This is a genomic window from Xanthomonas hortorum (assembly GCF_024339125.1).
In the GTDB taxonomy this organism is placed as follows: Bacteria; Pseudomonadota; Gammaproteobacteria; order Xanthomonadales; family Xanthomonadaceae; genus Xanthomonas; species Xanthomonas hortorum.
The window spans coordinates 1,781,501-1,839,171 of the sequence record NZ_CP101417.1 but is presented as its reverse complement, the minus strand read 5'-3'; the positions used below and the strand labels follow the sequence as shown (position 1 = coordinate 1,839,171).

At 65.7% G+C, this 57,671-nt stretch carries 43 protein-coding genes and 2 pseudogenes (2 of these 45 running past the window's edge); 17 read left to right on the top strand and 28 right to left on the bottom strand.

Annotation, left to right across the window (positions count from 1 at the left end; all coding sequences use genetic code 11):
• Together panE and NMB96_RS07640 are read left to right on the top strand one after the other, a co-directional pair.
• Positions 1-810 carry the 3' portion of a 2-dehydropantoate 2-reductase gene (gene panE, locus NMB96_RS07645; protein WP_023905599.1) on the top strand. Its footprint begins 129 nt before the window's first position, so only the last 810 of its 939 coding nucleotides appear in the window; its start codon lies beyond the left edge, outside the window; it ends in the stop codon at positions 808-810.
• A 242-nt stretch (positions 811-1,052) separates the two neighbouring features.
• Complete coding sequence (locus tag NMB96_RS07640) at positions 1,053-1,568, top strand: hypothetical protein (protein WP_043889539.1); 516 nt, start codon at positions 1,053-1,055, stop codon at positions 1,566-1,568.
• Between the two features lie 62 nt (positions 1,569-1,630).
• Here the strand turns inward: NMB96_RS07640 and NMB96_RS07635 are convergent, their stop codons facing one another.
• The 8 genes from NMB96_RS07635 to NMB96_RS07600 form a co-directional block, all read right to left on the bottom strand.
• Entirely contained in the window at positions 1,631-2,290 is a 660-nt protein-coding gene (locus NMB96_RS07635; RefSeq protein WP_255086610.1) for a single stranded DNA-binding domain-containing protein, read from the bottom strand.
• A 110-nt stretch (positions 2,291-2,400) separates the two neighbouring features.
• The gene (locus NMB96_RS07630; protein ID WP_255086609.1) at positions 2,401-2,808 is read right to left on the bottom strand and encodes an acyl-CoA thioesterase; all 408 of its coding nucleotides are present in this window, start codon (positions 2,806-2,808) and stop codon (positions 2,401-2,403) included.
• A gap of 385 nt (positions 2,809-3,193) precedes the next feature.
• Positions 3,194-3,520, bottom strand: a complete 327-nt coding sequence (locus NMB96_RS07625) for a thioredoxin family protein (protein WP_023905602.1) — start codon at positions 3,518-3,520, stop codon at positions 3,194-3,196.
• On the bottom strand, positions 3,492-3,977 hold the full coding sequence (locus NMB96_RS07620) for a flavodoxin (protein ID WP_023905603.1): 486 nt from the start codon (positions 3,975-3,977) through the stop codon (positions 3,492-3,494). Before NMB96_RS07620 ends, NMB96_RS07625 begins: the two co-directional genes overlap by 29 nt.
• Before the next feature lie 221 nt (positions 3,978-4,198).
• A complete protein-coding gene (locus NMB96_RS07615; protein WP_006448529.1) occupies positions 4,199-5,242 on the bottom strand; it encodes a ribonucleotide-diphosphate reductase subunit beta in 1,044 nt (347 codons plus the stop codon).
• Positions 5,243-5,422: 180 nt separating this feature from the next.
• A complete protein-coding gene (locus tag NMB96_RS07610; RefSeq protein ID WP_043889540.1) occupies positions 5,423-7,924 on the bottom strand; it encodes a ribonucleoside-diphosphate reductase subunit alpha in 2,502 nt (833 codons plus the stop codon).
• Between the two features lie 1,468 nt (positions 7,925-9,392).
• Positions 9,393-10,433 (bottom strand): DUF475 domain-containing protein, encoded by a 1,041-nt coding sequence (locus tag NMB96_RS07605; RefSeq protein ID WP_023904704.1) that lies wholly within the window; start codon positions 10,431-10,433, stop codon positions 9,393-9,395.
• A gap of 106 nt (positions 10,434-10,539) precedes the next feature.
• Complete coding sequence (locus NMB96_RS07600) at positions 10,540-13,248, bottom strand: bifunctional acetate--CoA ligase family protein/GNAT family N-acetyltransferase (protein WP_183086925.1); 2,709 nt, start codon at positions 13,246-13,248, stop codon at positions 10,540-10,542.
• 203 nt (positions 13,249-13,451) lie between these two features.
• Here NMB96_RS07600 and NMB96_RS07595 point away from each other — a divergent pair, with 203 nt between their 5' ends.
• The 3 genes from NMB96_RS07595 to NMB96_RS07585 all read left to right on the top strand — a co-directional run bounded on the left by NMB96_RS07595 (position 13,452) and on the right by NMB96_RS07585 (position 17,764).
• Positions 13,452-14,237, top strand: a complete 786-nt coding sequence (locus tag NMB96_RS07595; protein ID WP_255086608.1) for a DUF4198 domain-containing protein — start codon at positions 13,452-13,454, stop codon at positions 14,235-14,237.
• Between the two features lie 141 nt (positions 14,238-14,378).
• Positions 14,379-15,284 carry an EF-hand domain-containing protein gene (locus NMB96_RS07590; protein WP_255086607.1) on the top strand — a complete coding sequence of 302 codons (906 nt, stop codon included), beginning with the start codon at positions 14,379-14,381 and terminating at the stop codon, positions 15,282-15,284.
• Positions 15,285-15,424: 140 nt separating this feature from the next.
• Entirely contained in the window at positions 15,425-17,764 is a 2,340-nt protein-coding gene (locus NMB96_RS07585) for a TonB-dependent hemoglobin/transferrin/lactoferrin family receptor (protein WP_255086606.1), read from the top strand.
• 228 nt (positions 17,765-17,992) lie between these two features.
• Here the strand turns inward: NMB96_RS07585 and mgtE are convergent, their stop codons facing one another.
• Positions 17,993-19,360 (bottom strand): magnesium transporter, encoded by a 1,368-nt coding sequence (mgtE, locus tag NMB96_RS07580; RefSeq protein ID WP_023904710.1) that lies wholly within the window; start codon positions 19,358-19,360, stop codon positions 17,993-17,995.
• Positions 19,361-19,779: 419 nt separating this feature from the next.
• Between mgtE and NMB96_RS07575 the strand changes: the two genes are divergently transcribed.
• Positions 19,780-21,591 (top strand): monovalent cation:proton antiporter-2 (CPA2) family protein, encoded by a 1,812-nt coding sequence (locus NMB96_RS07575; RefSeq protein ID WP_023904712.1) that lies wholly within the window; start codon positions 19,780-19,782, stop codon positions 21,589-21,591.
• A gap of 135 nt (positions 21,592-21,726) precedes the next feature.
• Here the strand turns inward: NMB96_RS07575 and zwf are convergent, their stop codons facing one another.
• The 5 genes from zwf to NMB96_RS07555 all read right to left on the bottom strand — a co-directional run bounded on the left by zwf (position 21,727) and on the right by NMB96_RS07555 (position 29,456).
• On the bottom strand, positions 21,727-23,553 hold the full coding sequence (gene zwf, locus NMB96_RS07570; protein WP_043889351.1) for a glucose-6-phosphate dehydrogenase: 1,827 nt from the start codon (positions 23,551-23,553) through the stop codon (positions 21,727-21,729).
• Entirely contained in the window at positions 23,550-25,349 is a 1,800-nt protein-coding gene (locus tag NMB96_RS07565) for a glycoside hydrolase family 15 protein (RefSeq protein WP_023904714.1), read from the bottom strand. Before NMB96_RS07565 ends, zwf begins: the two co-directional genes overlap by 4 nt.
• A gap of 130 nt (positions 25,350-25,479) precedes the next feature.
• Positions 25,480-25,797, bottom strand: a complete 318-nt coding sequence (yecR, locus tag NMB96_RS23520; RefSeq protein ID WP_225307015.1) for a YecR family lipoprotein — start codon at positions 25,795-25,797, stop codon at positions 25,480-25,482.
• Between the two features lie 85 nt (positions 25,798-25,882).
• Positions 25,883-29,203 carry an ankyrin repeat domain-containing protein gene (locus tag NMB96_RS07560; protein ID WP_255086605.1) on the bottom strand — a complete coding sequence of 1,107 codons (3,321 nt, stop codon included), beginning with the start codon at positions 29,201-29,203 and terminating at the stop codon, positions 25,883-25,885.
• Complete coding sequence (locus NMB96_RS07555) at positions 29,196-29,456, bottom strand: YcgL domain-containing protein (protein WP_104552129.1); 261 nt, start codon at positions 29,454-29,456, stop codon at positions 29,196-29,198. Before NMB96_RS07555 ends, NMB96_RS07560 begins: the two co-directional genes overlap by 8 nt.
• Before the next feature lie 218 nt (positions 29,457-29,674).
• On the opposite strand from NMB96_RS07555, the gene NMB96_RS07550 reads away from it, so the two are divergent.
• The 5 genes from NMB96_RS07550 (at position 29,675) to NMB96_RS07530 (ending at position 35,424) form a co-directional block, all read left to right on the top strand.
• A complete protein-coding gene (locus tag NMB96_RS07550; RefSeq protein WP_043889849.1) occupies positions 29,675-30,871 on the top strand; it encodes a beta-ketoacyl-[acyl-carrier-protein] synthase family protein in 1,197 nt (398 codons plus the stop codon).
• A complete protein-coding gene (locus NMB96_RS07545; RefSeq protein ID WP_023904720.1) occupies positions 30,871-31,644 on the top strand; it encodes a beta-ketoacyl synthase chain length factor in 774 nt (257 codons plus the stop codon). Before NMB96_RS07550 ends, NMB96_RS07545 begins: the two co-directional genes overlap by 1 nt.
• The gene (locus NMB96_RS07540) at positions 31,641-32,459 is read left to right on the top strand and encodes a glycosyltransferase family 2 protein (RefSeq protein WP_023904721.1); all 819 of its coding nucleotides are present in this window, start codon (positions 31,641-31,643) and stop codon (positions 32,457-32,459) included. Before NMB96_RS07545 ends, NMB96_RS07540 begins: the two co-directional genes overlap by 4 nt.
• Positions 32,459-34,081, top strand: a complete 1,623-nt coding sequence (locus tag NMB96_RS07535; RefSeq protein ID WP_255086604.1) for an NAD(P)/FAD-dependent oxidoreductase — start codon at positions 32,459-32,461, stop codon at positions 34,079-34,081. Before NMB96_RS07540 ends, NMB96_RS07535 begins: the two co-directional genes overlap by 1 nt.
• Positions 34,082-34,500: 419 nt before the next feature.
• Entirely contained in the window at positions 34,501-35,424 is a 924-nt protein-coding gene (locus tag NMB96_RS07530) for an IS110 family RNA-guided transposase (protein ID WP_183086592.1), read from the top strand.
• 741 nt (positions 35,425-36,165) lie between these two features.
• Here NMB96_RS07530 and fabG read toward each other — a convergent pair.
• The 10 genes from fabG to xanC form a co-directional block, all read right to left on the bottom strand.
• The gene (gene fabG / locus NMB96_RS07525) at positions 36,166-36,903 is read right to left on the bottom strand and encodes a 3-oxoacyl-ACP reductase FabG (RefSeq protein ID WP_023905413.1); all 738 of its coding nucleotides are present in this window, start codon (positions 36,901-36,903) and stop codon (positions 36,166-36,168) included.
• 170 nt (positions 36,904-37,073) lie between these two features.
• The gene (locus tag NMB96_RS07520) at positions 37,074-37,514 is read right to left on the bottom strand and encodes a hotdog family protein (RefSeq protein WP_255086603.1); all 441 of its coding nucleotides are present in this window, start codon (positions 37,512-37,514) and stop codon (positions 37,074-37,076) included.
• Positions 37,501-39,867, bottom strand: coding sequence for an MMPL family transporter (locus NMB96_RS07515; RefSeq protein ID WP_255086602.1), 2,367 nt, complete (start codon positions 39,865-39,867; stop codon positions 37,501-37,503). The genes NMB96_RS07520 and NMB96_RS07515 overlap by 14 nt, the downstream gene beginning before the upstream one ends.
• On the bottom strand, positions 39,857-40,117 hold the full coding sequence (locus tag NMB96_RS07510) for a hypothetical protein (RefSeq protein WP_255086601.1): 261 nt from the start codon (positions 40,115-40,117) through the stop codon (positions 39,857-39,859). Before NMB96_RS07510 ends, NMB96_RS07515 begins: the two co-directional genes overlap by 11 nt.
• Positions 40,114-40,761, bottom strand: coding sequence for a LolA-related protein (locus tag NMB96_RS07505; RefSeq protein ID WP_043889503.1), 648 nt, complete (start codon positions 40,759-40,761; stop codon positions 40,114-40,116). The genes NMB96_RS07510 and NMB96_RS07505 overlap by 4 nt, the downstream gene beginning before the upstream one ends.
• The gene (locus NMB96_RS07500) at positions 40,685-41,659 is read right to left on the bottom strand and encodes a lysophospholipid acyltransferase family protein (protein WP_023905417.1); all 975 of its coding nucleotides are present in this window, start codon (positions 41,657-41,659) and stop codon (positions 40,685-40,687) included. The genes NMB96_RS07505 and NMB96_RS07500 overlap by 77 nt, the downstream gene beginning before the upstream one ends.
• The gene (locus NMB96_RS07495; protein ID WP_023905418.1) at positions 41,656-41,883 is read right to left on the bottom strand and encodes an ApeI family dehydratase; all 228 of its coding nucleotides are present in this window, start codon (positions 41,881-41,883) and stop codon (positions 41,656-41,658) included. The genes NMB96_RS07500 and NMB96_RS07495 overlap by 4 nt, the downstream gene beginning before the upstream one ends.
• Positions 41,884-41,954: 71 nt before the next feature.
• The gene (locus NMB96_RS07490; protein ID WP_183086926.1) at positions 41,955-42,704 is read right to left on the bottom strand and encodes a lysophospholipid acyltransferase family protein; all 750 of its coding nucleotides are present in this window, start codon (positions 42,702-42,704) and stop codon (positions 41,955-41,957) included.
• 53 nt (positions 42,705-42,757) lie between these two features.
• On the bottom strand, positions 42,758-43,441 hold the full coding sequence (locus NMB96_RS07485; protein WP_084217926.1) for a COG4648 family protein: 684 nt from the start codon (positions 43,439-43,441) through the stop codon (positions 42,758-42,760).
• 37 nt (positions 43,442-43,478) lie between these two features.
• Complete coding sequence (gene xanC, locus NMB96_RS07480; RefSeq protein ID WP_006451937.1) at positions 43,479-43,748, bottom strand: xanthomonadin biosynthesis acyl carrier protein XanC; 270 nt, start codon at positions 43,746-43,748, stop codon at positions 43,479-43,481.
• 341 nt (positions 43,749-44,089) lie between these two features.
• Here xanC and NMB96_RS07475 point away from each other — a divergent pair, with 341 nt between their 5' ends.
• Entirely contained in the window at positions 44,090-45,436 is a 1,347-nt protein-coding gene (locus tag NMB96_RS07475; RefSeq protein WP_255086944.1) for an NAD(P)/FAD-dependent oxidoreductase, read from the top strand.
• A complete protein-coding gene (locus NMB96_RS07470; RefSeq protein WP_255086600.1) occupies positions 45,433-46,461 on the top strand; it encodes a chorismate transformation FkbO/Hyg5 family protein in 1,029 nt (342 codons plus the stop codon). The genes NMB96_RS07475 and NMB96_RS07470 overlap by 4 nt, the downstream gene beginning before the upstream one ends.
• 1 nt (position 46,462) lies before the next feature.
• On the opposite strand, the gene NMB96_RS07465 is transcribed toward NMB96_RS07470, so the two are convergent.
• The 3 genes and pseudogenes from NMB96_RS07465 to NMB96_RS07455 form a co-directional block, all read right to left on the bottom strand.
• Positions 46,463-47,476 carry a hypothetical protein gene (locus NMB96_RS07465; protein ID WP_023905424.1) on the bottom strand — a complete coding sequence of 338 codons (1,014 nt, stop codon included), beginning with the start codon at positions 47,474-47,476 and terminating at the stop codon, positions 46,463-46,465.
• Positions 47,477-47,511: 35 nt separating this feature from the next.
• On the bottom strand, positions 47,512-48,855 hold the full coding sequence (locus NMB96_RS07460; RefSeq protein ID WP_183086927.1) for an AMP-binding protein: 1,344 nt from the start codon (positions 48,853-48,855) through the stop codon (positions 47,512-47,514).
• Positions 48,856-49,154: 299 nt separating this feature from the next.
• Positions 49,155-50,006, bottom strand: a pseudogene (locus NMB96_RS07455) (IS5 family transposase).
• Positions 50,007-50,470: 464 nt separating this feature from the next.
• On the opposite strand from NMB96_RS07455, the pseudogene NMB96_RS07450 reads away from it, so the two are divergent.
• The 4 genes and pseudogenes from NMB96_RS07450 to hemF all read left to right on the top strand — a co-directional run bounded on the left by NMB96_RS07450 (position 50,471) and on the right by hemF (position 55,995).
• Positions 50,471-52,831, top strand: a pseudogene (locus tag NMB96_RS07450) (S9 family peptidase).
• A gap of 311 nt (positions 52,832-53,142) precedes the next feature.
• Positions 53,143-53,859, top strand: coding sequence for a hypothetical protein (locus NMB96_RS07445; protein ID WP_023905608.1), 717 nt, complete (start codon positions 53,143-53,145; stop codon positions 53,857-53,859).
• Positions 53,856-54,431, top strand: a complete 576-nt coding sequence (locus tag NMB96_RS07440; RefSeq protein WP_023905609.1) for a hypothetical protein — start codon at positions 53,856-53,858, stop codon at positions 54,429-54,431. The genes NMB96_RS07445 and NMB96_RS07440 overlap by 4 nt, the downstream gene beginning before the upstream one ends.
• A gap of 664 nt (positions 54,432-55,095) precedes the next feature.
• A complete protein-coding gene (gene hemF / locus NMB96_RS07435; RefSeq protein WP_023905610.1) occupies positions 55,096-55,995 on the top strand; it encodes an oxygen-dependent coproporphyrinogen oxidase in 900 nt (299 codons plus the stop codon).
• Positions 55,996-56,420: 425 nt separating this feature from the next.
• Here hemF and polA read toward each other — a convergent pair whose 3' ends face one another.
• Positions 56,421-57,671 carry the end of a DNA polymerase I gene (gene polA / locus NMB96_RS07430; RefSeq protein WP_183086928.1) on the bottom strand. Its footprint extends 1,551 nt past the window's final position, so the window shows 1,251 of its 2,802 coding nt (coding positions 1,552-2,802); the start codon falls outside the window, past its right edge; the stop codon is at positions 56,421-56,423.

The following is a 57,671-nucleotide window of genomic DNA, read 5'->3' as shown; positions in this document are numbered from 1 at the left end:
CGCATCCGCAGCCCGCTCGGCGATGCGGATCTGCCGGTGGTGCATGTCACCGCGCAGGACCTGCCGGCGCTGGTGGCGCAGCGGCCGTTCGATCTGGTGATCCTCAGCTGCAAGGCCTACGACTTGGACAGCGCGATCGAGGCGATTGCGCCGGCTGTCGGCGAGCACACCACGGTGCTGCCGATCCTCAACGGTCTGCGGCACTACGCGGCGCTGGACGAGCGCTTCGGTGCCGCGCGGGTGTTGGGCGGGCTGTGCTTCATCAGTGCGACCAAGGGCGAGCACGGCGAGATTCTGCACCTGGGCAAGCCGGCGGCGATGACCTTCGGTGAGCGCAGTGGCAGTGCCAGCTCAGCGCGGGTGCAGGCGTTTGCTGCGGCCTGCGCGCAGGCCGGCATCGATCATGTGGCCAGCGAGCAGATCGCGCAGGAGCAGTGGATCAAGTACAGCTTCCTCACCGCGCTGGCGGCGGCCACCTGCCTGATGCGTGCGCCGGTCGGTGCGATCGTGGCCACCGACGACGGCCGCGCGTTGATCAACGGCGTGTACAACGAATGCCTGTGGGCCGCCGATGCGGCCGGGCAGCCGATTCCGGAAGCTGCGCGCGCCAAGGCGCTGCAGACCTTGTTGCAGGTGGATTCGCCGTTGAAGGCCTCGATGCTGCGCGATCTGGAAGCCGGCCAGGACGTGGAAGCGGCGCAGATCGTTGGCGACATGCTGAAGCGGGTACGCGAGACCGGGCGTAATGCGCCGCTGCTGATGGCGGCGAATGTGCATCTGCAGGCGTATCAGGTGTTGCGGCATAGCTGAGGTTGTTGGGGTGTGCGGGCGGTTGTTGGGCTGCGTGTAAACCGTACCCCCATCCGCCCTGCGGGCACCTTCCCCCGATGGGGGAAGGGTTGATGTCGATACGTCGAGGTGGCACTGCGCATCGCTGCATGTCATGCGATGCCGCGCGCCGCGCGCGATAGAAATCGGCATTGCCGCTGCCTTCGCGCTGCAACGACGCGTTGCACACGATGCTCTGCATCCCCTCGCCCGTCGTGCTCGCCATGAAACTGCTCAGCCACCTGTTCCGTGCCGGTCACTTCGTAATCCTGGCGTTTTTCGTGCTGTGCGCGGCGGGTCTGGTGGCGATGGCCGGGTTGGAGCTGTGGCACGGGTTTACGCCGGGCGGCGACATGGTGGTGCGCGATCGCTTCAACGTGGTGCTGGAGGCGATCGGTCTGCTCACAGTGGCGCTGGTGACACTGGAACTGGGCCAGACCATCTTCGAAGAAGAGATCCTGCGCGATGTCAAAGTCAGCGGGCCCACGCGGGTGCGGCGTTATCTGTCGCGCTTTTTCGTGGTGATCGTGATTGCACTGGCGATCGAAACGCTGGTGTCGATCTTCGAGCTGATGCACGACGACCCGGCCAAGCTGCCGTACGCGGCCGCGGTGGGTCTGTGCGCGGCGCTGCTGCTGATCGCCTGGGGCGTATTCGTCAAACTCAACCGCAGCGCCGAAGAGCTGGAGCCCGAGGCGATGGAAGAAACCAAGCGCGAGGACCGCGAAGTCGAGGAGTAAGCACTTCGCGCGCGGCCGCATGGCGTTGCGCTATAGCGGTCGACAGAGCCGTCAGTACTTGCTCAGGGTCGTGCACTAGCGGGAGCCGCTGATCCCGTAGCACTGAGGCGCATCGCCTCGGCGGATTCTTCCGCGCTGCGCTCCGGATCCGTGTCGACCAACGCGATCGCCGGCCGGCGCTCACGGCGCGACAGCAGGGTGATCCAGCCGGCCTCGATCGTGGTGATGCTGCCCGCCGGGTCGCCGCGACCGACCTGATGCCCACTGCTGCGCGGTTGGTCGGCCGCGATGTCCTGCCCGACCTCGGCGACCACACCACGCACCTTGATCCGGTCGCCCGTGCGTACGCGCGTGCCCATCCGCATCGTGTACTCGCTCTCACCGGGTACACCGATTCCGGTGTCATAGCCCTGATCGAGCACGAACACGGCGTCGGAGGTCGCATCCACGCCATCGCCCTCGTCCTGCACAAACCAGCCCACCACCTTGCCGCGATTGCCATCGCCCAGGGTTTCGGCAAGCTCCTGGCCCATCTCGTCGCTATCGCCCGCCAGGCTGCGGGTCACGATGCCTTCAATGGCCACTTTTTTCCCAAGCAGCGGACTGATGTCGGCGCTGCCCTGGATGCGACCGATCAGCACGCGATCCGGATCCATCGGCGCAACGGCCTTGTCACTCTGGGCCGGCAGCGGCGCGCGGCACGCGCCGAGCAGCGCGGTCATCATCAGCACCGCCATCCAGCGCGGTGCGCGGATCCTTCGCATCGCATGACTTCCTGTGAGTAAAGAGACCGAGTCTACCGCGCGCACCACTGCCGCCTACCGCAAGCGGTTCAGGCCTGCGGTGCGGGCAACGGCGTCACCGTGGTCGGCTTGCCATCGGCGCCGAGCGCGATCATCACGAAGTGACCGCGCGTGCACAGCTCGCGCGCGCCACTGAGCAGGTCTTCGGCGATCAATTCCACTTCCACCTTGATCGAGCTGCGCCCCACCGACACCACGCGCGCGATGGTTTCCACCATCTGGCCCTGGCGGATCGGCAGTTTGAAATCCACCTGATCCGAACGCGCGGTCACCACCGCACGCCGCGCATAGCGCGATGCTGCCAGGAATGCGGCCTTGTCCATCCACGCCAGTGCCTGGCCGCCGAACAACGTGCCCATGTGGTTGGTGTGGTTGGGGAATACGATCTCGACCATGCGCACTTCGGTCGGGGGAGGCGTCTGCGAGCTGTCTGACATGCGGGTTTCCAAAGAGGGGGATGTGCGGCCACTGCGTGCCAAAGCGATTGCAACAGCCGGGCGCGCGCCGGAGATGCCTTCAAGCCGCAGCGGCGTCCGCCGGAACGCAGCGCCGCTGCTGTAGTGCTGTCCGTTGTGCCGACGCCGGCGCAGACACGCGTTGGAGGCAATGCTGCCGGCTCAACTGCATTGGTCGATGGCTGGCAGTCTGCGTGGCGCATGCCCGCGAACTGCCTTGCGCGCGATATGTTTTTATCGGGAAGGCAGTCGCGGCTGGGGCCGCTCCTACGAGAGCGCTGAGTTCACGTCATCGTTCGCTTGTCGATACGGCGGCGTGTACCGAGATCTTCGATGACGCGCATCGAAGATAGGTTACATCGACGACTCAGAGGCTGCTCTTGACCGCCGTTTCCACCTGCGCCGGCGACTGGAAGCCCGGCAGGCGCGCCACTTCGCTGCCATCGCGATACAGCGCCAGGGTCGGGGTCTGGCGCAGGCCGAGATCACGGAAGAATTCTTCGCCCACCACTTCCAGCTTTACCTTCAACAAGGCCACACCGTCGGCGGCGTCGCTGGCGGCAAACTTGTCCAGCGACATGTCGAGCATGCGACAGCCGGGGCAATTGTCCTTGTAGAAATCCACCAGCGCGCGTGGATGCGCAGCCAAGGCGGCGGTGTAGTGCTCAGGCGAGGTGACGGTAATGGTCTGCATCATGGAATTGATTCTTGCATTGGGCCAGGACCGCATCGGTCCAGGTAGCGATGGCCTGCGCATCGCGCACGCCGTGGGGCATCTGTTCGATGGTCAAACGTGGAAACGGGCTGGCAAAGAACTGTGCCATACGGTGCACCGCGCCGCAGAAATAGTCTTCGCCCCACTGCGTTTCGCCGGTGCCGAACACCGCCACCTGCGGTGGCTTGCCCAGCGTTTCGACCAGCTCGACGATGAAGCGTTTCATCTCTGCCGGTGTGCGGCCACCGTTGTCGGTCCAGCTACCGAGCAGAACCAGTTCGTAGTGTCCCGGCGCGTGCGGCACTTGCGCCAGCGTCTGCACATCGGTTTCCACCCAGGTCACCGCATGCCCGGCGGCTTCGCAGCGCAAGGCCACACTGCGTGCAACATCACGCGTGTTGCCGCTGAGCGATGCGAGTGCAAGCAGGATGTTCATGGGGCGGGGATTGGGGAGTCGGAATTAGGGATTCGTTGAAGAGCTGAGAGTCGGGATTGGGGATTCGCAAGAGCGCATCAAGTGCTTGTTGCAGACGTCTAAGTCCCAGTCTTCAATCCAGGATCCGTATCGGCGCTTCGATGCTGCCGTGACGAATCCCAAATCTCGAATCCCTGCTTTTTTCAACTCATCTCAAATCCAAGCTCCCGAATCCCGGCTCCTCACAGATCGTCGAAGCCGTTATCCGAGTTGGTCTTCTTGTAGCTGGCATTACGCATCTCGAAGAAGTCGGTCTTGGTTTCGGTGAAGTTGTCGGCGTAGGCCTTGATCCACGGCATCACGTTGTCGTTGGCGCCTTCGTACAGCTTCTCGATGCCGAGCATGCCGGCCATCTTGTTGGCGCGGTACTTCACGTAGCGGATCATCTCGTCCACATCGATACCGTCGATGCCGTCCAGCACTTCGGCCGTCCACACCGTTTCCAGGTCGATCGCGTGCTCGAAGGCCTTGTGCACGTAGTCGGTGAGCTGGTCGCCCTGCAGCGCCTGGTTCTCGCCGATGATGGCGCGAATCAGCTCGCTGATGAACTTGGAATGCGCCAGCTCGTCACGGTTGATGAAGCTGATGATCTTGCCAGTGCCGGTCATGCGGTTCTGGCGGACCAGATTGTAGAAATACGCAAAGCCGGAATAGAAGTTGATGCCTTCCAGGATCGAGGACTGGATCAGCGCGCGGATCAGCGTTTCGGCGGTCTTGTCGCGCAGGAAGTCGTCGTAGGCGCCCATGATCGGCGCGTTGCGCTTGATGATGGTCGGATGCGTGCGGGCAAGCTCGAACACACGGTTCTGATCGGCCAGGCCGGTGATCGAGGCCAGCACGTAGCTGTAGCTCTCGTTATGGATCACTTCCTGCTGGCCGATGATCGCGGCATTGGCATGCGCGGCCGGGTCGGTGATGTATTCGGCGACGTTGTAGATGAAGCGCGTCTGCGGCGAATCCAGCGTGGCCAGCAAGCCGATGATCGAATCGTAGGCGTTCTTCTCGCGCGCCGACAGCTCGTTGTACTGGCGCGCGTCGCCCTTCATGTCCACCTCGTCGGGGATCCAGAAGTTGGTCGACAGCTCCTTGTAGGCCCGATAGAAGGACGGGTACGGGATGTCGTTCCAGTTGAGGATGCCGGAGGTCTGGCCATTGATGATGGCGGTGGAGCGATTGGGGTGACGCGGCTCCAGGATCTTGATGCGCTCAAGCGGTGTTGCGGACATGTGGGTCTCTACTCGTGTTCCGGGCGCCGTCCACGTGTGCAGCTGGGCGGCGACAACAAATCGTGCTGGAGGAAAGCCCCCTGAGTCAGGGGGCGCGCCAAAGGCGCGGGGTGTGGGAGCTAATGAAGCAGGGTCCACAGTTCGCAACGCGAACTGTGGAAGCGAAAGCGCGAATGCGCTTTAGCTACTGCACCACTCGCATTCGCTGATGTCGATGTCGTTGGAGCGCACGTAGTACGTGGTCTTCAGGCCTTCGCGCCAGGCGGTCATGTGCAGATCCAGCAACGTGCTCGCACGGATGGTGCTGGGCACGTAGAAGTTGAAGCTGATCGACTGGTCGATGTGGCGCTGGCGGCGCGCGTTCTGGCGCACGCTGGCGAACTGGTCGACCTTGTAGGCGCCCTTTTCGTAGTAAGGCCAGGTTTCCAGCGACAGGCCGGGCGCGGCGACCGGACGACGGAAGTCCTTCTTTTCTTCGTAGTAAAACGCGCTGTAGATCGGGTCGATCGAGGCGGTGGAGCCGGCGATCTGCGCGGTGCTCATGTTCGGCGCAACCGCCAGCATCCAGGCGTTACGCACGCCATTGACGGCCACCTGTGCGGACAACTCCAGCCACTGCGGGCTGTTGTAGTCGCGCGCACGGAAGTACTCGCCGGTGTGCCAGTCGCTGCCGCGGAACACGCTGTAGGTGCCCTTTTCCTTGGCCAGCTCCATGCTCGCCTGGACGGTCAGATAATTGATGCGCTCGTACAGCTCGTCGCTGTAATCCTCGGCTTCCTTGGCGTTCCAATGGATGGACTTCTGCGCCAGCAGATGGTGCCAGCCGAAGGTGCCCAGACCGATGGCGCGGTACTTCTGGTTGGTGATGGTGGCCTGCGGCACCGGCAGCTGATTCAGATCGATCACGTTGTCGAGCATGCGCACCTGGATCGGGATCAACCGTTCCAGCACGTCGGCGCCCAGCAGATCTGCCTGGTCGTCCTGCGCGATGATCGCGCGGCCCAGGTTGATCGAGGACAGGTTGCACACGACGAAGTCGCCCGCCTTCTTGGTGGTGACGATCTGATTGCCGCTGATGATCTCCTGCATCATCCGCGTGGGGCTCATGTTCTGCAGGATCTCAGTGCACAGGTTGGACGAATAGACCATGCCCTCGTGCTTGTTCGGATTCTTGCGATTGACTTCATCGCGATAGAACATGAACGGGTTGCCGGTTTCCAGCTGGCTGACCATGATGCGCTTGAAGATTTCGATCGCCTTGACGGTCTTGCGCGTGATGCGCTCGTCGGCGACGACTTCTTCGTACTTGCGACGGAAGCTGCTGTTGGCGTCGCCCTTCTTCTCGTCGTAGAAGTCCTGCAGATACCAGCCCTTGATGCGCTTCACTTCGTGCGGATCGAACAGGTACCAGTCGCCGCGACGCTCGACCGCTTCCATGAACAGGTCTGGGATGCACACCGAGGTGAACACGTCGTGCGCGCGCAGACGCTGGTCGCCGTTGTTCAGGCGCAGATCCAGGAACGACTCGATGTCGCGGTGGAAGATATCCAGATAGACCGCGATGGCGCCCTTGCGCTGGCCCAGCTGGTCCACCGACACCGCGGTGTTGTTGAGCTGCTTGATCCACGGCACCACGCCGCCGGAGGAATTGGACACGCCACGGATCGCTGAACCCGACGAACGCACATAGCCCAGGTACGCGCCGACGCCGCCGCCGTGCTTGGACACGCGCGCCACGTCGGTATTGGAGTCGTAGATGCCCTGCAGGCTGTCGTCGACGGTGTCGATGAAGCAGCTCGATAGCTGGCCGCCGACCTTGCCGGCATTGGCCAGCGTGGGCGTGGCCACGGTCATGTACAGGTTGGACAGCGCCCAGTAGGCCTCGCCCACCAGCTGCATGCGGCGCTCGCGGCTGCCCTTGCCGTTGCCGATCTCATCCTGCATCAGGTACAGCGCAATCGTCAGCCAACGCTCCTGCGGCAGCTCGAACACGCCGCGCGAGTTGTCGGTGGCCAGGTAACGGGTGGCCAGCAGGTACAGGCCGTTGTAAGCGAACAGCTTGTCGCGCTCCGGCTCGATCATCTTGCCGGCTTCGATCAGTTCGTCCTTGGAGTAGCGGCGCAGGATGTCGTTGGAATAGACATTGCGGTCGGCCAGGCTCTCCTGCAGGCCGACGAACGAGCCGTACTTCTGGCTGGCGTCGTAGAAACGGTTGCGGCTGGCGCGCTTGTACAGGCGGCGCAGGTACAGACGCGCGGCGAAGTGCTCCCACTCCGGGGTGGTCAGATCGACGCGGGCCTCGGCCTCGCGGATCAGGTGGTCGACCAGGTCGTCGGCGTTGACGCTGTCCTTGCGGTCGACAAAGCCGAACACCGAACGCTTGTAGTCGGCCACGTCCAGCTGCGGAAATTCGGCATGGATCTGGTCGATGGCGCGCTCCAGGCGCTCCGGCTCGAACGGAATCTTGCGGTTGCCGGCTTCCTTGGTGATCCAGGTGGAGACGGTTTGTTCTTCGATGGTCTGTGCGTGCATTGCAATGGCTTGGCGGGGGGGCGGCACAACATCCGACGGGTCGGTCAATTCAGGCGCGCCGCAACCAGGTGCACCGACACTGGCCGGAACGCTGGGGGTGGTGGCTAAGGTACCGGCGGCGATCGCGGCAAGGGTGTCGTTGGTGGTCATGCGTCCTCCATGCGTAGGCACACGAACCCGGCTGGGGACGGGCTGCGGCCGATTCTCCGGACTCCCTGGACAGTGATGGCGGTGGGCGACGACCAACACGCAAGACCCAAGGTCTGCGGCGGCATCGACACCACCAGCCATCTCCTTACCGGAGATTCCACGGCCGCCACCGCGCGGTGTGCTGTCGCGCAGTGGTCGGTGGCGAAACAACAGCGGCGCAACAAGACCACGCCGCCCGCTCCAGGCGACGCCCGGATGGCTGTGATCGTTCGTTGCTGCCGCCGCGGAGAGGCTTTTGATTGGCAACCTGCTGCAAATCATGCTCTCACTGGTCCGGACGCTTGGGGCGACCAACCACCGACTCCCCCAAGATAGTGGGGTGCTAGGGAGGGGTCAACACCAAATGTGGGAAAAACCCGCAAACCCTTGTGGCACAAAGCACTGTCTGACGAACGGTCGGCGGGAGGCTGCGAACCCGTCCAAGTGGACTGCGCAGTCAAGGCCTAAACCGGCATTTTTATCGACCAGTTGGGTCCGGTTGGGTTGGCTGCGACACGCATCGATGCTGAAGCCGGTCACAGTTGGCCGCAACTGCCTCAGGCGACACCGCACGCTTGGCGCCTGGTCTGACCCAGCGACGGGAGGAACTCGCCACTGCCGAATCCAGGTCGAGGGCGCGGTGCCCTCACCGCTCGCGGGACACGCCGTGAACCCGTCCCTGGGGGCTCGGTGGCGGCATCCATGCCGCCACACGGTCCCGCAAGCGGTGAGGACACCGCACCAGAAAGTTGGTCGGTCGCTTCTTTTTTAAAACCATGCACCCCGACACTCTCGACTGGTCCTTGCCCGCTCACCGTCGCGGGACCTTACGCGGCATGGATGCCGCGTAAGAGCCTACACGGACGTACTTGCGGCGTGTCCCGCGAGGGTGGGCGGGCAAGGGCCCTGCAGCAAACTCACAGCATCAAGAGCGCAGCGAGGACACTGCACCAGAAAGTTAGTCGGTTGCTTTATCGAAAACCGCGCACACCGATCAACTCGACTGGCCCTTGCCCGCCCACCGTCGCGGGACCTTACGCGGCATGGATGCCGCGTAAGAGCCTACACGGACGTACTTGCGGCGTGTCCCGCGAGGGTGGGCGGGCAAGGGCCCTGCAGCAAACTCACAGCGTCGAGGGCGCGGCGAGGACACTGCACCAGAAAGTTAGTCGGTTGCTTTATCGAAAACCGCGCACACCGACCAACTCGACTGGTCCTTGTCCGCCCACCGTCGCGGGACCTTACGCGGCATGGATGCCGCGTAAGAGCCTACACGGACGTACTTGCGGCGTGTCCCGCGATGGTGGGCGGGCAAGGGCCCTGCAGCCAAGCCACAGATCCAGCGGCACCTACCCAATGACCACGAAAACGCTTGCGAGCCGATCTTAAGTGAACAGCATTACGCCCTGAGCGCGGCCCGTGAGCGGCATCAGATCTCGGTCGGGCCGACGTGGTGGCGCTTGCGGTAGCGGATCGACGACCACACCGAGGCGGCAATGAAGGCCACCCCGATCAGGCCGGTCAGCACTTCCGGCACGTGGTACACGGTGCCGACCAGCATGATGATCGCCAGCACGCCGATGGCGTAATGCGCGCCGTGCTCCAGGAACACGAATTCGTCCAACGTGCCCTTGTGCACCAGGTAGACCGTCATCGAACGCACGAACATCGCGCCGATCGCCAGGCCCAGCATGATGATGACCACATCGCGGGTGATCGCGAACGCGCCGATCACCCCATCGAACGAGAACGAAGCGTCCAGCACTTCCAGGTAAAGGAAGGCGGCAATGCCCGAGCGCTTGGCCGGGCCTATGCCATCTTCGCTCTCTTCGGACTCGAACAAGGCATCCACGCTGCCCACCAGCAAGTAAAGCAGGATGCCGCCCAGGCCGGCGAACAGCACGCTCTGGAAGATCGCCTCGGGCAGGAACAGCTTGGTGCACAGCAGGACCGTCACCGCCACGATCACCGACATCGCATCGGCCTTGCCCAGCTTGCCGACCAACCGCTCCACCGGCCCGAGCCAGTGCAGCTTGCGCTCCTGGTCGAACAGGAAGTTGAGGAACACCAGCAACAGGAACATGCCACCGAAGGCGGCGATGGACGGGTAGTTGTCGGTCAGCACCTGGCTGTAGCGGTCCGGCTCTTTCAGCGCCATCTGCATCACCGGCACCAGGCCCATGCCGGTGGCCACCGACACGATCACGATCGGGAACACCAGGCGCATGCCGAACACCGCGATCAGGATGCCCACGGTCAGGAACAGCTTCTGCCAGAACGCGTTCATGTGCTTGAGCACACCGGCGTTGACCACCGCGTTGTCGAACGACAACGACACCTCCAGCACGCTCAGCACCAGGCATAGCCACAGCGCCTGCCACAGGCCCATCGAGGTGGTGTGGCCCCACCAGGCAGCAACGCCCAGGCAGACGGCTGTAACCAAGAACGACATTCTGAAATCGCGAAACATTGACACTCCCAGGCGGGCCGAGACGACAGCCGGAGCAACGGGCCAGGGCAAGGCCCGGCAGATCCGGCATGCGGTGAGGAGGGGGAACCGCGGCGTGACGCTAAGGTCAGGCCGGGCGCGGCTCGCCCATTATAGGGAGTGTCACCGCCATCAGGGTCGCATCGTCGGGATCCGGGCGGACCCCGAAGCCCAGGCTCTGGCACATCGCCAGCATGGTGCGGTTCTCGCGCAGCACCTGGCCTTCGATCTGTTTGAGGCCCAGCCAGCGCGCGTACTCGATCATGATGCGCATCAGCTGCCAGCCGATGCCGTGGCCCTTGAGGTCGGAGCGGATCAGGATGCCGTACTCGCCGCCTTCGTAATCGGCGTCGGCATGCAGGCGCACCGCGCCGAGCATGTCGCCGCTCTTGGGATCGATGGCCACCAGTGCGATCGAGCGCGCGTAATCGAGCTGGGTCAGCCGCGCGATGAATTCGTGGCTGAAATGCTTGACCGACTGGAAGAACCGCAACCGCAGGTCTTCGTCGGTGACCCGCGCGAAGAAGGCGCGAAACAGCGCGTCGTCTTCCGGGCGGACCGGGCGCACCAACGCGTGGGTTCCATCGCCGAGCGCGATCTGGCGCTCCCATTCCTTCGGATACGGAAAGATCGCAAAGCGCGGATGGCCGCGGCCTTTATGCAGCTTGCGCGCCGGCGCCACCGCCACGCGCGCGTCCAGCGCGATCACGCCATCGCGGTCGGCCAGCAGCGGATTGATATCCAGCTCGGTGATTTCAGGGATGTCGGCGGCCAGCTGCGCCAGCTTGACCAACACCAGCGCCACCGCGCGCTCGTCGGCGGCCGGCACATCGCGGTAGGCCTTGAGGATGCGCGAGACCCGCGTGCGCCCGATCAACTCGTGCGCCAGACGCAGGTCCAGCGGCGGCAGCGCCAGCTCGCGGTCGTTGATCACTTCCACCGCGGTGCCGCCGCGCCCGAACACGATCGCCGGGCCGAACACCGGGTCGTCGGCAATGCCGGCGATCAGTTCGCGCGCCTTGGGCCGCAGCACGGTGGGCTGCACGATCACCCCATCGATGACCGCATCGGGCTGCGCGGCGCGCGCGCGCGCCAGGATACCGGCCGCCGCTTCGCGTACCGCCGCCACGCTGGACAGATTCAGGCGCACGCCGTCGACATCGGACTTGTGCGCGATGTCGTTGGACAACACCTTCAAGGTCACCGTGCGGCCGACAGCTAGCAGCGGGTCGGCCAGCAATGCGGCTTCGTTGGCGGTGGCGGCCACCTGCAGCGGCACGATCGGGATGCCGTAGGCGGCCAGCAGCCGGTTGGTGGCGACCGGATCCAGCCAACGCCGGCCGGCGGCCAAGGCCTCATCGACCACCGCGCGGGCGATGCCGGCATCCACCACGAAGTCTTCCGGCAGGCTGGGCGGGGTTTCCATCAACGCCGCCTGCGCCTCGCGGTAGCGCACCAGGTGGGTGAAGCCGCGCACCGCGTCCGATTCGGTGGCGTAGGTGGGCACGCGCGCGGCATTGAGCGCGGCGATCGCCGCATCGTCCTGGCCCAGCCACACCGCAAACACCGGTTTTTCGCGCTGATAGCGGTCGCGTTGGTCCAGCGCGCGGGTCAACGCCTTGGCCGCATCGGCCGAGGAGGTGAAGGCGGTCGGCACGTTGACCACCAGCAGCGCGTCGTTCTCCGGATCGTCAAGCAGCGCTTCGATCGCCGCGGCATAGCGCGGCCCATCGGCGTCGACGATGATGTCGACCGGATTGCTGCGCGACCAGCCCTCGGGCAGCGATTGATCGAGCCGCTCCAGCGTCTTGGCCGACAGCTCGGCCAGGGTGCCGCCGCGCAGCACCAGTTGGTCCACCGCCAGCTGCCCCACCCCGCCGCCGTTGCTCAATATGGCCAGGCGCCGGCCCGGAAAACTACCGAGCCGGCCCAGGGTTTCGGCGGCGGCGAACAGCTCGTCCAGCGCGCCCACCCGCAGCAGCCCGGCACGCGCGAATGCGGCGCCATACACCGCATCCGAGCCGGCCAGCGCCTGCGCGTGGGTGTCGGCATTGGGATTGATGCGGAACTGGCGGCCGGATTTGACCACCACCACCGGTTTGGCGCGCGCGGCGGCACGTGCGGCCGACATGAACTTGCGCGCATCGCCGATGCGTTCGACGTACAGCAGGATCGCGCGGGTGCGGTAGTCGGTGGCGAAGTAATCAAGCAGATCGCCGAAGTCCACATCCAGCGTATCGCCCAGCGACACCACCGCCGAGAACCCCACCGAACGCGCCACGCCCCATTCCACCAGGGCGGCGGCAATCGCGCTGGATTCGGAAATCAGCGCCAGGTCGCCCGCCTGCGGGCAATGCGCGGCGATGCTGGCATTGAGCCGTGCATGCGGGGCGATCACACCCAGGCAGTGCGGGCCGAGAATGCGCATGCCCTTTGCACGCGCCGAGGCTTCCATGCGCGCGGCCGGCGAGCCGGGGCCGCTGCCCAACCCGGCGGTGAGGATGATTGCCGCGGCCACCCCGCGGCGTGCGGCAATCGAGACGATGCGCGGCACGATGCGCGCCGGCGCGGTGATCACCACCAAGTCCGGCACCCAGGTCAGATCGGTCAGCCGCGCCACCGTGCGCACGCCGTCGATCTCGCTGTAACGCGGGCTCACCCAACCGATCTGCCCCGGAAACCCGGCCGCGCGCAGGTTGCGCACCACCGCGCGTCCGGCCGAGCGATCGCGCGGACTGCCGCCCACCACCGCCACGGTGGTGGGACGAAAGACCTGCTGCAGGTGATAGGTGCTCATGGGGCAACGACGACGACGGGGGAAGCGGACACGGTACACGTCGGCCCAAGCCGACGTCATCGACCCGAAGGCTGCAAGACAGCGACGGCGTCCACACACTTGTTGTGAACGATTCGCATTTTCGTTAATATTGCGTGGTCAGCCAGCTTTCAGCGCCGCCCCGCGCCCATGCCGCCAGCGACTCATTCGGAACAGGGCCCCCCATGAAACTGCTGACCTTGTCGGCGCTGCTGCTTGCCGCCTCTGCCTCTGCGCACACGCCTTATCTGGCACCCAACACCTTCGCCCCCCAGCCCGGTCAGACGGTGACCCTGGACGCGGCCTTTGCCGAGACCTTCTTCGTCCCGGAAGCGGCCTTCGACCAGAGCCACTTCAGCATCACCGGGCCCGATGGCCGCGACGTTGCACCGCTCCGGGTGCAGGCGCTCGACACCCGCACCGTCGTCGAACACACCCTGGGCAAGCAGCCCGGCACCTACCGGGTCAGCACCGGCCTGCGCGTGGGCGCGCAGTTCCGCACCTGGGAACTGGACGGCAAGCGCGAGACCGTGCGCGACCCGAAAGTGGCCATGCCCAAGGGGGCCACGCTGATTGCCAGCTTCCAGTCGCGCACCCTGGCGGAAACCTATCTGAGCGTCGGCAAACCCGATCGCAGCGCGCTGGCGCCGCGCAACCAGGGCCTGGAACTGGTGCCGGTGACGCATCCCAACGACCTGTATGTCGGCGAGAGCTTCGTCTTCACGGTGCAGTACGACGGCGTGCCGCTGGCCAAGCAGACCGTGGACATCAGCGAGGCGGTGTGGACCTCCGATCGCAAGCCGACGTCGATCAGCGTGACCACCGACGCGGCCGGCCGCGCAACCTTGAAGCTGGACCGCGCCGGCACCTGGCTGGCGCTGAGCCGCCACCGCACCCCGGCTCCGGCCGACGCCCCGGTGCGCGAGTACAGCAACAGCACCACGCTGACGTTTCAGGTGCTCGAACAATAGCGCCGCGCAACCGCTGCGGCGGTTGCGTCGCCCTGGCGGCATGACTCCACCGGCGCGGTCCCTCCGCCCGGCATCGCGATCCACCTGCAGGCCCAGCCAACGCTACGGCCCGGCACCGTTTTCCCCATCAAGAGGCAATCCATGAACACTGGCTCCCTGGCCGGCGCGTGCCTGTGCGCGCTGCTGCTTCCCGCTACCGCTCTCGCCCAGTCCGCGCCGCGCCCGCTGCTCGGCGGCCACGGCAACAACGTGCAGGCCTTCATCACCCAGCATGACGACGACCGCGACGGCCGCATCACCGCCGCCGACTTCGCGGCCTTCCGCCGCAGCCGCTTCGATGCCACCGACCGCAACCACGACGGCACGGTCGACGAGGACGAATACGTGGGCGAGTTCCGCGAGCGCCGCCAGCGTGCGCTGGAGCAGGAACGCAGCGCACAGGCCGCACAGGGCAAGACCCGCTTTGCGGCATTGGATGCCAATGGCGACGGGCAGGTCTCGCGTGCCGAATTCGACGCGGCCGGTGTGCAGGACTGGGCGCGCGGACAGGCGGCGTTGAAGGCCGCTGCCAAGGCTGCGTCGGGCGACACGACGGCCGCCTTCGACCGCGATGGCGGCCGTCCCGGCATGCCCGACAGCGGCTCGGCCGAGGGCTTTCTCGCGCTGTACGACGAGAACGGCGACAGCAAGGTGGGCGAGGCGGAATACGCAGACCTGCGCGCGGCGCAGTTCGCGGGTGCCGACGGCGACCGTAACGGCGTGCTGTCGCCGGACGAATATCGGGTCGAATTCGAGGACCGCCTCAACCGCCGCCTCACCGCGCTCGAACTGGCCGACGACCGCCAGGTGCATGTGCGCTTCAAGGTGCTCGACACCGACAAGAACCAGCGCATGAGCTTCGCCGAATACCAGGCCTCGGGCCTGCGCACCTTCGCCCGCGTCGACCGCAATCACGACGGCGTGGTCGATGCCAGCGATGCCGCGTTGCCGCCGCCGGCACCTGCAACTGCGCCAGCGCCGGCCGCCACCCCGGCTCGCGCCGACTGACCTCTGCGCGGGCCTCGATGCCCGCGCCGCCCGGCCCGCCACTGGCGGGCCCCACCCAGCCACGCGGCTATCCCCTGCCGCCCACAGCCAGGTCCGCGCCTTACCGCGCCCATTCCTCTTTCCTGACTGTGGACTCCACGATGACCTCAACACCGACCCTGCTGGCCCTGGCGATCGCCGCCGGCCTGGCCTTCCCGCTGCATGCCGAACAGGCACCCGCCGACGCCACCACCTTCGACCCGGTGGAAGTGAAGGCCGCACGCGACAAGCGCGCCTCCACCAACCAGAACGTCACCACCCTCGACACCGCGCAGTTGCAGCAGGAACAGGCCGAGAGCATGGAAGACCTGGTGCGCTACATCCCCGGCGTGAGCATCGCCGACATGGGCCGCTTCGGCGAAAACGGCTTCAACATACGCGGCCTGGAAGGCGACCGGGTGGCGATGACCATCGACGGCCTGTCGATGGCCGAAGGCGTGGAGACCGCGCGCGACTACGAGTTCTTCCGCGCCGGTCGCGGCGGCGTAGATGTGGATTCGCTCAAGAGCGTGGACATCGTCAAGGGTGCCGATTCCATCAGTGCCGGCAGCGGCGCGCTCGGCGGCGCGGTGGTGTTCACCACCAAGGATCCGTACGACTACCTCAAGGCGCAGGGCAACGACAGCTATGTCGGCCTGAAGACCGGCTACACCGGCCACAACGACCAACTGCTCGGCAACATCACCATGGCCAACCGCACCGGCATCGTCGAATCGATGCTGACCTACACCCGCCGCGAGGGCCACGAATCGGAGGGCTGGTATTCCAGCACCGAGATCGACACCGGCAGCGCGCGGCGCACGCCCGACCCGATCGACAGCGAAAGCGACAACGTGCTGGCCAAGCTCGATGTGGTGCCGAATGCGCAGCACCGCTTTGGCGTGGTCTACGAACGCAACCGCTCGCAGAACCGGGTCGACAACCTGAGCCGCGTCAGTGCGCCCAGCTACGCCGAACGCATCGGCGACGACAGCAACGACCGTGACCGCTACGGCCTGCGCTACATCTGGAACGCGAACAACGCGCTGTTCGACACCCTCGAGGCGCAGCTGGACCGCCAGCAGACCGAGAGCCGCGGCACCACTCGCATCCTCACCCAGAGCGGCACATCGAGCACCCCTGCCACCGCCGCCACCACCCGCTGCACTGTGGCGTTGCCCTGCCGCCGTGCCGAGGACCGCGACACCGAGCAGACCCTGGACCGCCTCGCGGTCGACTTCGACAAGCTGGTGCATGGCAACGGCTGGTCGCAATCACTGCTGTATGGCGCCGCCTGGCAACGCCGCAGCATCCATTTCAGCGCGATCGACTACCGCTGGAACAACGCCGGCACGCTGGACACCGCCACCGTCGACCCGGCGCAGGTGCCCAAGACCGATGCCGACACCTGGAGTGTGTACCTGCGCGACCGCATCGGCCTGTTCGACGACCGCCTGCAGCTCACCCTGGGTGCGCGCTACGACCACTACCGCTACGCACCGACGCTGTCGCCTACCTTTATCGACACCACCGGCACGGTGCGCGAAGTGAGCTTCGCCGCACCGACCTGGCAGGCCGGCATCAGCTATGCCGTCACCCCGCAGCAGACGCTGTGGTTCCAGGCCGGGCGCGGCTTCCGTGCACCGACCACCGCCGAGATGTACGCCCCCACCAGCATCACCGCGCTGACCGAAGTCGCCACCGGCAACACCGTCAACGTGCCCACGGTGGCCGCCAATCCGAACCTAGAAGCCGAGCGCAGCCTCAACCTGGAACTGGGCTGGCGCTGGGAGAGCGAGTGGGCGCGCGTGGGCCTGTCGGTGTTCCGCGACCGCTACGACGATTTCATCCAGAGCGAGACCGTCACCGCCAACGCCGGCACGCTCTACCAGACCTGTACCCGCGGCGTGTGCACCACGCGCAACGGCTACGCCTACACCACGCTGCTCAATGTCGGCCAGGTCGAGGTCAAGGGCGTGGAACTGGATGCGCAATTCAAGCTCGGCGACGCCTGGCTGCTGCGCGCGGCATGGACCCACAACCAGGGCGAGCTGGAAGACGGCCGCCCGCTGGACAGCATCAATCCGGATCGCGGCGTGCTCGGCCTCAGCTGGGAGGGGTTGGACGAGCGCCTGCGCATCACTGCAAACATCACCCATGCGCTGGCCAAGAAGGCCAAGGACGTCAACGTGGAGAACGATATCTTCGGTGTCCCGGCCGAGCCGTTCCTCAGCGACGCCTACAGCGTGGTCGATCTATTCGGCAGCTACCGCTTCAACGCGCATGTGCGCGTCAATCTGGGCGTGTACAACCTGTTCGACGAGCGCTATTCGCAATGGGCGCGCATCCGCAACGTCACCCGTGGCGATTTCTATTTGTATGGCTATGCCACCGACGACGGCATCGGCCGCTACAGCGAACCTGGCCGCAATGTGCGCGCCACGTTGTACGTGACGTTCTGACCCGCAATCTCCGCGCTTGCCGCTACACATCGCTGCACGGCGGGCCGTGCAGCGATGCAGGGTAGGCAAGGAGTACGGCCGGGTACTACACCCGCCGCACTGTGTCGTGTGCCGATACTCAGCCTCAACGACTGAGCATGAAGCATCTCGACCAGCGCCGCCCTCGCCCAGGGCCTGGCGGCGCGCAACGCGTCGCGCGCCACCGCCCCACGCTCTTTGACCGCAGCGCTACAACAACGTGCCGCTGAGAATCGCGGCAGCGATGCTGAAATAGATCACCAAGCCGGTGACATCCACCAAGGTGGCCACGAACGGCGCCGAGGCGCTGGCCGGGTCGAAGCCGAGCCGTTGCAGCACGAATGGCAGCATCGAGCCGGACAGCGAACCGAAGGTGACGATGCCGATCAGGGCCGCGCCGATGGTCAGCGCCACCATCTGCCAATGCGGGCCGTAGTCGTACAGGCCGGCGGTCTGCCAGATGGTGATGCGCACGATCGCCAGCAGGCCCAGGATCGTGCCCAAGGTCAGCCCAGTGGGCAGCTCGCGCAGCGCCACTTTCCACCAGTCGCCCAGGCGGATTTCGCGCAACGCAAGCGAGCGGATCAGCAGCGAGGTGGCCTGCGAACCGGAGTTGCCGCCCGAGCTCATGATCAACGGAATGAACAGGGTCAGCACCACCGCCTTGGACAACTCGTCCTCGAAGTGCTGCATGGCGCTGGCGGTGAGCATTTCGCCCAGGAACAGCACGCTCAACCAGCCGGCGCGCTTCTTGATCATCTGGCCAAACCCGATCTGCATGTACGGCTTGTCGAGTGCTTCCATGCCGCCGAACTTGTGCACGTCTTCGGTGGATTCGGCGATCAATGCATCCAGCACATCGTCCACGGTGACGATGCCGAGCATGTGGCCGTGCGCATCCACCACCGGGATCGCCAGCAGGTCGTGGCGACGGATCAGGCGCGCGACTTCCTCCTGGTCCAGCGCCGGGTCCACCGTGACCGGCGGGTTGACCTGCGCCACCTCCAGGATCGGTGCGTCGTCTGCGCCGGTGATCAGCCGGCGCATGGTGACCACCTGGGTCAGCACGCGGCTGTGCGGGTCCAGCAGATAGATCGCATACACCGTCTCGCGGCTGCGCTCCACCTCGCGGATGTGCTGCAGGGTGCGGCCTACCGTCCAGTCGGCCGGCACCGCCACGAACTCGGTGGTCATCAGCGCACCGGCGGTGTTGGGCGGGTAGCGCATCAGCGCCTGGATCGACAGCCGCGCCTCGGCACTGAGCAGCCACAGCAGCGGCGCGCGCTGGTCGGCGTCCAGGCCATGGAAGATGTCGGTGGCGCGGTCGTCGGCCATCTGCCCGAGCAAGGAGGCGGCCTGTTCGGCCGGCAGTTGCGCGACCAACGCGCTGGCATCGTGCAGCTCGGGTTGTTCGAGCAATTTCACCGCACGCGGCTGCGGCAGCGCGGCCAGCACGTGCGCGGCCTCGTCGCGGTCGAGGGTGTTGAGATATTCCACCGCATCGGCCGTGTTGCGCTCGGCCAGGGGTGCGATCAAGGCGTTGACGCCTTGGGCAAGGCGCAGGGTTTCGTTGTACATGGGGTTCGCCTGGTGACGACCGTCGTCGATGACAGCCGGCGAACCCAAAGCCTCAGGCGCGCGCCAGCTGGGTCATCGACCCGGGTCTAGGGTGACTGTCGCTGGACATGAGAAAGGCTCCGAAAAGTGCGTACCGACCGGTGATCCGGTCGGCGGCGGGGCGCAGTCTGCGCGCCTGAGCCGGCTTGGTCAATGGCTCGCACGAGGCACGTTTAAGCGAGCGTGCAGTCCGCCGATCTTGCCCGCGCGCAACATGCGCAGGAGGGTGCGTCTCATCGAGATGGCAGCGAGCGTGGGCCGACGGCGCAGATGCGTGCGGTGGTTGCGACAACGGTGCGCTGGCCGCGGCCTTGAACACGTCGGTGCCAGCTGGTCAGCGGCAGTGCGCGGCATAATGCGCACCTCAACGGAGAGTGCGCATGCATAGCGGCGGTCTGGAACTGGCTCTGGTGCTGATGCTGGCCGCCATCGTGGCGGTGCCGGTGTTCAAGCGCTTCGGGCTGGGTGCGGTATTGGCCTATCTGGTCGCCGGCGTGGTGCTTGGGCCCGACGGCGTGGGCGTGGTGCAGGACGCCGAACGCATCAGCGGCGCAGCCGAAATCGGTGTGGTGATGCTGCTGTTCGTGATCGGCCTGGAACTGTCGCCGTCGCGTTTGAAGGTGATGCGCCATTCGGTGTTCGGCGCCGGCGCCACCCAGGTGGTGGTGACCACGCTGATCCTGGGCGGCTTGCTGATGCTCGGCAACCTGGGCTGGAAGAGCGCGTTGATCGTCGGCGTGGCGCTGGCGTTGTCGTCCACTGCAGTGGGCCTGCAGCTGCTGGCCGAACGCAAGGCGCTGGGCAGCGACTACGGGCGCCTGGCGTTCGCCATTTTGCTGTTTCAGGATCTGATCGCCATTCCATTGCTGGCGGCCATTCCGCTGCTCGGTGGCAGCAAGAACGCCACGCTGGAATGGCCGGATGTGGCCAAGGCGGTCGCGGCATTGGCGCTGGTGATCCTATGCGGGCGCTTCGTGCTGCGCTATCTGTTCAACATGGTGGCGCGCACGCGCATGCCGGAAGTGTTCACCGCCAGCGCCTTGCTGGTGGTGCTGGGCACCGCCTGGATCATGCAGGAAGCCGGATTGAGCGCCAGCCTGGGCGCGTTTCTGGCTGGTGTGCTGCTGGCCGATTCGGAATTCCGCCACGAGCTCGAATCGCAGATCGAGCCATTCGAAGGCCTGCTGCTGGGGCTGTTCTTCATCTCGGTCGGCATGGGCATCGATCTGAACCGGGTGGTCGCCGAGCCATGGCTGATCGCCAGCGGCGTGGCGATCCTGCTGGTGGTGAAGTTCTCGCTGCTGGTCGGTATCGGCACGGTGGCCAAGCTGCCGCTGCGCAGCAGCCTGATGCTGGGCAGCGTGTTGTGGCTGGGCGGCGAATTTGCCTTTGTGGTGTTCAACGAGGCCGATCGCGTCGGCTTGCTGGAGCGCGCCAACCACGACCGCCTGGTGGCCATTGTCGGCGTGTCGATGGCGCTGACGCCGCTGTTGCTGCTGGGCATGCAGCGCATCCTCAACGGGCCGCTGCGGCTGCATGCGCCCAAGTCCGACCGCCCGTTCGACACCATCGATGCGCAAACGCCCAAGGTGCTGGTCGCCGGCATGGGCCGCTTTGGTCAGGTCGTTGCGCGCCTGCTCACCGCGCGGCATGTGCCGTTCGTGGCGCTGGAACACAATCCGGACACCGTGGAAGATTTGCGCCGCTTCGGCAGCCAGTTGTACTACGGCGACCCCACCCGCCCGGAACTGCTGCGCGCCGCCGGCGCCGACCGCATCAAGGTGTTCGTGATCGCGGTGGACGATCCGGAGACCAACATCAAGGCGGTGCGGCTGATCCGCCGCCTGTACCCGCAGGCCACGGTGCTGGCACGTGCACGCAATCGCCAGCACGCCTGGAAACTGATGGATCTGGGCGCCGAACCGTTCCGCGAGGTATTCGCCTCCAGCCTGGAGCTGAGCGAACGCGTGTTCACCTCGCTCGGCCTCGGCGAAGCGGTTGCCAAGGATCACGTCAAACGGTTTCGCCAGCACGACGAAGAGTTGCTGCATCGCCAACACCTGGTCTATGACGACGAAGCCAAGGTGATCCAGACCTCGCGCGATGCACGCGCAGATCTGATGAATCTGTTCGAAGCCGACGTCAAGGCGGATGTGGATGCCGAACCCGCACCGGTAACGCCCGATCGCTGAGCTTTGCGTAGGAGCGCGCTTGCGCGCGATGAGGCGTTATCGGTAACGCCTCGTCGCGCGCAAGCGCGCTCCTACAGGATTTTCTGCACACACAGCCGCCGCACGATCGCAGCGGCTGCATGTTGATCGCATCACTCAGCTGCGCGGTGTGCGCACTGCGGTCTTGCTGGCCGACTTCTTCGCTGCGCTCTTGCCAGCCGCCGCTTTGCTCACGGTCTTCGCTGCGGCTTTTGCGACCTTCTTCGTCGCGCGCTTGGTGACGGATGTCTTTGCCACCTTACCGTGCGAACCGGCCGCGCCTTGAGCGGATTTTGCAGCAGGTGCGGCGGCACGTTTGGGTGTCGCCTTGCTCGCTTTCTTCGCGATCTTTTTGGTGGCTTTCTTGATCGGCGTTGCAGCGCTGCTGCGCGCTTCGGGTGCGCGACGCGGCGGTGGCTTGCGGCCCGGGGTGAGCGCGCGCCAGGCGTGCCCGCCATTCATCGCCAGCAAGGCATCGGCGGCCGACGGGCCGGCGCTGCCGGCGGCGTAATTGGGGAAGTCGCTTGGCGGTTGTTTCCAGGCATCCAGGATCGGCTGCACGATGCGCCAGGCGGCTTCCACCATGGCCGCATCCTGGAACAGGCCGGCCTCGCCTTTCATGCAGTCCTGCAGCAGGCGCTCGTAGCCCACCGTGTATTCCTTGGGAAACCAGTCGCGGTAGCGGAAGTCCATGCGTACCGGTGCCAGCGCGACTTGCGCGCCCGGGCGCTTGACGTCGAACTGCAGCGAGATGCCCTCATCAGGTTGAATATGCAGCACCAGCCAGTCGGGGCCATACCCGCCGACTTCGGTACTACGGAACGGTGCCAGCGGCGCTGGCTTGAAGCGGATCGCGATCTCGGTGGTGCGCTCGCGCAGCCGCTTGCCGGTGCGCAGGTAGAACGGCACGCCGGCCCAGCGCCAGGTGTCGACCTGCAGCTTCATCGCCACATAGGTTTCGGTTTCCGAATCCTCCGGCACGGTGTCTTCTTCGCGATACCCCGGCACCGCACTGCGGCTCACCGCGCCGGAGGCGTACTGGCCGCGCACCACGTCTTCGGGCTTGATCGGGCGTACTGCTTCGATCACTTCCGCGCGGCGGCGGTGCATGGCTTCGGTGGTGAAGGCGGCCGGCGGTTCCATCGCAATCATCGCCAGCAACTGGAACAGATGGTTCGGGACCATGTCGCGCAAACAGCCGGTGGGATCGTAGAAACGTCCACGGCCTTCCACACCGATGGTTTCGGCGGCGGTGATCTGCACATGATCGATGCGGTCGCGATTCCACACCGGCTCGAACAAGCCATTGGCAAAACGGAACGCCAGAATGTTCTGCACGGTTTCCTTGCCGAGGAAATGGTCGATGCGGAATACCTGATCCTCATGCAGCACGCGGGCGACGGTGGCGTTGAGCGCGACGGCGCTGGGCAGATCGTGGCCGAACGGTTTTTCCACGATCACCCGCCGCCAGCCCTGGCCCTCGCGCTGTTTGACCAGCCCGGCTTCGCCCAGGTTGAGCAGCACCGGCTCGAAGAAACGTGCGGCGGTGGCCAGATAGAACAGCACATTGCCCTGAGTGCCGTAGCGCTTGTGCAGTTTCTCCAGTACGCCATCCAGCGCTTGATAGGCACCTAAATCAGTAAAATCGCCGCGCAGATAATGCATGCGCTCGCGCAGCCACTCCCAGGTGTCAGTGTCGAACTCGTCGGTCTGGAATTCGGCATCGCGGCTGCTGAGCAGCTCGGTCATCGACTGACCCATCATCGTGCGCCACGAACGCTCGCTGATATCGCCGTGGTCCATGCCGACGATGGCGAACTGCTCGCCCAACGCACCGGCCCGGCGCAGGTTGTATAGCGCCGGCATCACCAGGCGCTTGGTCAGATCGCCGCGTGCGCCCAGCACCACGATGATGCACGGCGGGGTGGTCTCTTGCTCATTCATGGACGTGTTTCCTTTTCGCCCATGCGTCCGTGCAGGCGCAATGCCGCATTGACCAGGGCCACGTGGGAATACCCTTGCGGGAAGTTGCCAAGCATGCGTTTGCTGCGCGGGTCGTACTCTTCGGCGAGCAGGCCCACGTCGTTGCACAATCCGAGCAGGCGCTCGAGCAATACGCGCGCCTGCTCGGTGCGCCCGAGCAATGCATAGTTTTCCACCAGCCAGAAGCTGCAGGCAAGAAAGGTGCCCTCGCCGGCCGGCAGGCCATCGGCGCTGTCGTCGGCGCGATAGCGCTCGACCAATCCATCGATGGTCAGATCGCGTGCGATGGCATCGGCGGTGGCGGCGATGCGCGGATCCTCCGGCGGCAAGAATCCCACGATCGGAATCAGCAGCAGCGAGGCATCCAGGCGGTCGGAGCCATAGCTCTGCACAAAGTGACCATCCGGATGCACGCCGTTTTCCAGCACTTCAGCACGGATTTCCTCGGCAAGCCGGCCCCAGTGTGCGCGTTTTTCTGCATCGGCATTGGTGATGCCATCGCGCGCGCCGCAATCGAACGCCAGCCAGGCCATCACTTTGGAATGCACGAAATGACGGCGCTCGTCGCGGATTTCCCAGATGCCTTCATCGGGCAGGCGCCACAGGTCTTCGAGCGTATCCAGGATCTTTTCCAGCAGCGATGCCGACGAGCCATCGTCATCGGACGGCGGCGCCACGCCCTTCTCGCGCGCGTAATGGAACGCGCCGATCAACTCGCCATACACATCGAGCTGGAACTGATCCACTGCACCGTTGCCGATGCGTACCGGGCCGGAGTTTTCGTAGCCGGGCAACCAATCCGCTTCCCATTCCTGCAGCCGGCGTTCGCCGGCGATGCCGTACAACGCCTGCAGTTGATCCGGCGAACCGGCAATGGTGCGTTGCACCCAATCGCGAAACGCCGCGGCTTCATCGCGATAGCCGGCCTGCAGCAACGCGATCAGCGTGAACACCGAATCGCGCAGCCAGCAGTAGCGATAATCCCAGTTACGGGTGCCGCCCAGATGCTCGGGCAGCGAGGCCGTGGGCGCGGCGACGATGCCACCGGTGGGCAGATAGCTCAGCCCCTTCAATACCACCAGCGAACGCCGTACCTGCTCGGTCCATGGACCGACATCGGTACAGCGACGTGCCCAGCCATGCCAGAACGCGGTGGTCTTTTGCAGCGCCTGTTCCGGATCGATCGCCGCCGGCGTCGGCTGATGCGATAACCCATGACTGAGCAGAAACCAGGTGCTTTCGCCCGCACGCAGCGTGAAGTCTGCCTCGGTACCCAGGTCTTCGCCGTGCAGTTGCTGCGGTGAGCGCAACGCGAGTTGGTCGGGACCGGCGATGGCGCGAATGCCACCCTCGATGCCGGTGACCCACGGCACCGTACGGCCATAGTTGAAGCGAAACGTCAGCCGCATGTGCATCGGCACTTCGCCCTGCACGCAACGCACGATCCGCACCAGATGCTGGTGGCTGTCGCTCTCATCGCTGGCGACCATGAAGTCGACCAGTTCCACCGTGCCGGTGTCGGTATGCATGTGCGTGCACAGCACCAGACTGTCGTCTTCGTAAGCGCGTTCGCTGCGAAATGCGGCGACCGGCGACAACGCCCATTGCCCGTGTTGCTCATCGCCCAGCAGGGATGCAAAAAACGCATCGGAATCGAAACGTGGCAGACACAGCCAGTCGATGGTGCCGCAGTGGTCGACCAGGGCCGCGCTGTGGCAATTGCCCAGCATGGCGTGGTCTTCGATACGCACGCTCATCGTAGAGGCGCTTCCTTCGTGCGAGGGAACGCCCAGTCTTGCACGCGCAGTGTCGGGATCGGGTTACGACTGCGCCGGCAGACGCAGCAACGGTGGCACCGTGTGTTCCAGCCGGCGGATCAGTACCGAACTATTTTTGTTGATCGCCCGGAGCTCCGAGGCATTGGTAAGCCACGGTGACTTGCCTACTGCCGCAGTTGCCAAACCCTCGCCGCGATAAACACGTACTTTCTTCTGAACCAAAGGACTCTGCGCCCTTGTAACCCCAGGCTGCGCACTTTTGTGCGGCTAAATCTTGAGCTTTCTGGTCATCATACGATACCCGCTGAAATTCGTTTCGCTCGTAGGAGAGTTTGATAACCCCGTCCGACCGACTAGCGCCTGTGACGAGAAGCTCTCTCTTTGTCGCACATCCGGTGACAACGAGCACGAAAAATACAGATGTCATCAAAAGCATCAAACGCATTTCTTTCCCCTGATGTCCTTTCGGGAAAATTTAACATGCGCCACTTCCTTTGCGCCGCCGCGCTGGCTCAGCGGCCTTCGCGCAGGAAGCGCGCCATCGAGGACACACCCGGCAAGGCGGGCTCGAACTGCCCGGCCACATCGATGAAGCCGCGCATGATCGCGATCTCGCGCGGGGTGCGGTTGAGCGCGTCGCGGCGGTCGCCATCGGCGCCGGCACGCAACAGGCGCTGCACCAGCAAGGGCAAGCCGTGCAACGCAGCCAGATGCAGCGGGCCGAAGCCGCGTTGATCGGCCACATCCAGCGAGACGTCTTCGTCGAGCAGGCGTTCGACGCCGGCCAGCACCACCTGTTCGTCGCAGGCGGTACCCGGTTCGGCGCGTGCGCCCAGCAACAGCAGCAACGGGCTGACCCGGCCACCGGCCAGATACTCGGGGTCGGCGCCGGCCAGCAGCAGGGTATCCAGCAAGGCCAGCAGGCGGCTCTTGTCGCGCGCGGTGAACCCGTACAGCGCGGCGCAATGCAGCGGCGCCAGGCCTTGGTCGTCGTTGGCGTGCACATCGGCCGCCGCAGTGAGCAGGCGCGCCACGATATCCGGCAGGCCCAGCGCGCAGGCCAGCATCAGCACGGTGACGCCGCCGGGCAGGCGATGTTCGATCTGCGCGCCGGCTTGCAGCAGGGCGGCCACGATCTCGGTCTGACGCATGCTTACCGCCGCCGACAACGGCGTGGCGCCGCTATTGGCCGCGCGTTGCGGATCGGCGCCGCGCCCGAGCAGATGCGCCACCACGCCGAGATGGCCGCCACCGGCAGCGCGCAACAGCGCAGTGCAGCCTTGCGCGTCGATCGCATCGACTGGCAGGCCGAGATCGATCAGCCGCCGCACCGCATCGGTGTCGCCGGTCATGGCGGCAGCCGGCACGTCGGCTTCGCGTAGCGTGCGGTGCGGCAGCGACCAGATCCGCCAGTCCAGCCAATCGGCCAGATCGCGGCGGCCGATCGACAGCGCCACGCCCAGCGGGGTCTGCCCGTCGGCCGCGCGCGCTTCCGGCGAGGCGCCTTGTTTGACCAGCAATTTCAGCGAGGCTTCGCGGCCCAGCGCGGTGGCCAGATGCAGCGCAGTCATGCCGTGGCTGTCGCGTGCCTCGCGGTCCACGCCGTGTTCCAGCAACCACTGTTGCAGGCGCAGCCAGCCCAGCCGCACCGCAAGCGACAACGGCGGGTCGCCGGCCGCCGACGCGGCAAACGGGTCGGCGCCGCGTTCGAGCAATTCCAGCGCGAACTGTTCCAGCCCGCGCGATGCCGCATCGTGCTGCACGCAGGCGCTAAGCAGGCGGGTCAGGCCGCCGGCGCCTGCGGGCGAGACGCCATGGCGCAGCAGCGCCTGCAGTGCCGGCACCGCCTCCACACCACGCGAGAGCAGCGCAAACATCGGCACATCGCCGCAGGCATCGCGCACGTCGGCATCGGCGCCGTGGCGGAGCAGCCAGTCCACGGCCTCGGCGTTCAAGGCCAGATGCGCATCGTGCAGCAAGCCGCCGAGTTCTTCCGGGCCGCACAGTCTGGCCAATGCGTCCAGGCCATCGCGTTGACCGAACTGCAGGCCTTCGCGCAACAGCACTAATGGCGGGCGATCGGGCAGTACCGCAACGCCGGGGGTATCGCCGTGTCCATCGCTGACGGCAGCCGGCAGCGGATACGCAGGATCGAGCAATTGCACGATCGCCCAGCGCCCGGCTTCGGCGGCCACATCCACTGCGCGGCGACCATGTGCATCGACGCTGTCGGCCGGCACCTGCAGATCGAGCAGGCGCCGGATCAAGGCCGGCGACACGCGGTCGGCGGCGCAGGCCAGCATCACTGCATTGCGGCCGTCGCCATCGATGGCCAGCACATCGGCCTTGCGTGCGACCAGCCGTTCCAGCACCGCGCTCCGTGCCTGCCGCGCTGCGTCCAGCCATGGCGTGCGGCCGAGCAAGTCGCGCGCTTCCAGATTGGCACCGGCCGACAACAACGCTTCGACGATATCGCCATGCCCGGCCAACGCGGCTTCGTGCAGGGCGCTGCGGCGCTGGCGGTCGCGCGCATCCACGCGCGCCTTGTGCTTGAGCAGCAACTGCACGCCGGCCGGGTCGTCTTCCTCGGTGCCGGCGGCGGCCAGCAACACCGGCGCGCCACCTTCTGGTTCGGAATGCGCGCCGCGTTCCAGCAGAAACTTGGCCAGCCGCCAGTTGCCGACCTGGCAGGCCATCGCCAACGGCGAATGACCTTCGTTGTTGAGCGCGTCGAGCTCGGCGGCGGCATCGCGCAGCAGCGCGGCCACGCCCGGGTCGGAACTGCGCACGGCGTGATGCAGCGGCGTATTGCCGTCGTTGTCGGTGGCGCGCGGGTCGGCGCCGTTGGCCAGCAACGTCATCACCGCGTCGGGGCGGCCATGCCAGCTGTCGCGCGTGGCGGCCAGCAACGGCGTCATGCCGCGATGCGGCTGGTTGACGTCGACGCGGCGCACGATCAGCTCGCGCAGCAGGCGCAGATCCGGCAACACCGCGGCCAGCGCGGGCAGGCTGCGTTGATCGCGCCATTCCGGCAGCGGCATCGCCTGCGGGTCGGCGCCGGCCTCCAGCAGCTGCAGCGCGCGGTCCACGCGTCCACTGCGCGCGGCTTCGAACAATTCGGGCACCAGCTGGTGCTGGGCCACCGGCTCCAACGGGCGCGGTTCGGCCGCGGCTTCGGAGAAGAAATCGGCGGCCTGCCGGGCCACCGGGGTGTCGCTGCGTGCCGGTGCGGCGGTGCGTTGCAACAGCAGATGGGCCGCCGGCAATAGCACGCTGGCGGCGATCGCCAGACTCCAGCGCAGGCTGCTCGACAACCAGCCCGGCCAGGCCAGCGCCACGGCCAGCGTGCACATCGCCAGCACCAATGCGGCGGCCAGCAGACCGCGCCAGGCATGCAACTCTTGTGTGGCCAGCGCGTGCCACCGCGGCGCCAGGGCGCCGCCGTCGCGCTCGACCTCGCCCCACAGCGGCCAGGTCCGCCATAGCCCGAGCAGCGCGGCGCTGACCGCAACGCTCAGCGCCAACGCAGCGGCCAGGCTGCCGCTGTCGCGCAAGGCAGTCAGCGGCCAGGTGATCAAGGCGGCAAGGGCCAACAGACCGACGCCCCAGATCGCCAGCAGCGGCGGCAGCGCCTGCGCGATCGCACGCGGCTGGCTCGGCAATGCGCGCGTGCCACGCGCCCACGACACCGCCAGCGCGAACGCCGGCTGCGCCAGCCACAGCGTCACCGCAGCAACGCTGCCGCCAACGCCGCCCAGCAACGACAACACCACCCCGGCCGCGCCGGCCAGCGCTGCGGCGCGCCACCGCGCGGCACGCGTGGCCTCAGTCATAGTCGCACTCGCCCGCCAGCACCACCGTCTTGGGCAGTTGCAGGTAGAAACCGTGCTTGCTGAGCGCTTCAAGCACCGTCGCTGCATCGGCCTGGGCCAGACGGCGCTGCGGCGTCAACGCCACCTCCAGCACGAACGCGAACGGCGCCAGTTGCGCGTGCACGGCGGCGGGAAGACCGGAGAAGTCGTCACGCATGGCGAGATAGACGAAGGTGTCCTGCTTGCGTTGGCTTTTATAGACGTAGGCGTGCATGCGCGCGTGGTCGCGCTCGTTTTAGAAGTGTGTCGCAGGATTGTGTCCCAATTGCGCCCATGGCGAAAGCGCGGCCGTTGCGAAAAATCCCAGCAGCGTCAGCGACATGACCGGCACGTTCAGTTGCGCCATCGACGGGCCGCGGACACACCATCGATATACTGAGCACACTTTTTGCCAGCCAGACCACCGTGAGCCACGCGCAGCATTCGTCCCAGATGGCCCCGGTCGCCGTCACCGCTTTCACCTCCACCACCGCGCTCGGCGCCGGGCTCCACGCCCAGGCCGCCGCCCTGACAGCCCGCCGCAGCGGTATGCGCCGCAACGATTTCGGCCCGCAACCGCTGCCGTGCTGGATCGGCCGCGTCGACGGCGTGGAAGCCGTGGTACTGCCCGAATCCCTGCAAGGCTGGGACTGCCGCAACAACCGCCTGGCTTGGTTGGCCCTGCAGCAAGACGGCATGGCCGCTGCCGTGCAGGCGGCCGCGCAGCGCTACGGCGCCGAACGCGTGGCGGTGATCATCGGCACCTCCACCTCCAGCATCGGTGCCAGCGAAGAGGCCTATACGCGTCTGGTCGAAGATGCCGAGGGCGCGCGTTTTCCGGATGACTTGAATCGCCCGATCGTGCACACCCCGCATTCGCTGGGCGACTTCGTGCAACACGCCACCGGCCTGCGCGGCCCCTGCGTGACCGTGGCCACCGCCTGTTCGTCCAGCGCCAAGGTGTTCGCCCAGGCAGCGCGCCTGATCGACGCCGGCGTGGTCGACGCAGCCTTGGTCGGCGGTGTGGACACCTTGTGCGGCAGCGTGCTGTTCGGCTTCAACTCGCTGCAAGTGGTGGCGCCGGAGCTGTGCCAGCCGTTCGATGCGCGCCGGGTCGGCATGAGCCTGGGCGAGGCCGGCGGCTTTGCCATGCTCGAACGCCCCGCCGCCGCACCGGACGCGACGTTGTGGGTGTACGGCTATGGCGAATCCAGCGATGCGCACCATATGTCCGCCCCGCATCCGCAAGGCCTGGGCGCGCAGTTGGCGATGCGCGGCGCGCTCGAACGCGCCGGCCTGGAGCCGGCAGCGGTGGGCTATCTGAATCTGCATGGCACCGCCACGCCGGCCAACGACAGCGTGGAAGCGGCCGCCGTGGCGGCGATCTTTCCCGCCACCCTGCACGCCAGCTCGACCAAGGCCTGGACCGGCCACACCCTGGGCGCGGCCGGCATCGTCGAATCGGTGATCGCGTTGCTGGCGCTGCGCGATGGCGTGCTGCCGGGCACGCTCAACAGCGCCGTACCCGACCCCGCCTGCGGCCCGCAGATCCGTTTCGACAACGCCCATTCCAAGATCGATTACGCCATGAACAACTCCTTCGGTTTTGGCGGCAACAACTGCTCGCTGCTGTTCGGGCGGGCCCGCTGATGCTGGCTGCCACCATCGAGGGGATCGGCTTCTGGACCCAGGGCCTGCCGAGCTGGGACGCCGCTGCGGCGTTCGTGCGCGGCGGCGCGCTGCAGGACACCGGAGCACGCCCGGCGCCGCAGCTGCTGGCCGCCAACGAGCGCCGTCGCGCACCGGACACGGTGGCGGTCTCGCTGGAGGCCGCGCTGGCCGCCTGCACCGCCGCCGGCCGCGATCCGGCCAGCCTGCCGTCGATCTTCACCTCCACCTACGGCGACCTGGCCATCTCCGATTACATGTGCACCACGCTGGCCAGCGACCCGTCGGCGATCTCGCCGACCAAGTTCCACAACTCGGTGCACAACGCCGCGGCTGGCTACTGGACCATCGGCGCCGGGGCGATGACCCCGACCACTGCGATCAGCGCCAGCCGGGCCAGCTTCGCGCAAGGCCTGCTGGAAGCGCTGGTACAGCGCGCCGCCGGCATGGACGCGGTGCTGCTGGCCAGCTACGACGCCCGCTCGGTCGGGCCGCTGGGCCGGGTCGCACCCAGCCAGGGGTTGCTTGGCGGTGCGCTGGTGCTGGGAGCGCCTGGCCAGGCCGGCAAGCTGCAGCTGCGGGCGCGTCTGGACGACGGCACGCCTTCCCCGGGCGAGGGCCCGCTGTCGCGGCATGTCGCCAACAACGCGATGGCGCCGATGCTGCCGCTGTTCGACCTGATCGCCGCTGCAGGCGACAGCGTGGCGCTGTACGCCGGCCCGGGCCGGGTGCTGCGCGTGGAGATCCAGCGATGAGCAGGCAGCCATTGAGCCGCGAAGACACCGCGATCCTGGTGCCGGCCTTGAACGAATCGCTGCGCATCCGCGAAGTGGTCAACGATGCGCTCACCTATTGCTCCAACGTGATCGTGATCGACGACGGCTCCGACGATGGCACCGCCGATTGCATCGCCGACCTGCCGATCACCTTGATCCGGCATCCGCAGCGCATGGGCAAGGGCGCCGCGTTGCGTAGCGGTTTTGCGCAAGCGCAGCGGATGGGCATGCGCGCGGTGATGACCATGGACGGCGATGGGCAGCACAAGGCGGCAGATTTCCCACGTCTGTTGGCCGCGGCCAACCGCCATCCCGGCTGCGTGATCGTCGGCGCACGCATGCGCAAGCGCGCCACCCAGCCCACCATCCGCCGCATTGGCAACGACTTCGGCGACTGGGGCATCGCCTGGGCCTGCGGCTTCCAGCTGGTCGATAGCCAGAGCGGCCAACGTCTTTACCCAGCCTCGGTGTTCACCTTGCCCAACGTGCCCGGCGAAGGCTTCGTGTTCGAAGCGCAATTGCTGATTTCCGCTGCACGCCAGGCCGGTGCGCGCGTGGTCGCGGTGCCGATCGAAACCCGTTACGCCGGCACTTCGCCAGGCACGTTTCGCAAGAGCCATTTCCGCCTGGTGCGCGATCTGTGGGAAATCACCTCGCATGTGGTCGCCCAAGCCTGGAACTACGGGCATATCTGGCGCGAATACCGCCGCGTGCGCGCCAACCCGGTGCTGATCGACGACGCTGACGGCGAGTTTGCTACTGTTCCATCGGTCACCAAGAGCAAGCAATCCTAATGAATGCACAGCGCGCAGATGTCGTGATCACCGGTGGTGGCCTGGCCGGCCTGAGTCTGGCGCTGCAGTTGCGTCAACGCGATCCCGCGCTGGCGATCACCGTGCTGGAACGGCGCGCCCACCCCGTGCGCGAAGCCGCGTTCAAGGTCGGCGAATCCACGGTGGAAATCGGCGCGCATTATTTCGCCGACGTGCTGGGCCTGCGCGAGCATCTGGAGGCCGAGCAGATCCGCAAGTTCGGCTTCCGCTTCTTCTTTTCCGACAAGCGAGAGGACATCGACCGCTGCACCGAGCTGGGCGTCAGCCAGATCCTGCCGACGCCCTCGTGGCAGATCGACCGCGGCCGCTTCGAAAATTTCCTCGGCGAGCGCGCCCGCGCGCAAGGCATCACCTTTGTCGACAGTTGCAGCGTCAAAGGCGTGGACCTGTCAGACGACGACGCCGACCACGCAGTGCGCTACGAACGCGCCGGCGAACCCGGCACGCTGAGCGCACGCTGGGTGGTGGATGCCAGCGGCCGTGCCGGCCTGCTCAAGCGCAAGCTCGGCCTGGCGCAGGACAACGCGCACGACGCCAATGCGGTGTGGTGGCGCGTGGAAGGCCTGATCGACCCAAATGGCTGGTCGCAGGACAGCAGCTGGCTGCAGCGCTGCACGCCGCCAGACCGCTGGCGTTCGACCAACCACATGTGCGGGCCGGGCTACTGGTTCTGGCTGATTCCGCTCTCCTCCGGCGCGCATTCGCTGGGCATCGTCTGCGATGCATCCCTGCATCCGCTGGAGACCATGAACACCCACGAGAAGGCGATGACCTGGCTGCGCACGCATCAGCCGCAGGTCGCCGCCACGCTCGACAAGGCCGATTACCGGCTGCAGGACTTCCTGTTCCTGCGCAACTTCTCGTATGGCTGCAAGCAGGTGTTCTCGCCGCAGCGCTGGGCACTGACCGGCGAAGCAGGCTTGTTCCTGGACCCGTTCTATTCGCCCGGCAGCGACTTCATTGCGATCTCCAATACCTACATCTGCGAACTGATCGGCCGCGATCGCGCCGGCAAGTCGCTCAGCCCGTACGCGGAGCTGTATCAGCAACTGTATTTCTCGTTCTACGAAAACACCCTGACCCTGTATCAGGATCAGTACGCGTTGTTCGGCGATGCGCAGGTGATGCCGGTCAAGGTGATCTGGGATTACACCTATTACTGGTCGCTGCTGGCGCCGTTGTTCTGCAGCGGACGCATCGCGCATCTGAGCTTGCTCGCACGCATGAAGACCGATTTCCTGTACGCGCGCGACATCAATCTGGCGATGCAACGCGTGCTGCACGACTGGGGCCAGCACAACAGCGAACAAGGTGTGGCCACCGGCGATGGACGACTGCTGGATCAGTATCTGATCGGTTGGTTCAACGAACTCAATGGCGCCTTGCACGACACGCTGGACGACGACGCCTTCGCCGCACGCATCCACAGCAACATCGCGCGCATGGCGGTACTGGCGCGCGAGATTCTGCTGCAGGCGCGTCAACGCCATCCCGCACTGCCGGATCACGGCCTGGACGCATTGACCACCAATGCTATCGGCGAGCCGATCCTCACCGCCGCCTGGTACGCCGACGCGGCGTGAGCTTGCTCGAACGCGCCGACAAAGGCGCGTTTTGCTTGATACGCGCTTTCTCAACCTTCGCGTGGTGCAGGCGAAGGAGCCGATCAGACCGCACCTCAGTGGATGGCTGCACGGCATGCACTGCTCGCAACCTTGCACACCGACCATCTCCACTGGTCCTTGCCCGCCCACCGTCGCGGGACCTTACGCGGCATGGATGCCGCGTAAGAGCCTTATCTGTTCGGAATCTGGCAGTTTAGGTGTCGAGAGCCGGCGTGGGCCACCGTGAGAGCCTGGATCTCAGCGATCGCCGTGTAGCTTGGTACCCACGCCGGATTCTCCCTTGATTCGCCCGAACAGTTGCCCGAGGTGACACTCGAAACGATAAGACTGGGCAGGCGAGGGAGCTCTCGACATTTCTAGCCTAGCGGAGATTTCCCATGAGCGGAATCGGGATCGATGTGTGCAAACACTCTCTTGACGTTGCGGTTTTTCGAGGCCAGACCCGTCAGTTCACCAACACCGCAGGCGGTCATCGGAAGCTTGTCGATTGGCTGAATACGCTGTCGGTGCGGCAGGTGGTGCTGGAGGCGACCGGGGGCTACGAGCTGGCAGCGCTGGATGCCTTGCATCACGCCGCATTGCCGGTGGCGCGCGTCAATGCGCAACGGGCACGCAACTTGGCCAACGGTTTGGGACTGGCCAAGACCGACCGGCTGGACGCCGCCATGTTGGCCTGCATGGCCGAGAAGATGGAGCTCCATCAGTATGTTCCACTGGAACCATGGCAGCGCGATCTGGGCGAGCATGTGCGTGCCCGTCGGCAACTGGTGGATCTGTTGAAAACAGCAAGGCAGCAGCTGCTGCAGGTTGCGGAAAAAGCGCTGCGCAAGCTGCTGCAGGGCAACGTGAACCAGCTTGTGCGCAGTGTGGCGCGGTTAGACAAACTGATCGCCGGGCAGCTGAAGACGCTACTCACCGAGCAACCGCACCTGGCTGCGTTGAAGACGCTCAAAGGGGTCGGTCCGGTGCTGCTGGCCGTGCTGGCGTGCCGGTTACCAGAGCTTGGGACGCTCAGCGGAAAGCAGATATCCCGATTGGTTGGCGTTGCCCCGCTCTCGCGCGACAGCGGCGCGATGCGAGGTAAACGGGGGATTGGCGGAGGCCGAGCCGACATCCGACAGGCGCTGTATATGGCGGCCATGTCCTCAGCTCGGCACGAGCCACGTCTGCGCGATTTTTACAGAGCGCTGCGGGCACGCGGCAAGGAGGGCAAGGTCGCCCTTGTGGCGGTGATGCGCAAGATGCTGGTCATCCTCAATGCGCGCGTGCGCGATGAAAGAGCCGCCATGCAGCCCGCCTGAGCGCATTTGACGGCCATGCGCAAACGCAAAAAAGCGTGCCGGCCAGCGGCCGGCACCTACCGATGAACGCGCCTGAAGGAAACCGCTCAAAGGTCGCGGGTTGAGGTCCTGATCAACACAGTTGCTACATGGACGTACTTGCGGCGTGTCCCGCGATGGTGGGCGGGCAAGGGCCCTGCAGCAAACTCGAAGAAGTCGAGGGCGCGATGCCCTCACCGCACCAGACAGTTTGCTGATTGCTTTATTGAGTACAGGACACGGGGCCAGCCAGTTTGCGGGATGCTTGTTGAAAACTCCGCACACCGATCAACTCGACGGGTCCTTGCCCGCCCACCGTCGCGGGACCTTACGCGGCATGGATGCCGCGTAAGAGCCTACATGGACGTACTTGCGGCGTGTCCCGCGAGGGTGGGCGGGCAAGGGCCCTGCAACCAGGCCGCAGATCAGCCGCTTTACACCTGACGTATCCGCACCGTTCAATTACCTCTCAAGGCGAACGAGATATTGAACTTCAGCGCAATCTGGATGTTCCAAGCCGAGCGGGTCGAGGGCGCGATGCCCTCACCGCCTGCGGGACACGCCGTGAATCCATCCCTGGAGGCTCGGTGGCGGCATCCATGCCGCCACACGGTCCCGCAGGCGGTAAGGGCATCGCACCTGCCAACTTGGTCGAGTGCTGACGGGAACTACAAGGCAGGCCGCGCCCGCTGGGCGGCGAGCGCAGTCGTTTTGTAGCCGCTCTCAGCCCATCCCGCCATTGATGCCGATGACCTGGCCGTTGATGTAACCGGCCGCTTCCGAACACAGGAATGCGACCAATGCTGCGACTTCGTCGGGCTTGCCGACGCGCCCTGCCGGCACCAGTTGCTTGATCACCTCCGGCGCGAAACTCTCGCCGACCATCTCGCTTTCGATTACGCCCGGCGCCACCACGTTGACTGCAATGCCGCGGCTGGCCATCTCGCGCGACAGCGATTTGCTGGCGCCGTGCAGCGCGGCCTTGGCAGCGGCGTAGTTGGTCTGCCCGCGATTGCCCAGCACCGCCGCCACCGACGACACACTGACGATACGGCCCCAACGCGTGCGCGCCATCGGCAGCAGCAAGGGCTGGGTGACGTTGAAGAACCCGTGCAACGAGACATCGATGACCCGATGCCATTGCTCGGCGCTCATGCCCGCCATCGGTGCATCGTCATGGATGCCGGCGTTATTGACCACGATCTGGATCGGGCCGACCTCCAGCAAGCTTGCCAGCGCTGCGGCGCTTGCCTGCGCATCGGCCACATCGAACGCTACCGCCTGGGCACTGCCGCCGTCGGCCACGATCGCTGCGACCACTTCATCGGCGCGGGCGATATTGCGATTGGCGTGCACGATCACGTGCCGACCTTGTGCAGCCAGCTGACGGCAGATCGCACCGCCAAGATCGCCGCTGCCGCCGGTGACGAGTGCGCGGCGCTGTGGAATGGATGTGCTCATGGAAGCCTCGATGGAAGCCGCAGAAACGACGGCGGAAAGAGCGTCATCCTAACGACTCGCAGCAAGCGCAGGAATAGATCGCCCGCATTTTGATCGCCCACCTTCCGTAGGAGCGCGCTTGCGCGCGATGAAGCGTTATCGACAACGCCTCATCGCGCGCAAGCGCGCTCCTACGGGGCCTGCGCCGCACCCAGCATCACCGTGGCACGTCCTTCGGCGAGCAACTGGTCCTGATGCATCAAGCGGAAGCTGTATTGCTGGCTGTCCTCTCCCTGCATCAGCACCTGCGCCTCGCAAACGATCGCATCCGGCAGCGCGTCCAGATAGGCCACGTGCAATTCCACCGCGCGCAGCGCCACCAACATGCCCGGACGTACCGGTTTGCCCGATGCGCGACCGAGCAAGCCGCCGTGCACGGCCATGGCTTGCGCGCCGTATTCGCATAGATGCAACGCGCGCAGGCGGCCGTTAGAACGCAGCGGATGCGTGTCACCACGATGGGCAAGGCTGCGCAACACGACGCGCTGCGCGTCCCACTCCACCACTTCTTCCCACAGGCACATGCTGCCCTGATGCGGAATCAATGCGGCAATCGCCTCACGTCCCTGCATGCGGTTCTCCGTTCTTTGTGCGTTCCAGCGCCGGCTCGCGCGACACCAGCAAGGCCAGAATGAAATTGAACAACACGCCCAGTGCCACCGTGCTGCCGATCGCACGCAATACCGGAATGCTAGACGCGGCCAAGAGCGCGAATACCAGCAAGGTCATCAGGCTGCACACGATCAGCGCATGCAACGTGCGCAGCTGGTCGGCGTGATCGTCGCCGGCGTGGTCGAAGAACAGCGCGTAATCCAGGCCCAAACCGGCCGCCAGAATCAGCGCGATCAGATGGAACAGATTGAGTTCCACCCCCATCCCGCGCAGGATCGCCAGGATCAGTACCGTGGTCAGCGCCATCGGCAACAACACCCGCACGATGCGGCGCGGGCTGCGCAGCGCGATGGCAACGGTCACTGCCAACAACACTGCAGCCAGCACCAATGCGCCGAGCACACGACCGCGATACGCGGCGACCAAAGACTCGGAAGCATCTTTCAGATCCAGCAACTGCGCGCCGCTGCCTTGTACGGCTGCGGCCAACACGGCCGGATCGCGCAAGCCGGTCAACGACACCAAGGCGGTGCTGCGATCGCCACGCCCCAGCAGCAGCCCCCCGACCGAGGTTGCCAGCGGCGAGCCGGCCAGGTCCTTCGGCAACAGCGGGGCGGCCTGCTTGGCAGCGTCCAGATCCTGCAGGAACGGCGCAAACGCATCGCTGCGGAACGGCGTGGCGGCCACCGCGCTGTCGGTCAATGCGCGCGCTTGCGCGGCATCCGGCAATGCGGCCTGACGCGCACGCTGGGTCTTGGCGCTGGGCAGATAGCGCGCAGCCATGTCGTAGCCGGTCAATGCACCGGCGCGCACCAGGGCGTCCAGGCGCGGACGCAATTGCTCGCTGGCCTGCAGCGCCGCCTCATCGTTCGCTGCGGGCAACGCGAGCACGTAACGCACATCGGGGGCGCCCAGTTCCTGTCGCAACTGCGTGTCCTGCGCCAGCGCCTTGGGCGGCACCGGGGTCAATTTCGACAGATCGTTCTGCCAGAACTGCCCCGGCGCAAACACGATCACCGCGATGCCGATCACGGCAATCACCGCAAGACTGATGCGCGGCCGCGGCAAGCGCGCGATGCCACGCCATAGCGCAGCCAGGGCACGCGAGTCGGCATAGTCGCGCGGCGCCGGGTCGATCAACGACGGCAGCAGCCAACGTGTGGTGATGGCGGCGGTGGCCAGCCCGGCGATGGTGAACACCGCCAACTGGCGCAAACCATCCACCCCGGAAAACAGGAAGGTCACGTAGGCAATGCAGGTGGAGACCACGCCGGTGGCCAGCGTCGGCCACAGATGGCGCGCGTTGTCGCGTGGATCCAGCCCCGGGCGCTGATGACTGAACAGGTGAATCGGATAATCCTGCACCACGCCGATCAGGGTGAACCCGAACGCCACGGTGATCCCGTGCACACCGTCGAACAGCAACGCCACCGCGCCCAGGCCGGCCAGACCCGCGCTCGCCAACGGCAGCACGCCAAGCACCGGAATCTTCCAGCTGCGATAAGCGACCAGCAGCAACAGCACCAGCCCCACCGTATCCAGCGTGCCGATCCATTGCGCCTCACTCTGCGTGCGTGCGGTGATTTCCACCGCAAACGCGCCGGGGCCGGTCAAAATGAGTGTTGTTGAGGTGCCCTTGCTGACCTTGGCAACCGCCGCTTGCACCGCGTCGTACGCCAGTTGCTGGCCGGTGGGATCGAACCCGGCTGCGCGCGTCTGCACGATCAGCAAGGCCGAGGTGCCGGCGCGGTCGAACCACACCTCGTTACGCGTCTGCGGCGCGGCGGCAGGTTGCAGGGTTTCTGCAAGATGCAGGATTTCCAGCGTGGGATCGCGCGGCAGCAACGGCTCCACCGTCGCGGCCGCAGGCGAGCCCAGATCCTGCACGCGCGCCTGCAATGCAGCTTGCAAGGTCTGCCCATCCAGCGGGGTTTTATCGAAGCTGTCGCTGAGCAGATAGCGGTACGGCAGCAAGCGCTCGGGGATCGCATCCAACCCCGCATTGCCGCCATTGCCGACCAGTTCGAACAGCTCTGGCTGTGCGGCCAAGGCCTGCTGCAGTGCCTGCGACTGCGCGGCCAGCGTGGCCGTATCGCTGTTGGACAGCGCCATCAGCAACAGGCGCGAGCCGGGGCCTTCGCCGAGTTCTTCGATCAGTAGTTTCTGCGCGGGCGTGCGCGGGGCGGGCATGAATTTCCGCAAGTCACCGGTGACTTTCAGCGTCTCGCTCAACCAGAAGCCGGCGACTGCCAGCAAGGCCAGCCACAGCAGCGCAAGGCCGATGCGGCGGTTTGCATTCAATTTAAGCGCCATGCGAAAGCCTCACTGCGCCAGCGGAACGTCCACCGGCCGCGCGCGCGGCATCCAGCTTCAGTGACGCGTTCTTTCTGCTGAGGGCGGGCTGCAACGGCGCTTTGTTTTTTCTGAGGGCGGGCTGCAGTGACGCGTTCGTTCTGTTGAAGACGTGCAGCACCGGCGCCTCTAATTTGCCGAATGCGGTCGCGTTTTCCTTGCTAAGCGCGTGTCCCGACTGCGCACGCAACACCCACACGCGATGGCTCACGCGCCCGACCCATGGCACAGCGTGGTCAGCGCCGCCGCATCGGTCACGCTTGCGGCCTCGCGCGCCGCACCAGCCAGCAGCGTGCGCTGCGCATCGCCCTTGGCCGGCAAGCTCTCGATGCAGCGCAGCTCATCGTTGCGCCCGTACAGACGCAACTCACGCACCTGCTTTGCCACGGCGGCGTCCTTGGGCTGCAGCGTCAGTTGCCAGGCCTGCGGCTGGCCCTGCCCACTGACGCGGTACTGCTGCTCCAGCAGCGCGCGGTCGCCGGCCAGCAATGCGCCGAAGCCGGATTTCAAGCCGGCCAGTTCGGGCACCCGGCTCAGCGAAAAACGCCGTGGCGATTTGCCTTCGCGCTCCAGTACGCCTTCGTCACCACGCAAGGTGGTGGTTTCGCGATATGGCGCGCTGACCTCGCGCACCAAGGTCTGTTCGTCCGGGCGGCGGTAATGGCCCTGTACGCGCAACGGTGTCTTCAGCAGGGCCGAGCCACGCAGTTCGACGAACTCGGTACTGACCGGTGCGGGACGTGCCAGGCGCTGCAGCACCTGGCCGACGTCCAGCGTCTCAGGCGGTGCGGCGCATAGCGGTGCGGCGCTGAACAGCAGTATCAGCATCCACGGCAGGGTGCGGCACATCGGCATGGTGGGTGTTCCAGAAATCGTAGAAGTTGAACCAGTTGTACGGCGCGTAGCGTGTGTAATGTTCCAGCCTGGCCGCGTAATCACGCATGAGTACCGCCAGCACTGGCGCGCGCTGGCGACGCGGCACATCCAGCCCTTCGCTGAAGGTCTCGAACGCCAGCTCGTAATGATTGCCGCCGCGATACAGGCCGAACGCCAGCACCACCGGCACCTTGAGCGCCGCAGCGATCAGCCACGGCGAAGTCGGGAACATCGCGTTGCGGCCGAGGAACATCGCCGGCAATGCCGGGTCGCCCTCGCGCGGGCGATCGATCAGCAACGCCACCAGCGCGCCGGCGTCGGTGGCGTCCTTGATCGCCATGACGATCGAGGTCGCATCCATGCCGGCGTCGATGATGTTGGCGGCCAATTGCGGATTCAGCGCGCCCAGCAGGTCGGTCATGGCGCGGTTATGCGCCTTGTCCAGCACCACCTTGACCTGCACGTCGGGGCGTTCGGTGGCCAGCACGCGCAGCGCATCGAAGCTGCCCAGATGCGAGCCGAAGATCAGCACGCCGCGGCCGCGATCCATCTGCGTGTGCAGCTGATCCAGGCCAGTGATGTCGACCTGGAAGCGCTGCATCTGCCCGCACAGCATGTACACGCGGTCCAGGATCGTCGAGGCGAAGGTATGGATATGCCGCGCCACATCGCGCAGCGTGGCCGGGCGATCGAGCACACGCGCCAGATAGGCACGCGAGGCACGGCGCTCGGGCGCACGCACCAGCAGGAAGTACAGCGTGATCGGGTACAGCAGCGCGCGTGCCACCGAGCGCCCGGCGTACCGGGCGATGCCGCGGATCAGCCACAACGCAAAACGTCCGCCGCCTTCCGGGCGCTGTTTCCACTGGCTGTTCATGGCGCCGCCTCCGCGACCAGCTCGCCGCTGACCAGCAGTTCGTCGGCGCGCTGCACGCGAAAGCGCCAACGCGGGCCAGCGCCGTCCAGCGTCACCGACGCATTCTGGCCGGGCAGCAAGGGCTGTACGAACTTCACCTGCGGCAAGCGCATCGCGGCGCGTGGGCCATGCGCGGCTTCCACCGCCTGCAGCACGTGATCGAGGACGACCACGCCGGGCACCACGGGGCGACCCGGGAAGTGCCCAGGCAGGCAGGGATGATCATGTGGCACGACGAAATCCATAAGCGGGTAACTCAGATCCTGGGTTGAAGCATGGCCGCCACAGCGGCGTGTGCCTGCTCGGTCAATTGTTGGCGGTCCGGCGCATCCGGCCCGGTCACCGGAATCGGGTCGCCGATGCGCACGCGGATGATGCCGGGGCGCACCCTGAACATACCCTCCACCGGCAGCACCTTGCCGCAGCCGTCCAGCGCCACCGGCACCACCGCCACACCTGCATCGATAGCGGCCTGCAGTAGCCCGGCCTTGAATGGCAATAGTGCGCCGCTACGGCTGCGGGTGCCTTCGGGAAACAGACACAACTGTTTGCCCTCGCGCAGCAGCGCGGCCGCCTGACGCCGCACCATCGCCCCGGCACGCCGGCTGTCGCGGTCCAGAAACAGCATGCCGGTACCGCGCGCGAACCAGTTCACGAACGGCACCTTGAGCATTTCGTCCTTGAGCAGAAACCGCAGCGGCACCGGCAATGCATAGAACAACGCGCAGATGTCGATGACCGACTGGTGGTTGCTGACGAACAGGTAATTCTTGGACCAGTCCACGCGCTCGCGGCCTTCCACGATCACCTGGGCACCGGCGCCGCGAAACAGCACCGGCGACCACATCCAGCCGCCCATGCGCAGCAACCGATCGGGGTCGCGGGTGATCGCCAGCAACACCAGGCAATACACGATCCCGCCAGCGGTGAAGATCAGCGTAAAGGCCAGCTGCAACAGGTTGAACACGGCCCACGCCAGGCGCGACGGCATCCTTGCCAACGGCATTTTTGTCTTGTCCCTGAAAATGTGCACGTACGTCGCTGCCCCTGGCCACGCACTCAGCGCAGCAGATCGCGCCAGAACTCCGGCCCGAGCCGCGCCATCTGGCGCAAGAAGTCTGGCAGATTACGATAGGGACGCTGTGGAAACCAGCGGCCGCGCAATAGATATTCGCCCACGAAGAACCCGCCAACCACGCCATACGCCAGCAGATTGGCAAACAACGAGGCGCGCGCGTCGCTGATCGGCAGCGGCGAGGCGTAGCCCAGTTGCGCCAGCACGCCACTGGGTTCGGCGCACAGGCCCAGCACCAGATTCACCAGCGTCAGGGCGCACAGCAGCAGCGCCCAGGCAAGCGTGAGCCGACGCGTATAGCGGTACTGCTCGGGCGTGATCGGCATGCCGGCCTGGCGATACAGCCCTTCGACAATGCGCGTAATCAACGGCGTGCGCCCGCGGCGCAGGCTGCGGCCGAAGAACCAGGCGATCCAGCCGGTGAACACCACCGGCGGCGCGGCCAGCAGCAGCATCGCGTACGGCGAGTGCCACAACGCGCTCAGGCCGGCCAACGTCAGCAACGCCAGCGCCCAGGCCCAGGCCCGGCGCGCGACCATCGGTTCGATCAACACCATCAGCACCAGCAAGGCCCCGGCGATGACCGCCAGGTCCGGGCGATGACTGGCGTTGGCCCAGTGCGCCAACGGCGAATACGCCACCGCCAGCAGCACGCCCAGCCCCAGCACCCACGGGGGTGCATCGGCAGGCGCTACAGTGGGCAGATCAGACGGTCTTGTTGGTTTCGACATGCGCCGACAATGCGCGCAGCGACGCAAAGATGCGACGGTTCTCGTCGTTGTCAGAGCGCAGCTGGAAGCCATAGCGCTTGCTGATCGCCAGCGCCAGTTCCAGCGCGTCGATCGAGTCCAGTCCCAGCCCGGTATTGAACAACGGCGCCTCCGGATCGATGTCGGCGGGTTGGACGTCTTCCAGGTTCAGGCTTTCGACCAGGAGTTCGGCCAGTTCACGTTCGGCAGCGGTTTGCAGGGACATCCAGAAGCTTCCACAGGTGAGGGTCGGGCAACAAATTCGGAACAATCAATTCAAGGCAATCAATTCGAACAACCAGCAACGCGTCGCAAACAACTGGCAGGTCGAGGCGGGCGGATGCTTTGGAACCGCAGTGTACGTTGTCGCCGCTGCCACTTCCGGCTACCGGCCACGTCCGTTGAGCGGCCGCGCCGTCGGTCTGCTGCTGATCGGGTGAGAGCGGTGAGGCAATCCGGGTGCACCTGTCCGGGCCGCCGGTCAGGCTATCATGACTGCATGACGCTCGCCCGCTGCAGGTTCGTTCCAGGATGACTTCCACCGCTGTTCGCCCCACCCCGACCGCCATGCCGGCAGCCGGGCCGGCCCCCGGACCCGAGTGTCCGGATGTGTTGATCATCGGCGGCGGGCCAGCGGGCTGCGCCGCCGCCATCGTGCTCGCGCAGCAGGGCTGGCAGGTCACCCTGCTGGAAAAGGAGCAGCACCCGCGCTTCCATATCGGCGAATCGCTGCTGCCGATGAACGTACCGATCCTCGAACGACTGGGCGTACTCGAACAAGTCCGCGATATCGGCGTGCTCAAGCGCGGCGCTGACTTTCCTAACGATGCCGGCGGCTACAACACCTTTCGCTTCTCGCGTGCGCTCGATGCCAAGGCCGATTTCGCCTTCCAGGTGCCGCGTGCGCAGTTCGACCAGGTGTTGTTCGAGCGCGCGCGTGCGGTTGGCGTGGATGCGCGCGAACAGATCAAGGTCGAACAGGTCAGCTTCGATGGCGAACAGCCGGTATTGCAGGCACGTGGCGTGGACGGCGAGCAGCAGTTCCGCCCGCGCTATCTGCTCGACGCCAGCGGCCGCGACACCTTTCTGGGCAACCGCTTCAAGCTCAAACGCGCCAATGCCAAGCATCAATCGGCCGCGCTGTTCAGCCATTTCCGCGGCGTGGCGCGCCGGCCGGGCGAGGATGCCGGCAACATCAGCATCTACCGGCATGCGCACGGCTGGATGTGGCTGATCCCGCTGCCGGACGACATCATGAGCGTGGGCGCGGTCTGCTACCCGGAATACATGAAGACCCGCAAGGGCGACAGCGAAGGCTTTTTGATGCGTACGCTGGCGCTCAATGCCGAAGTCACCGCGCGCATGCACGGCGCCGAGCGCGTGGCACCGGTGCACGCCACCGGCAACTATGCCTACGAATGCACGCGCATGGCCGGCCCGCGCTGGCTGATGCTCGGCGATGCCTACACCTTCGTCGACCCGATGTTTTCCTCGGGCGTGTTTCTGGCCATGCACAGCGCCGAGCGCGGTGCGGCGATGGTGAACCAGGCCCTGCGCACGCCGCAGCACGAGGCGAAACTGCAGCGGGCCTTGCAGCGTGAACTCAAGCGCGGCGTGGATGAGTTCAAGTGGTTCATCTACCGCTTCACCTCGCCGACCATGCGCACCCTGTTCGCGCAACCGCAGAACACCTGGCAGATCGAAGAAGCCGTGGTGGCGATGCTGGCCGGCGACGTGTTCGAGAGCCCCAAGGTCCGCCTGCGTCTGCGTGCGTTCCGCGCCATCTACGCCATCACCACCTTGTCGATGATGCCGCGCGCCTGGCACTCCTGGCGGCAACGCCGGCGTCAGGCCACGCTCGGCTTCGATGGCGACACCTTGCAACGCGATACGCAACAACGAGATACGCAATGACCGCTTTCCAGGCCCAGACCACGCACGCCGTGCGCCATCCCCGCCTGCAGGTCGACTATGTTGACCAGACCGACCCGTCTGCCCTGCTCACCGATCCGCAGGTGCTGGCCGTGTTCGGCTTTGGCACTGCGGCGGCGCATCTGGACGACCCGCGTTACCTGCGCGTGCCACTGCAGCCCTATCACGTGCCACTGCAGCCCTATCAGGCCAGCGTGCTGGAAGTGTGGCGCAGCGACTCGCCGGTGCGCAGTGGGCGCGACGGCAACATCGCCTGGTCCAGCGACGGGCGCCTGCAGTTCGGCGTGATCGAGATCGACGAGCAGGATGTGGACATCGAGGAAGCCGCCGCCAAGGCGTATGCGGAAATCACCGCCTTCGTCACCGGCAGCCAGACTCCACGCCTGCTGCGCATCTGGAATTACCTGGATGCGATCACCCTGGGCAGCGGCGACCGCGAACGCTATCGGCAGTTCTGCATCGGCCGTGCACGCGGCCTGGGCGCGTTCGATACTGCGCAGCTGCCCGCCGCTACCGCGGTGGGCCGTTGCGATGCCGAGCGCATCATCCAGATCTACTGGCTGGCCGCCGCCGATGCCGGCACACCGCTGGAAAATCCGCGCCAGGTCAGCGCCTACAACTACCCGCGCCAGTACGGCCCGCAGCCACCGAGTTTTGCGCGCGCCATGCTGCCGCCGGCCGGCAGCGACATGCCGCTGCTGCTGTCAGGCACCGCCGCGGTGGTCGGGCATGCCTCGATGCACACCGGCCAGTTGCTCGCACAGCTGGAAGAAACCTTCGCCAACTTCGACGCCCTGCTCGGCGCCGCACGCCAGCACGCCCCCGCCCTGCCCGCGCAATTCGGCGCCGGCACGCGTTTGAAGGTCTACGTGCGCGAGCACGACGACCTGCCCAAGGTTGCGCAAGCACTGGACGCCCGCTTCGGTGACGCCGTGCCGCGCCTGCTGCTGCACGCGGTGATCTGCCGCGACGAGTTGGCGGTGGAGATCGATGGGGTGCATGGGTGAGTTATTGAGCGCATTGCGCAGGCTGGATATCGCCCACACCGCCGTCGTCGTTGACCGTCATCCCGGCTAATGTAGCCGAAGGCGCGGCAGACCACTTCCGCGCCCACTCGTTGCCCAACACGTCGGCCCTTGCAAGATCGCTGGCTGTTGCGTGCTGTCGCAACCAGGCGATGTTGTCGTCGATCACCTCGCGTGATCGCAGCCCTGCGGTGGCAGGCAGTTGCTGGCTGCCGCGTCGATACAACGCCAAGGACCGCGCAAGATCCGGCTTAACCACCTGCGCCAGAAAAAAGCGTTCACCGGTATCGCGGCGTGGCGAGTAGGCGGCCGCCAAGGCTAGCGAGGTCTGCAGATCTCCGCGCGATGCTGCCTGCAGCGCCATGGATTCAGCTTCTTTCCGATAGCGCTGCAATTCCGGCAGAAGCTCCAGCATGTCGCGACGCCGAAACGCGTTACCGACCGCGTAATGCGCCAGCGCACCCGGATTGCCGCCAAGCGCCCCTTGTCGCCACAACGCGACCCGTTCGGCGACGGAAACCTGCCGAATACCTTCGCAACGATCGGCAGCTTTGACCAGCCCCATCGCCATGCCGTCCAGCATCTTGTTCCATGCATCAGCATTGGCGCCCTCATTCGGGGTGACGACCTTTCGCTCACGGGCACGCTGCGCGCGCCATGCCAGCTCGTCGTAAGTGGCAAGTTGCTGCTGGATCCCATCGCAGCGATCAAGCTCGCTGGCCAGGCGGCATGCGGCAGCGGGATCACCTTTTTCAGCGCGACGACTGAGCTCGTTGAAGACCTGGCGGAGCGGCACGTCGGCGGGCGGGAGCGGCGCCGAGGCTACGCCAGGCTTGGCCTGTCTTCCCAACGTGACAGCGCTGGGCGCACGCACTGGATTCGCCCCAACTACCTGATCGAGGCGATGCCATCGCAGCCAAGCCACGCAGATCGCAGCAACCGCCAACACGACCACCGTGGCGATCACCAATTTCCTGCTTGCAGATCCCTTGCGCATGCGGTCACGCCTCCTTGGTGTGCGCCAAGTATCACTCAGCCGTTAAGCAAGCCCAGCACCACATCGCGCGGCAGTTTGCCGGTTTCGTTGCGTGGCAATGCGGGCAGTTTGCGCAGGCGGCGTGGGAGGAAGACCGGGTCGACGCTGACGCGCAGGGCGGCGAGGATGTGTGCTTCGTCGAGGGTGGGGGCGACAACCAGGGCGGCGATGCGGCCGACGGCCTGCCCTGCTTCCGGTGTGAGCTGCACGATGGTGCCGTCGACAACACCCGGAATGGCCAGCAAGCGCCGGGTGAGGTCGGCCAGCGAGGCGCGTTTGCCGGCAATTTCAAGCAGGTCGGCCTGACGGCCGCGCACCTGGAAACGGCCGTCTTCGGCCACGTCCATCATGTCGGCCAGCAGCACCGGTGTTGCAAGATGCGGTGCGTGCACCAGGGTGCCGGCGGCTTGTGTTTCCAGGCGTACGCCAGGCAGCGGGGTCCATGCCACTTCCAGCGCGGTGCGGCGCACGGCGAACACGCAGGTTTCGGTGGAACCGAACATCTCGCGCACTTCACCGCCAAAGCGGGCTTCGGCCGCAGCGGCGATGTCCTGCGTCAGCGGTGCGGTGGCAGACACGATGCCGGCCAGCGGCGGCAACTGCACGCCGGATTCGACCAGCGCGCGCAGGTGCACCGGGGTGGTCACCAGCAGCCGCGGCTCGGGAATTTCTGCCAGTGCGTGCGCCACATCGTCGGGGAAGAACGGCCGCCCCGCGTGCACGGCCAGCGTGGTCACCATCGGCAGCAGCACCGACAACTCCATGCCGTACATGTGCTGCGGCGGCACCGTGGCCACCACGTGCGGCACCGCATCGCTGTGCGCCCACAGGCTCTCCAGAGCGACCAGGTCCTGGCGCGTGCTGGTCAAGAAACTGCCCCAGGTTTTTGGGTTAGGCTGCGGGCTGCCGGTGCTGCCGGAGGTGAAGCCGATCGCCACCAGGGCATCGTCGGCCAGTTGCGGCATCGGGCCGTCGGCCTGCGGCAACACGGCCGGCAATTGCCAATAGCGCGGTGGCGCCAGCTCCAAAGCCAGATCGCCCAGGCAATACGCATTGGCGTGACGCGCCTGCACTTCGCCGACGACTGCCGGTGCGCGCGAAGACGGCAATAGCGACACCTGCCCGCGCAGTGCGCAGGCATAGAACGCCACCATGAAACGGTAGCGGTCTTCGCATAGATTCACCGCGTGGCGGCCGTCGGGCAGTTGCTGCGCCAGACCGTGCACGTGCGCGATGAAGGTGGCCAGATCCACCGACTGCCCTGCCCGCCAGGCCAACGGCCGGCCGGGCGCGCCAACGGCCATCGGGTGGGAAACAACAGGAGCAGGCAGGCTGGACATGTGAACCGACAGTCGCAAAAGCGCGCTAGCTTGGCCGGCACCTGAGCTGCTGGCAAGTCGGGAGGTTCCCGTCTGCAGTGAATCGCGTTGATCGAAGTGGCTGGGTGGCATGCGTTCTTGGTTGCGTGGCGCGGCGAATGATCACCTCGCCGATCGTCCAGCTTCCACCTATGCGGCGACGCTAGGGAAGGTCTGAACAACGAGGCCTGAAAGGGCGGAATGTCGCATCGTTCCGAAGAGTGGCGTTTGGATCTTCGGAATTTCGCCATTTCTGGTGCTTTCCGTTGCAATTCCTTGGGTTACAGGCGCCCGCTCCCCATCGCAGGCAGTAGCTGCTTTCGCTTCATCCACAGGTTTGACAGCGCAAACAACGTCAGCACTTGTGCGGAGTTTTTGGCCAGACCGCGATAGCGGACCTTCGTGTAACCGAACTGGCGCTTGATCACTCGAAATGGATGCTCCACCTTCGCGCGCACGCTGGCCTTGAAGTGTTCCCAACGCTGTTCCCGAGCACGCTCGCAGTTGTTGCCGATGGCTTGCACCGTCGAGGGCCTGGCGGCGATGAAGAAGTCTGCCTTGCAGGCCTGCAGTTCGTCGCGTTTTGTCTACGCCGATGTGCGCCTTCATCCCGAAATACCACTGATTGCCGTTCTTGGTCTCATGCATCTCAGGGTCGCGCGCATGGTCGGCGTTCTTGGTCGAACTGGGCGCAGCGATCAGCGTCGCATCGACGATCGTCCCGGAGCGTAGGCTCTGGCCCTTGCGCGCCAGATGCGCGTTGACCGCTTCCAGCACCCGCGCGGCAAAACCACGGGTCTCCAGCAGGCATCGAAAGTTGAGAATCGTGGTCTCGTCCGGAACGTTGTCCACCCCCCGAGCCGGGCAAAGCGTCGTAAGGTCGGAATCTCGTGCAGCGCTTCTTCCAGCGCCGGATCGCTCAACGCATACCACTGCTGCAGTAGATGAACCCGCAACATCGTCGCCAGTGCGTACGGCTGCCGCCCTGGCCGCCCCGACGCCGGATAGTGCGGCGCGATCAGCCCGAGCAGTTGCTGGCACGGAACGACCTGCTCCATCTCGGCCAGGAAGATCTCCCGCCGGGTCTGCTTGCGCTTGCCCAGGCCCTCAGCGTCACCGAACGTCAGTTGCATGGATCAATCCTCCACATGAGGCGGGTAGTGTCGCGCATCTGTGGTGAGTTGATCAGACCTTCCCTAGCCGCTGCGACGCATGCGTTCGATCCAATGTAGATGGCATGCGGGCGCAATCTCCAGCAGACGGTGCGTTTCAGACATTTCGGCGGCATTTGCGCTTTTTTCGCCTGCACTCTCGCAGCAGCACGCGCGCGTCTTTTGCATCGCCAGCACAGTGGATTTGAAGTGGTCCTCCTCGCACTACCGCATCGCACCTTGCTGATGCTGCGCACTGCTGGCACCTGCGGCCGCACGCATTGCACAGCGCACGAAATGGTCGTGCTCGCTCGTCGCGCACATGTGCTTTCCGCCTTGCGTCGCGCGCAGCCACGCACGCATGACCTGTAGCCCAAGCCCGCTGCGGAGACGAACTGCTAGGCTTGCGCGCTCTCCTTTGCGTTCAGCCGTGTCCGATGCCCAGATTGTTGCCGTTGACCCTTCTGCTGCTGGCCGCCACTGCGCATGCGCAGTCTGCCGCCCCGCTCACCATCGAACAGGTGATGGCCGACCCCGACTGGATCGGGCCATCGGTGGATCAGGCCTGGTGGCAGTGGGATGGCAAACAGGTGCAGTACCTGCTCAAGCGCGATGGCAGCCCGGTGCGCGACACCTATCGCCAGGGCACCGGCGGCGCGGCGGCAGAACGCGTGGCCGATAACGCCCGTGCCGGCCTGGATGCGGCCAACCCCAGCTACGACGCGACGCGCCAGCGCATGCTGTTCGCGCGCAATGGCGACATTTTTTTGCGTGATCTGCGCTCGGGCGCGCTGACCCAGCTGACCCGCAGCAACGAGGTCGAATCGCGTCCGCAATTTGCCAGCGATGGCGGTGCGATCTGGCGTGCGGGCAACAACTGGTATCACTGGCGCGCCGATGGCGGCACCGCGCAGGTGGCGGTGGTCAAGGCCGAACGCGATCCCGATGCCGCGCCCAAGGCCGATGTGTTGCGCGAGCAGCAACTGGCCACGCTGGCCACGCTGCGCCGCGACCGCGAGCAGCGCGAGGCGCTGCGCACGCAGGAAGACACCTGGCGTCGCGCCGACACCACGCGTGCCACTGCACCGGTGTATCTGGGCGATGAGGTGGAGATCGTCGACAGCGCGTTGTCGCCGGACGGCCGCCACCTGCTGGTGATGACCCAGGCCAAGAATGCCGACGAAGGCCAGGCCGGCAAGATGCCCAAGTACGTGACCGAATCCGGCTACGAAGAATTCCAGGAAACCCGCCCCCGCGTCGGCCGCAACATGCCAGCCGCACACACGCTATGGCTGGTCGACGTGATCGCAGGCAGCGCGCGCCAGCTGTCTTTCGACGCGCTGCCCGGCATCGCCACCGACCCGCTGGCCGCATTGCGCAAGGCCGCCAAGCGCGACCCGCTCAAGGGCAACCGCCCGGTGCGCGTGGAAAGCGATGGCGACGGCAACGGCCCGGCGGTGCATTGGAGCGACGATGGCCGCAACGTGGCAGTGGAAATCCGCGCGGTGGACAACAAGGACCGCTGGATCGCCAGCGTGGATCTGGATGCGGCCAAACTGCAGCCGCGTCATCGGCTGAGCGATAGCGCCTGGATCAACTGGGACTTCAACGATTTCGGCTGGCTGCCAGACAACCGCACGCTGTGGCTGCTCTCGGAAGAATCCGGCTATTCGCAGCTGTACACGGTGGAAGGCAACGGCAAGCCACGCCAGCGCACGCGCGGCAAGTGGGAAGTGTCGATGCCGGTGCCCAGCGCCGATGGCAGCGGCATGTATTTCCTGTGCAATCAGAAATGGCCGGGCGATTACGAGGTGTGCAAGCTGGATCTGCGCACCGACCAGCTCAGCGAAGTCACTGCATTGAACGGCGTGGAAGGCTTCAGCCTGTCGCCGAATGGGCAGCAGTTGCTGGTGCGCTACTCCGGCGCCTATCTGCCGCCGCAGTTGGCGGTGGTGCCGGCAACCGGTGGCCAGGCCACGGTGCTCACCGACACGCGCACGCCGGCCTTCAAGGCACAGCCGTGGATCGCACCGCAGTACGTGCAGGTACCGTCCAAACATGGCGCCGGCACGGTCTGGGGCAAATACTACGGGCCGCAGAACCCCGAGCCCGGCAAGCAGTATCCGATCGTGATGTTCGTGCACGGCGCCGGCTATCTGCAAAACGTCTCTCAACGCTACACACCGTATTTCCGCGAGCAGATGTTCCACAACCTGCTGGTGCAGCAGGGTTACATCGTGCTGGATCTGGATTACCGCGCCTCGTAAGGTTACGGCCGCGACTGGCGCACCGCGATCTACCGCAACATGGGGCATCCGGAGCTGGAGGATTATCTGGACGGCCTGGACTGGCTGGTCGCCACCAAACAGGGCGACCGTGCACGCGCCGGCATCTACGGCGGCTCGTATGGCGGCTTCATGACCTACATGGCGCTGTTCCGCAGCCCCGGCACCTTCAAGGCCGGCGCAGCGCTGCGGCCGGTGGGCGACTGGATGCAGTACAACCACGACTACACCTCCAACATCCTCAACACCCCCGAGCTCGATCCGCAGGCCTATAAGACCTCCTCGCCGATCAACTACGCCGACGGGCTGCAGGACCATCTACTGATCGCCCACGGCATGATCGACGACAACGTGTTCTTCAAGGACTCGGTCGACATGACCCAGAAACTGGTTGAGCTGCACAAGGACAACTGGCAGGTGGCGCCGTATCCGCTGGAACGCCACGGCTTTACGCGTGCCGATTCGTGGCTGGACGAATACAAGCGCATCCTCAAACTGTTCAATGAGCAGGTGAAGCCGTAAGGCATGCGATTGCGGCCGGGCGATGCATGCTGCGTCGCCCGGCCCATGACATCTCATGCAGCGCCAGCATCCGGCTCTTGCGGCAAGCAGCAGGTAGCGCGCGTTGCACGCGTGGTGTCGCGTACGCATCGCCCCGCAACAACGTGCCTGGCACTCACCTCCACGTACGCAACTGGCTCTAAGCTTGACGCAGGATCGGCAGATCGCTGGCGCATCGCGCTCCCCTCTGCATCGGTCTGCCGCCCGACCGGAGCGCCGCCGGCACCGCAGCGGCTATCCATTCACCGACCGGCGCGCAGAAGGTAATCGCGATGGGCCTGTGGGACCGATTGTTTGGACGCAAGACCCCGGCGGCAAAGACGCCACGAGCCGAACCGACAGTGGCGCCGGCCGCCGCAGCCGACGACACGGAAACCGAAGCCGAGATCGACCCCGCATTGTTGCCAGCGCTGACGCTGTTTCAGCGCGGCGATCAGGTGGGCGCCTACAACGCCGCGCAGGCACAGCTGCACCTGGGCGCCGATGCGCAGCGATTGTGTGCATTGGCATTGAGCGCGCTGGACCGCTATCGCGAGGCGTACCCGCACTGGCTGGCGCTGTACGAGCTGGAGCCCACCGCACACAACGCGCTGCAGTTGGCGACCACCTCGGTGATGTGCAACGAGATCGATCGTGGCGAGCAGTGGCTGCTGACCTTCGATGATTTGAACGCGCAGGAGCGCTCCACCTCGCCGGCCACCGCACGCACCAGTTTCCTCACCGCGCTGACCCGCGCCGGCCACGGTGCGCACGCGTTGCCGCATCTGGAATGGTTGCGCGAGGCATACGCAGGAATGTCGATCACCGACAGCCATTTCCTCTACGTGCGCGGGCTACCGTTTTTCGAAGCATTCCTTGAGCGCAGCACGCCGTTGTTGCGCGAGTGCCTGCCGGCCGATGCGCTGCCGGGTTGGTACGCGCAACTGCAGCCGTCGCTGGATCCTGATGGCCAGGCTGCGGTGGCCGCACATATCGCCTCGCTGCAATGAACGCACCGCTGCCACCGTCATCGCGGTCGCATGGCGGCTTTGTCACGCCACTGGCGTGGATCTCGTTGCTGCTCGGGCTGGTCAGCGCGATGGGCAATCTGCTGCAGATCATGATGATCGCGATCATGCCGGACGCGACGTCGATGGGGTTGCCGGACGGCATGACACTGCCGGCGTCGTGGCAATGGCTGATCGATCATGCGCTGTCGTTGTCGGTTGCAGGTGCAGTGCTATCGGCCGCGTTTGCGTGGCTCAGCTGGGCGTTGCTGCAGCGACGCGAATGGGCGCGCGTCGGGTTTGTGGCGGTGTTGCTGGTGACAGGGCTACTCAATTTCGGCGGCTTGGCGTTGATCGGGCCGTTGTTCGAGGGTGTGCAGGCCATGCTGCCCGCCGATGTGCTGCACAGCCCGGAGTGGCCGGAATTGCAGGCGCGCCTGCAGACGACGCGCCAACTCGCCTTGCTGCTGACCGGAGCGGGCGTCCTGGCAATCGGCTGCATCCACGCAGTGCTGGCGTGGCGGCTGTGTACGCCAGCCGTGCGCGCTGAATTTGCTGCATCGCGCTTGGCGTGATCGTTCGCTGATCTGCTGCGTGGACAGCGTCCACGGCGTGCCAGTCGCGTCGAGGGCGCGATGCCCTCACCGCTCGCGGGACACGCCGCAAGTACGTCCTTGTAGGCTCGGTGGCGGCATCCATGCCGCCACACGGTCCCGCAATCGGTAAGGGCACCGCACCAGAAAGTTTGTAGGTTGCTCTGTTGAAAGCCTGCCTATTGATCGCGCTGCGTTGCGAAGCTGATCGGGCGCGCCGTTACTCAAACGACGCAAGTCATGCACTGCTTGCACCATGCACACCGACCATCTTGACGGGTCCTTGCCCGCCCACCGTCGCGGGACCTTACGCGGCATGGATGCCGCGTAAGAGCCTACATGGACGTACTTGCGGCGTGTCCCGCGAGGGTGGGCGGGCAAGGGCCCTGCAGCAAATCGGCAGATCAGCCGCTCTACAACTGATCTATACAACTGATCTATCCGCGCTGCTCAACCACTCCAAGACAACCGAGATTTCGGATCGTAACGACGTTGAGATGGAGTGCAAGAGCACAGTCAGCAGCCTAGTTGGTCGGGCCCCCGTGCCCGTCCGCTAGCTGCCCACGCGAAGCATTGCCTCGCCCTGCGACAAACGGGCGCGTTCGCCCCGATGCACGAACCAGGATGCACCGCTTAGAATCGGGGCATGAACGAATTCGACCGTGTACGCGATTATTTGACCGGCTTGCAGGACCGTATCTGCGCTGCCGTGGAAGCCATCGATGGCAGCGCGCGTTTTGCCGAAGACCTCTGGCAGCGCGAAGAAGGCGGCGGCGGGCGCACCCGCATCCTGCGCGATGGCGCAGTGTTCGAGCAGGCCGGCATCGGCTTTTCGGATGTGTCCGGCTCACGCCTGCCGCCTTCGGCCAGTGCGCATCGGCCCGAGCTGGCCGGAGCGACCTGGCGCGCCTGCGGCGTCTCGCTGGTGTTCCATCCGCACAATCCGCACATCCCCACCACCCACGCCAACGTGCGCTACTTCCGCGCCGAGCGCGATGGCGACGTGGTGGCGGCCTGGTTCGGCGGCGGCTTCGATCTGACCCCGTTCTACCCCGTCGACGAAGACGTGCTGCATTGGCACCGCACCGCGCAGACGCTGTGCGCCCCATTTGGCGAAGAACGCTATGCCGCGCACAAGCGCTGGTGCGACGAATACTTCTTCCTGCGCCACCGCAACGAGACGCGTGGCGTGGGCGGGCTGTTCTTCGACGACCTGGATAAGGACTTCGAACGCGATTTTGCCTATCAGCGCGCGGTTGGCGACGGCTTTCTGGATGCCTACCTGCCGATCGTCGAGCGCCGCAAGGACACGCCGTACGGCGAGCGTGAGCGCGAGTTTCAGCTCTACCGTCGCGGCCGCTATGTGGAATTCAACCTGGTCTACGACCGCGGCACCCTGTTCGGCCTGCAGAGCGGCGGGCGCGCCGAGAGCATCCTGATGAGCTTGCCGCCGCGGGTGCGTTGGGAATACGGATTCACACCGGAACCGGGCAGCGCCGAGGCGCGTCTGATGGACTATCTGGTGCCGCGAGATTGGCTAGGCTGAACGGGCTGATTAAACACGGCTTTGAATGAAACGCTGTGTTGATTGATTGATTTAATTAAGTCTGTTTAAATTTGTGATTGCCGGCGCAACCGAATCATTCGTCTCACGCAATGAGCCGTTTATGTTGCGGAGCAAAATTCAAGCGTGAAAATAAAAAGCCCCGCAGACCAGGGGGAGGTCGGCGGGGCCAGGGAACGGAAACTTGGGGAGTAGTTTCCGCTCCGAGATCTGCTCCAGGGGATGGGAGAGATCTGCCGACAGGCGTTGCGCCCGTCGAGGGATATAACAACATTTTCTACATTGATGGATCGTGAAGATAACTGTTAAAAATATGTAGAATTTAGCGGTTATTCATTCCATCGACGCAGGCCTAATCCGCATAATGTCTGGTCTGCGCATTCAGCATATCAGCGTTATCTGCCGGGTCAGTGCGCCTCATCCCAATTATCGCCGACACCGGAGTCGACCACGAGCGGCACGCGCAATTCAGCTGCGGCCGACATGCGCGTGGTGACCTCGCCCAGCAGCGTGTCGACGAAGTCGGCATCGGCTTCGAACACCAGTTCATCGTGCACCTGCAGGATCATCAGCGCGCGCTCGGCGTGATCGGCGATCCAGCCGTCCACGCTGACCATGGCGCGTTTGATGATGTCGGCGGCGGTGCCCTGCATCGGTGCGTTGATCGCGGCGCGCTCGGCGCCGGCGCGCTGGCCCTGGCTACCGGCGTTGATGAAGTCCAGGTATAGCCGGCGGCCGAACACGGTTTCCACGTAGCCCTTGTCGCGCGCCTGCTGGCGGGTGGTTTCCATGAAGTCGCGCACGCCGGGGTAGCGGCTGAAGTACAGCGCGATGTAGTCCTGCGCCTCGCCACGGCCGATACCGAGCTGGCGGGCAAGGCCGAACGCGCTCATGCCGTACATCAGGCCGAAGTTGATCGCCTTGGCAGCGCGGCGCTCATCCCCGCTGACGGTGTCAATGGTGCGGCCGAACACTTCGGCGGCGGTGGCGCGGTGGACGTCGGCGCCGGACTCGAACGCGCCCACCAGGCCGGGGTCGCCGGACAGGTGCGCCATGATCCGCAGCTCGATCTGCGAGTAGTCGCAGGCGATCAGCTTGCGCCCGGCCGGGGCCACGAAGGCGCGGCGGATGCGGCGGCCGTCTTCGGTGCGGATCGGGATGTTCTGCAGGTTGGGATCGGACGAAGACAGCCGCCCGGTGGCGGCGCCGGCCTGGTGGTAGCTGGTGTGCACGCGCCCGGACTGCGGGTGGATCATCTCCGGCAGCTTGTCGGTATAGGTGCTGCGCAGCTTGGTCAGCCCGCGGTATTCCAGGATCACCCGCGGCAGCTCGTGCTGGTCGGCGATGGCTTCCAGCGCCTCTTCGTTGGTCGAGGGCTGGCCCTTGGGCGTCTTGACCACGGCGGGCAGCTTGAGTTCGTCGAACAGCAGCGCCTGCAATTGCTTGGGCGAATCCAGGTTGAAGGTGCGCCCGGCCAGCTCGGTGGCTTTTTGCTGGGCGGCGAGCATGCGCTTGGACAGGTCGGCGCTCTGGCGGCGCAGTTCGGCCGCGTCCACGCACACGCCGTTGGCTTCGATGCGGGCGAGCACTTCCACCAGCGGCATCTCGATCTCGCGGTAGACGCGCTCCAGGCCCGGCTCGGCGGCCAGCTTGGGGCC

Excerpts from the sequence above, each read along its gene's own strand:
- NMB96_RS07640 (WP_043889539.1), top strand. The coding sequence starts at position 1,053 with ATGAAACTGCTCAGCCACCTGTTCCGTGCCGGTCACTTCGTAATCCTG.
- NMB96_RS07635 (WP_255086610.1), bottom strand. The coding sequence starts at position 2,290 with ATGACCGCGCTGCTCGGCGCGTGCCGCGCGCCGCTGCCGGCCCAGAGT.
- NMB96_RS07630 (WP_255086609.1), bottom strand. The coding sequence starts at position 2,808 with ATGTCAGACAGCTCGCAGACGCCTCCCCCGACCGAAGTGCGCATGGTC.
- NMB96_RS07625 (WP_023905602.1), bottom strand. The coding sequence starts at position 3,520 with ATGCAGACCATTACCGTCACCTCGCCTGAGCACTACACCGCCGCCTTG.
- NMB96_RS07620 (WP_023905603.1), bottom strand. The coding sequence starts at position 3,977 with ATGAACATCCTGCTTGCACTCGCATCGCTCAGCGGCAACACGCGTGAT.
- NMB96_RS07615 (WP_006448529.1), bottom strand. The coding sequence starts at position 5,242 with ATGTCCGCAACACCGCTTGAGCGCATCAAGATCCTGGAGCCGCGTCAC.
- NMB96_RS07610 (WP_043889540.1), bottom strand. The coding sequence starts at position 7,924 with ATGACCACCAACGACACCCTTGCCGCGATCGCCGCCGGTACCTTAGCC.
- NMB96_RS07605 (WP_023904704.1), bottom strand. The coding sequence starts at position 10,433 with ATGTTTCGCGATTTCAGAATGTCGTTCTTGGTTACAGCCGTCTGCCTG.
- NMB96_RS07600 (WP_183086925.1), bottom strand. The coding sequence starts at position 13,248 with ATGAGCACCTATCACCTGCAGCAGGTCTTTCGTCCCACCACCGTGGCG.
- NMB96_RS07595 (WP_255086608.1), top strand. The coding sequence starts at position 13,452 with ATGAAACTGCTGACCTTGTCGGCGCTGCTGCTTGCCGCCTCTGCCTCT.
- NMB96_RS07590 (WP_255086607.1), top strand. The coding sequence starts at position 14,379 with ATGAACACTGGCTCCCTGGCCGGCGCGTGCCTGTGCGCGCTGCTGCTT.
- NMB96_RS07585 (WP_255086606.1), top strand. The coding sequence starts at position 15,425 with ATGACCTCAACACCGACCCTGCTGGCCCTGGCGATCGCCGCCGGCCTG.
- mgtE (WP_023904710.1), bottom strand. The coding sequence starts at position 19,360 with ATGTACAACGAAACCCTGCGCCTTGCCCAAGGCGTCAACGCCTTGATC.
- NMB96_RS07575 (WP_023904712.1), top strand. The coding sequence starts at position 19,780 with ATGCATAGCGGCGGTCTGGAACTGGCTCTGGTGCTGATGCTGGCCGCC.
- zwf (WP_043889351.1), bottom strand. The coding sequence starts at position 23,553 with ATGAATGAGCAAGAGACCACCCCGCCGTGCATCATCGTGGTGCTGGGC.
- NMB96_RS07565 (WP_023904714.1), bottom strand. The coding sequence starts at position 25,349 with ATGAGCGTGCGTATCGAAGACCACGCCATGCTGGGCAATTGCCACAGC.
- yecR (WP_225307015.1), bottom strand. The coding sequence starts at position 25,797 with ATGACATCTGTATTTTTCGTGCTCGTTGTCACCGGATGTGCGACAAAG.
- NMB96_RS07560 (WP_255086605.1), bottom strand. The coding sequence starts at position 29,203 with ATGACTGAGGCCACGCGTGCCGCGCGGTGGCGCGCCGCAGCGCTGGCC.
- NMB96_RS07555 (WP_104552129.1), bottom strand. The coding sequence starts at position 29,456 with ATGCACGCCTACGTCTATAAAAGCCAACGCAAGCAGGACACCTTCGTC.
- NMB96_RS07550 (WP_043889849.1), top strand. The coding sequence starts at position 29,675 with ATGGCCCCGGTCGCCGTCACCGCTTTCACCTCCACCACCGCGCTCGGC.
- NMB96_RS07545 (WP_023904720.1), top strand. The coding sequence starts at position 30,871 with ATGCTGGCTGCCACCATCGAGGGGATCGGCTTCTGGACCCAGGGCCTG.
- NMB96_RS07540 (WP_023904721.1), top strand. The coding sequence starts at position 31,641 with ATGAGCAGGCAGCCATTGAGCCGCGAAGACACCGCGATCCTGGTGCCG.
- NMB96_RS07535 (WP_255086604.1), top strand. The coding sequence starts at position 32,459 with ATGAATGCACAGCGCGCAGATGTCGTGATCACCGGTGGTGGCCTGGCC.
- NMB96_RS07530 (WP_183086592.1), top strand. The coding sequence starts at position 34,501 with ATGAGCGGAATCGGGATCGATGTGTGCAAACACTCTCTTGACGTTGCG.
- fabG (WP_023905413.1), bottom strand. The coding sequence starts at position 36,903 with ATGAGCACATCCATTCCACAGCGCCGCGCACTCGTCACCGGCGGCAGC.
- NMB96_RS07520 (WP_255086603.1), bottom strand. The coding sequence starts at position 37,514 with ATGCAGGGACGTGAGGCGATTGCCGCATTGATTCCGCATCAGGGCAGC.
- NMB96_RS07515 (WP_255086602.1), bottom strand. The coding sequence starts at position 39,867 with ATGGCGCTTAAATTGAATGCAAACCGCCGCATCGGCCTTGCGCTGCTG.
- NMB96_RS07505 (WP_043889503.1), bottom strand. The coding sequence starts at position 40,761 with ATGCCGATGTGCCGCACCCTGCCGTGGATGCTGATACTGCTGTTCAGC.
- NMB96_RS07500 (WP_023905417.1), bottom strand. The coding sequence starts at position 41,659 with ATGAACAGCCAGTGGAAACAGCGCCCGGAAGGCGGCGGACGTTTTGCG.
- NMB96_RS07490 (WP_183086926.1), bottom strand. The coding sequence starts at position 42,704 with ATGCCGTTGGCAAGGATGCCGTCGCGCCTGGCGTGGGCCGTGTTCAAC.
- xanC (WP_006451937.1), bottom strand. The coding sequence starts at position 43,748 with ATGTCCCTGCAAACCGCTGCCGAACGTGAACTGGCCGAACTCCTGGTC.
- NMB96_RS07475 (WP_255086944.1), top strand. The coding sequence starts at position 44,090 with ATGCCGGCAGCCGGGCCGGCCCCCGGACCCGAGTGTCCGGATGTGTTG.
- NMB96_RS07470 (WP_255086600.1), top strand. The coding sequence starts at position 45,433 with ATGACCGCTTTCCAGGCCCAGACCACGCACGCCGTGCGCCATCCCCGC.
- NMB96_RS07465 (WP_023905424.1), bottom strand. The coding sequence starts at position 47,476 with ATGCGCAAGGGATCTGCAAGCAGGAAATTGGTGATCGCCACGGTGGTC.
- NMB96_RS07460 (WP_183086927.1), bottom strand. The coding sequence starts at position 48,855 with ATGTCCAGCCTGCCTGCTCCTGTTGTTTCCCACCCGATGGCCGTTGGC.
- NMB96_RS07445 (WP_023905608.1), top strand. The coding sequence starts at position 53,143 with ATGGGCCTGTGGGACCGATTGTTTGGACGCAAGACCCCGGCGGCAAAG.
- NMB96_RS07440 (WP_023905609.1), top strand. The coding sequence starts at position 53,856 with ATGAACGCACCGCTGCCACCGTCATCGCGGTCGCATGGCGGCTTTGTC.
- hemF (WP_023905610.1), top strand. The coding sequence starts at position 55,096 with ATGAACGAATTCGACCGTGTACGCGATTATTTGACCGGCTTGCAGGAC.